Raw genomic sequence first — 57,671 nt, 5'->3', positions numbered from 1 at the left:
TTAAAAAAGGGAGATTGTGGCTTTGGGGACAAGGCTTTTGAAGCTTGAGCTTAAGCTGTGCTGGCCTGGTGTTCATCTGGCTGACCAGGCGGGGAATGTGGATTACTAATGTTATTAAACTATTGATTTTGGCAGACTTAACAAGTTGTTAGCAGGTTATCCACAGTTTTCTGTGGATAAGGTAGGGAAATAGGGGCTTTTGCTGTGGAAAACGCCCTATAGGATAGAGGTTATACACCTGATTCTGGAGCCAAATGTGAATTGTTGAGCTTGGTAAGCTGCTGATTATACCTTGTTTAATAAGTTACTCACATCATCTTATCCACATCGCATTGTGGATAAGACTTGAAATTGTGGACAACCCTTGATTTTTGGCTATAAAAAAGCGCCCCTGCCGACAATGTAGGTCGACAGGGGCGCTTTAAGGCAGATATAGGGTCTTATCTTGTGGATAAAGCCCTTAAAAATTTTTGTTTACTTCATTTCGATTACGAAATCCGCCATCGGGGTACGTACCTTTTTAAGGTTTACCAACCAGTCGCCGCTTTCTGCTCTGTATCCAAGAGGTAACAAAGTTGTGCTACGCAGTCCTTTTTCTCTTAAACCTAACAATTCGTCCAGTTGTGCAGGGTCGAAACCTTCCATTGGAGTCGCATCAACTTTTAATAAAGCAGCTTCTGCAAGGGCAACACCAAATGCGATGTATGCTTGTTTTGCAGCGTGATGGAAATTCTCATCTGCTGTTTTTGCCGTGTACGTGGTCACTAGTCTGTTCAGATAGTCGCCATTTGCATCTTCCGGTAAACCGCGTTCGATGTTACCCTGAACAAATACGTTTCTAATGTTCTCTTCCGTATAGTTATCCCATGCCGCAAAAATCAATACATGCGAAGCGTCTGTGATTTGCTCCTGACCAAAAGCCACTGCTTTGATTTTTTCTTTTAATTCCGGGTTGGTTACCACAATTACTTTGAATGGCTGTAAACCAGAAGAAGTAGGGGCAAGGTGTGCCGCTTTAACAATCTGATCCACTTTGTCTTGTGAAACTTTTTCACCACTCATTTTTTTAGTGGCATAACGCCAGTTTAATGCTTCAATTAAGCTCATGTTAATATTATTTTAAATAAATAGGTCTTTTTTAGCGTGTTAGTTATATAGCAACTAAATAAATAACACTGTTAGCAAATGTAAGTATGTTACTTTGATCTATTTTAATTATTCGCTGCTTTTTACTTTTATATGATACTCGGGAGGCTATAAAAGACATTGGCTTAGTGCTCAGAATTTTGAGATAACATTTGGAATCTTTTAGTTTATTTCCTAAACTCGTTAATTATTATGCAAGCATAGCTATTTAGCTAAAACTCTCTCTAGCTATTTTTGTTTAATAATTACCAATATAACTCTAACCCTATATGAAAAAGATTTTACTTAGTTGCTTACTGGGCCTGCCTATACTCGGGTATTCCCAGTCTTTCCAGGTCAACCTGCAAGGGCAAAAACAAACCGCAATGGGCGGGGCGGGGACCGGACTTGCTTTAGATGAAGCGGCCGTTTTTTTTAATCCCGGTGCCGTATCCTTCCTAAAAAAGAATGGGATTCAGGCAGGAATTAGTCCCCTCTACCTGAAAACAGCCTTCCGTGAAACAGGTTCTAATGTTACAGAATATAATAAAGATAAAATTGCGACGCCTATTATGGGCTATGCCGTTTTCGGAAATCCGGAAAACAGGCTTCGCTTTGGTCTGGGGGTCTATACGCCTTTTGGTGGTGCCATGCACTGGAAAGAAGACTGGACGGGTAGGTATTCGGTTACCTCCCTGGATTTACAAGCCATTTATATCCAGCCAACTTTAAGTTTAAAGATCTCTGATCATATTGGTATCGGTGCTGGTCTGGTTTATTCCATGGGAAAAGTGGATCTGAGAAAGGCTTTACCTTATACCTTGAATGACGGCAGACAAGCTACCGCGAAACTAAAAGGAGACACTAAAGATTTCGGCTGGAATGCCGGTATTTATGTGGAGACGGTTTCTGGTGTTTCTATCGGGGTAACCCACCGCTCGCAGGTGACGGCAACCGTGAAAGATGGGGATGCGATTTTTGATGTGCCTCAGGCACTGGTATCCCGTGTTCCTACTAAATTTAGCGCAGAACTTCCTTTGCCTGCAACCACTACCTTGGGCTTAGGGTACCATCCTTCAGAAAAAACTACTCTTGCTTTTGATGTAAACTGGGTACACTGGAGTAAATACAAGGAACTGGCTTTTGATTACAATAACAACTTTGTATCAGCACCTTCTCCAAGAAATTACCATGATGCTGCGGCATTACGCTTCGGTATTGAAAACCAAACGACCAATAGACTGGCTTTACGCGCGGGTATCGGCTATGCCTTTACACCGGTAGCAGAAGGTTATGTGACGCCGGAAGTACCGGATGCCAACCGTCTTTTGCTGAGTGCTGGTCTTGGATTTAAAGCTTCAGAGAAGTTTCATATTGATTTTTCTTTCCTGTTTGAAAGCGTAGAGAAAAGAAAAGAAACCAATATTGAAACACAATTGAGCGGCGAGTTTAAAACACTGGCTTATATCCCTGGTATTTCTCTTTCTTATAAATGGTAATCAACCCCTTCAGACCTATCACAATGAACTCAAAATATATATTTAGAAGCATGATTGCGGTCGCTATTCTTGGAATGGCCTCCTGCAAACCCGAACTGAGCGATATCACCCCTGTCAAAGGAAGCGCTGATTTCTCCCGGTATATTGCCATTGGAAACTCCCTGACTTCCGGTTATGCGGATAATGGATTATACCTGGAGGGGCAGAAAAACTCTTTTCCGGGCATGATCGCTACGCAAATGAAAACCGTTGGTGGCGGTGAATTTTATACGCCTTACTTTAAGGATTCGGAAGCTGATGGCTCCGGATATAAAATCCTGACCGGATTTACTGCAACAGGTTTGCCAATTATTGGTGATCAGAATGCACATCTTGCTTACCGAAGCACGAGTCCTCCATTGAAGTTGTTTACCAAGTATGTTGGTGAAATTAACAATTTCGGGGTTCCGGGGATTAAACTGGCACATGTTAATATTCCGCAATACGGCAATCTGAATAATTATTTCGAGCGTTTATTGCCAACAGATTTCCCGAATAATAACAACACGACTTACCTGAATTTCGTGACGGCTAAACCATTTACATTCTTTAGCATGTGGCTGGGAAATAATGATATTCTGGGTTATGCCTCTACCGGGGGCGCCGATCCTAACGATCAGCCAACTCCTAAAGCGGCTTTTGCCAGTTTATACGCCAGCACTGCTGATGTGATGACGAAAAATAATGCTAAAGGTGTAGTGGCAACGGTTCCTGATATTTTAGCAACACCTTTCTTTAATACAGTTACTTTGGCTTCGCTATTGGCTGCGGTACACGTTACGGCACCAACCGTAACTGCGCTTTACATCAGGACAGGGGCTAATACGACCAGAGCCGCAACGGCAAAGGACTATTTTGTATTGCCGCTGGCCTCAGCTAATCTTATCGGAACGGGTGCTGTTCCCTATGGATTGGCTCCTTCTAACCCGATTACAAGTCAGTGGGTGTTAGATCAGGACGAAGCTGCAGTGGTTTCGGACTATGTATCGGCTTATAATGTGACGATCAAGTCGGTAGCCGCAAGTAAAGGGCTGGCTTTAGTGGATGCCTTCGCCTTGTTAAAGGAATATGGTGCAGGTAAAGTCGTGAATGGAGTACCTGTTAGCGGGGCCTACATTACTGGTAATCTTTTCTCTCTGGATGGGATTCACCTGACGCCAATGGGTTATGCGATGATTGGAAATGAGTTTATCAGATCAATCAATGCCAAATATGGTTCTTCTATTCCAATTGTAGATGTCACGAGATACAGAGGAGTTAAGTTTCCTTAGTCGTTTAGAAAGAATCTGTGTTTTCAGGATTTCCTGATTTAGATTTCATAAAAACCCCGGCAAGCATCAGCTTGCCGGGGTTTTTTAATTAAAGAGCTTTTACTTTGTTTTCTTCAACACATAATTTTCGGCAAGTTCCCCTGTAACTTCTTTTCCGTCCATATCCAATTGTTTCAGCATGTTTTCTCCGACAAAGAACAGGTTTGAACGGTCTTTTAGTCCGAGTAATTCCACTTTTGAACCGGTAGCATCCCATTTAAAGGTACCACGGTCTTCCGGGAAATGGGTGTCTTTACCCATGTAATTGGTTTTCAGGATATAGGTCATGTCCGGGTTTAAAATCAGCTCGGTTTGTATGCCTTCGCAATCTGCGCATGGCATTACGCCTATATAAGTACCTGCCCAATCCAGAGAGTTCTTTGCATTGTGTCCATCTCCGGCCACGATTTCTTCCGCTGCTTTTATGGTTTCGTTGGCATGCTTCTCGTTTTTCTGGTCGTTGTTACAGGCCATAAAGAACATAGAAATGCAGGCTAATGTTAAGATTTTAATTTTCATAGGAAACATATTTTGAGTAGGAAATATGTTTGATAACACCGGGTATGTTTTAAATGTTTCTACTCCTTAATTTTTTTTCAGCTTTGCTTTAAATACCTTTTCTAGTTTTTCAAGCTTTGGCAGGATCACCATTCTGCAATACGGCTGATTGCCATTTTTGTTGAAATAATCCTGATGGTAGCCTTCTGCAACATAAAATTTGCTGGCTTTATCTATGGCAGTAACCACTGGTTTCCCATAGGCTTTGGTATCATTCAATTCTTTTTTATACTTTTCGGCGATTTGCTTTTGCTCATCATTGTGGTAGAAAATCACCGAACGGTATTGTGTACCTACATCTGCTCCCTGACGGTTTAGTGTAGTTGGGTCATGGCTTTTCCAGAACACTTCCAGTAAGTCATCATATTTGATCTTTGCAGGATCATAGGTCACCTCAATTACTTCTGCATGGCCGGTAGTTCCGGTACATACATCCTCATAGGAGGGATTGGCAACCGAACCGCCTTCATAACCTGATCTGACGATAACTACCCCGTCCAGACGCTGAAAAAGCGCTTCTGAGCACCAGAAACAGCCCATGCCAAAGGTAGCTTTCTGGAGTTTTTGTGACTGTGCGCCGGCATTTCCTGCCGATAAGAGAACTAAGATCATAATTGATAAATACTTCATGGTAGTAAGGACTAGTTGATAACACTATTTGGAATATAATACGTAAGTACAGCAGTTCTGGTTTTCTTAAATGTAGTTCGCTAAACGGATATTACATTGAACTGATAATTTAAAGGAGCGGTTCTTTAAATGTGTATAACTTAATATAGTTGTTTTTCAGGTATTTACTTTTCATTTGTCTTGATATTTAACATTTATTAACAATACTTTCTTAAATTTGCGGTGTTAATACCTATAAAAATATCGATATGTCAACACCTTATATTCCTAGTTTAGACCTGGGCTCTTACATCAATGGCGATGATGCGCAGCGTAAAAAATTCTCTGATGAATTGGGCAGAGCTTTTAACGATTCTGGATTTGTAACCATCACTAATCATGGTGTAGATCAGGAATTGATTGATAAACTGTATGCTAATATCAAGGGTGTTTTTGCCCTGACTTCTGAGCAAAAGAAAAAATATGAAAGAGCAGAACTTGCCGGTCAGCGTGGTTATACCAGCCCTGGAAAAGAAACTGCTAAGGGTGCTAAAACTGCAGACCTGAAAGAATTCTGGCAAATTGGTCAGCAAGTCATGGATAATGATCCGATTAAAGCGGAATATCCTGAGAATGAAGTATTGGAAGAACTTCCTGAATTTAATGCGGTAACCCGTGAAATTTATGAGCGTTTAGAAAATAATGGTAAACATTTGTTGCGCGCAATTGCAACTTACCTTGCTTTACCGATCGATTATTTCGATAAACATGTACATAACGGTAACTCTATTTTAAGAGGGATTCATTATTTCCCGATTGAAAACCCGGAATCATTAGCTCCTGATGCCGTACGTGCAGGTGCTCATGAAGACATTAACCTGATTACTTTATTGATCGGTGCAAGTGCAGACGGTTTAGAAGTATTAACCCGTAGCAACGAATGGTTGCCGATTAAAGCTGGTCACACGGATATCGTAGTGAATGTAGGTGATATGTTGCAACGTTTAACGAACAATAAATTGCGTTCTACCACACATAGAGTAGTGAATCCTCCAGTAGAATTGATGAAAACATCTCGTTTTTCAGTTCCTTTCTTTTTACACCCACGTGCAGACATGGATTTGACAAGTCTGGATTCTACCATAGATGAAGCACATCCTAAAGTGTATGCAGATATGACCGCAGGGGAGTATTTGGATGAGCGTTTACGTGAAATCGGCTTGAAAATGTAATACTTTTTGAAGGTGTTATCATTTTCATCAGGTTGTCATGAAAAAGGGATCAATATATATTGATCCCTTTTTCTTTCTCATGAATTGTTGCTTAATCATAATAGTAGCTTACTTTCTTCTGGTCAGCTGGATTTCCATGGTTTTCATTTCTTTCCCATCTGTGTTGCAATACATTTCCATCATTTGATGGTCCTTGTCTACAAATTTAAACACTTCCCGAACGTCCATGTCTTTGCCGGTCATTGGATCAACACATTTCCCGGTAAAGTTGATGGTTTTATTGCCATCGTCCCAGGTGCCTTCCATGTTCATCATGCCCGTGCCCATGTTGTCTATCCAGCTGGAAACGAATACTTTTTTTGAATTGTCGTAACCCAACAGGCTCATTCCTTCAAAAGGCATTCCCATCATGTTTCCTTTGTGCATAGATTGTTGATAACGGCCCCCCATGATCATTTTATTTGTGCAGCTGCTTTTACTTTTTGTGGGCGGCGCATTTGGTGCCATCCACATGGTTACTTCTCCGTCCCAGTTCCCATCATCATTTGCAATCATTTTGTGTACATCGCCGGGGGTCATGTAGGCTTGCCATGCTTTCATCATGGCGTCATCCTGTGCCTGGACCCGGCTGGTTACGGCCAGCAACAGCATGGCCACAACAGTTAATGTTAACTTTTTCATTTGATTAGAATTAAGTTTTGTACGTAACCTAATTTACGAAAAATTGAACTAATTAACACCTTTTTCAAAGGCTTTATAAATGGCATCCTGGATTCTTGGTCTGATTTTAAGACTTCCTAATTTCTCTGATACTGTGGGGTTTACCCTGTTGGACAGGAATATGTAAACAAGTCCTTTGGCCGGATCTACCCAGACTGCCGTTCCGGTATAACCGGTATGGCCATAGGTAAGGGGAGAAGCCAGTTGTGAAGGATATTTCTTGGTTGCATCCGGATCCCATCTGTCAAAGCCTAATCCTCTTCTGCTCACATCAGATTGTTTTTTGGTAAACATATCCACCGTTTGTGGCTGGAAATATTGTGTGCCGCCATAGCTGCCTTTATTCAGTAACATCTGGTAGATGATGGCCAGATCATTTGCGCTGGAAAACAATCCGGCATGACCGGATACGCCACCTGACAATGCAGCGCCCTGATCATGGACATAACCTTCTAACAGTGTTTTCCGGAAATAATTATCCTGCTCAGTCGGGACGATCTGATCTTTTGAAAAGCGGTTCCTCGGTAAGTATCCAGCAGTCTGCATGCCCAGTGGCTTGTAGAAATTCTCCCATACATAGGTGTCTAAAGGCATTCCGCTCAGTCGCTCCGTGATTTCTTTCATCACATACATGCTGATGTCGCTGTACACATATTTTCCGCGGGTTCTGATTGGCGAGTTCAGCATTTTTGGCCACATCACGTCTTTAAAAAAACCTTTTTTGATGTAATAATTGTCGGCTACTTTGGTGGGGAAAGCTGCGCTGGAATCCCTGCTATAATCTCCTGGCTTTACATAATCATGGAAGGGGATGAAAGGTATGAAGCCTGCCTGGTGTAGCATTACTTCGCGCACTTTGATGTTGTTCATGGGCGATAACCTCGCTCTGGGAATGTAGGCCCCGATATTGGTGTCCAGATTTAGTTTATGTTCTTCTACTAAGCGCATTACCGTTGGGGTGGTTGCAGTAGTTTTGGTGAGCGAAGCCAGATCGAAAATATCCGTTACTTTCTCTGCCAGGCCATTGGTGTAGGTATGGTTTCCGTAGGCTTTATTGAAAATCACTTTTCCATCTTTTGCAACTAGTACTACGATTCCCGGAGCGGCTCTTTCGCGAATGGCTTCATTGGCAATGTTGTCGATTTCACGGAGATTGTCGGAGTTTACCCCTGCATCTTCCGGAAGGGTGTATTTTAACCGGGTCTGACTGGTCGTTGCACCTTGTCCGGCAGTATATTTTGAAGAGTAACCTACGGTTAGTTTTTTAGTAAATGGAATGCCGCCAAAAATCATTTGAGGAACCGCATTGGCTGCCGCTTCATTATTTTGATTGGCCCAGACAATGGGGGCAGTGATGCCATCAAAAGCCAGTAAGCTACCGGTTTCTCCAAATAAAGAGACAATGATCTTTTTGTTTTTGGCGAGGCTGTTGATGAAGCTCGTGTTTCTGGGATTATTCATCGCCGATACCGGCAAAGCAACAATCACGAGGTTAAAGTATTTGAGGTCGTCTTCGAGCTCATCCAGGGTACTGGAAGCCATATAAGCATCCGAAGAGAAACTGCTCACCTTCGCGTATTTATTTAAAAGACTGTCGAATGTCGTATGGTAGTTGAAACCCAGACTTACTGCCGCGATGTTTTTCTGATTGAGGGCGGTGATTGGGATCAGCTGTGCTTCATTGTTGAGGAGTACGGTATTGCTGCTGATGTTATTGAAAACAGCGACCATTTGCTGGTTTTGCTGGTGATTCTGCGCACAGGCATTGAAGGTGATTAAGGCCATAAAACTGGTGGCAATGATCCCTGCAAGGTTATTTTTTCTGCTATAATTTTTCTGCATGAAGCGGTGTTTTTAAAAATGGGATATACGTATACTAATCCTGGAACGTTTTGTTTTTAAGGTTGTTGTGTTTCCTCCTGCTTTAGGCTTCCTAAAGATGGCCCAGGTATCAGCCTTGCTCCATGAACTACTGATGCGTTCAGATCTGTTGCTGATGTATTTGCATTCGGAAAGCGCAGCCTTTAAATCCCCGGTCTAATCGCCGTTATTTCCTGTCGCTAAAGATAGAAAAAGGAACAAAGAAAACAGGAACAGGCATTAAAAGACAAATTATTAACAAATGAAAACTGAGGATTGAGGCTTATTTTCCCTAAATTAGCAACCTTTACCAGAGAGAAATAAATGTCAGATATAATACAACTTTTACCGGATAGTGTAGCCAATCAAATCGCGGCCGGAGAGGTGGTGCAACGCCCGGCATCAGCCGTGAAAGAGCTTTTAGAGAATGCGATAGATGCAGGTGCAAAAAAGATACAGTTGATTTTAAAAGATGCCGGTAAGGCATTGATTCAGGTGATAGACAATGGTTGTGGAATGAGTGTGACCGATGCACGTATGTGTTTTGAGCGCCATGCCACTTCAAAAGTCAGAAAAGCAGAAGATTTATTTGCCATTCGTACCATGGGTTTCAGAGGTGAAGCCATGGCTTCTATTGCGGCAATTTCGCAGATAGAAATGAAGACCCGTAGACATGAAGATGAGCTGGGGACGATGGTGCAGATCGAAGGTTCTGTGGTAACCAGTCAGGAGCCGGTGGCAACTGCCGTTGGAACCAGTATTTCGGTTAAAAATCTCTTTTATAACACACCTGCAAGAAGAAACTTTCTGAAGAGTACTTCCGCAGAAATGCGCCATATACAGGAAGAATTTCAACGTATTGCACTGGCTAATCCGTCAATTGCTTTCAGCTTAAACCACGATGGGGTAGAAATTCACCGTTTACCTGCCTCCGGCATGAAACAACGAATCGTTCACTTATTTGGAAATAATTACAACCAGCGACTGATTCCTGTAGAAGAGGAAACCAGTATCATCAACATAAAAGGCTTCATTGGAAAGCCGGAATTTGCTAAAAAAACAAGGGGAGAGCAGTTCTTTTTTGTCAACAACAGGTACATTAAAGACGCTTATCTGAACCATGCGATCAGTAAATCTTATGAAGATTTATTGCCGGATGATCACTTCCCGATGTATGTGTTGTTCATTGATATTGATCCTGCAAAGATTGATGTGAATGTGCATCCTACAAAAACGGAAATTAAATACCTGGATGAGAAATCGATCTATGCGATTCTACATTCTGCGGTGAAACGCTCTATAGGTAGGTTTAACATCAGTCCGACGATTGATTTTGACCAGGAAACCGGATTTAGCGGAATGATTACCCATAAAGCGCCGGAAGAAATTGTGCCGCCAAGCATTAGCTTTAATCCGGACTTTAACCCTTTTGCTGCGGATAAACCGAGCAGAGATCCCGCTCCAACTTTTCCTAGAACCGGTAACGGTGCTTCCAGAGATGCCAGCGCAGCCATTGTACCTAGTACCAAGGGCTGGGGTGCTTTATATGAGGTGGCCAATCATGCGGAAACTGCGCAGCAGCAAACGGCTATTGAAATGCCGGGAGAAGTTGTTTTACCGGACGATTCTTTAGTGCCCGTTCAGAAACAACTGATGCAATTGCATAACCGCTACATCATTTCGCAGATTAAGTCGGGATTGATGTTGATCGATCAGCAGGCTGCTCATGAAAGGATTCTTTATGAGCGTTTCAGCAAAAATCTGGATGATCGCAAAGGTGCTTCCCAACAGAGCTTATTCCCGCAAACGGTTACTTTAAGTCCCAATGATTTTGAATTGGCGAAGAGTTTACTGGAAGATATTAAGAGTCTGGGTTTTGAGGTTCGTGAGTTCGGAAAAAACACCTTGATTATTGAGGGGATTCCTGTAGATTTAGGAAATAACAATGGCAATGAAACGCAATTGTTTGAACACCTGATTGAAGGCTTCAAAAATTCTCAGCAGGAACTGAAACTGAGTAAACGTGATGCCCTGGCCAGAAGTATGGCGAAAAACAGTGCCATTAAGAGCGGCGCAGTTTTAGGACAACAGGAAATGAATACACTGATAGAGCAACTTTTTGCTTGTCAGACGCCTAACTTTAGCATTAGTGGGAAGCCGGTTATTCAAACCATCGGGCTAACTGAACTAGATAAAAAATTTGATAAATAAGCTACGATGAATAACATCCACATCCCACCGGTAGTCAAAAACCTGCTCATTATTAATGCGCTTTTTTTTGCTGCAAAATACGTTTTTAGTAATACAGGAATCGACCTGGACTATTTACTCGGCGCTTTTTACTTCGACTCCCAGTATTTTAGAATCTGGCAGCCGGTTACCTACATGTTTATGCATGGCGATTTCATGCATATTTTCTTCAATATGTTTGCCTTGTTTATGTTTGGTGGCGTGATTGAAAGCAGGTGGGGAACGAAACGCTTTATTAATTTTTACCTGATCACCGGATTGGGAGCTGTAGCCCTGCAAATGGGGGTACAGGCCTATGAAGTGTATCAGATCACTGGATCAGTTTTCCACAATCCTGTGCTGGTTGATTTAACCAGAGGGGTAGCCCAGGTAGGGATTCCCGGGATCTCAGCAGAGGCCAGAAACACCCTGATCGGGATTTATGGTTTCCCTATGGTAGGTGCTTCCGGCGCTATTTTTGGACTGCTGGTTGCCTTTGGGATGTTATACCCAAATACGGAAATGTACATCATGTTCATTCCAATCCCTGTAAAAGCAAAATACATTATCCCGGTTTATATTTTAATGGAATTGTCTTTAGGAGTTGCACAGATTCCCGGTGATTCAATTGCCCATTATGCACACCTTGGTGGCGCATTATTAGGCTTTATTCTGGTGAAATTATGGAAAGACAAGGACAACAATAGATTCTTTAAATACTATGAATAAGTCTTTTTTTGAAGAGCTGAAATACAAAGTATTTCAATCGGGGAATCCCGTGTTTTTTTACATAGGTATCAATGTGCTGATCTTTTTGATCGTCGCATTTATGGGTATCCCTTTCTTCCTTTCGGGTGTGTCATCTGTAGATTTTCCTGCTTTTGTGCGGGAATATTTCGGCTATCCGGCATCCATAGCGAAGTTACCTGTAAGGTTTTACACCGCGATCACTTATCAGTTTTTTCATGATGGATTTTTCCATCTGCTGTTCAATATGCTTTGGTTATTCTGGATGGGGAAACTCTTCCTGGATTTCTTAAACGTCAGACAGTTTCATTTTGTATACCTCTGCGGAGGAATTGCTGGTGCAGCGATGTACACCCTGGCTTATACCTTATTTCCTGTTTTTTCGGCATCTGCCGGAACGGCAACCGTAATCGGTGCTTCGGCCTCGGTCATGGCGGTAATTGTAGCGGTAGCTACTTTAGTGCCTGATTATAGCATCAAAATGATGTTGTTGGGGGATGTAAAACTGAAGTACCTGGCCATGGGCTATATTGCGATGGACCTGGTCGGTCTGGCTTCTCCTAATGGCGGCGGTATATTTGCCCATCTGGGTGGTGCTTTATTTGGCTTTGCATACATTACCCTGTTGCAAAAAGGGAAGGATTGGAGCAAGCTCTTCAAAAGAAAACCTAAGCTAAAGGTGGTTAGAAATGATAGTCCGAAATCAGCAGCCAAAAATAAAACCAGTTCGGTTAATCAAACGGAAGTAGATGCGATTTTAGATAAGATTTCTAAATCCGGATATGATAAATTAAGTAAAGACGAAAAGGAAACTTTGTTTAAGGCCAGCAAACATTAATGAAGCAATCAAAACCTACATTTTTTGATAAACTGGTTCGTTTAATCGCGGTGGTTTTAGCCTTGACTTTAGTGTTGGGTTTCCTTGCAGGTCGTTTTGACCCGAGGAAATATCAATTGATCGCATTTTTCGGCCTTGCCTATCCTTTTATTCTCTTTCTGAATATCTTTATGGTGATCTGGTGGTGTCTGCGTAAACGCTGGACATTTGCCATAGGCACTGTTGCCCTGATTCTGGTAGGCTGGCAAGCGCTAACCGCTACCCTTGGTATTTTCGGACAAGCGGATAAAGGCCCGAAATATGATCCTAAAGCTTTGCGGATGATGACTTACAATGTCCATAGCTTTAAGCCTTACGGATTGGAGAATGTAGAATCTGTAAAACAACAGATGCTGGAACTGATCGAAAAAGAAAATCCTGATGTCATTTGCTTTCAGGAATATTTTACCCGTAAAAAAGGATCTTTTGACATTACCGATAGCCTGAAAAGGATTCTGAAAACCAAACACTTCTATTTCGTGCCTTCCAGTAAGAACGATTATGAGGCTACAGGATTAGCTATTTTTTCCCGTTACCCGATTAAGGATACCGGAACGATTGCTTTTGGACCAAACTTCGGCGGCAATGCCAGTATTTTCGTGGACATTCAGGTTGATCAAAAGAAACTCCGCGTGTACAATATTCATTTACAGTCTATCTCTTTTGATAAGCAGGATTACAGCTATATTGATCAGGTGGCGAAAAAGATGGATGCAGAGATCAAGCCTTCTAAAAGGATCCTGGTACTGCTCAGAAATGCTTTTCTAAAGAGAAGTGATCAGGTAGACATCATGAAGGCCCATATGGCCAAATGCCAGACGCCTTTTCTGATTGCCGGTGATTTTAATGATACCCCTGCTTCTTATGCGGTTACTCAATTGACAAAATCTTTACACAATACTTTTCAGCAGGAGGGCACCGGCCTGGGAAGAACCTATAATGGTAAGTTTCCTAACTTCCAGATTGATTATATTGCCACTACAAAAGACATCAAAGTGTTGAATCATCTCGTGATTCCCGCTAAATTGTCAGATCATTTTCCTGTTCGCAGTGATTTGATATTAACACCCTAAAATTTTTACCTTTACAAGATGAATACAGGCTTACAGCTCTACAATACCCTAACACGTAAAAAAGAACTTTTTGAACCGCTAAACGCACCTCATGTAGGTATGTATGTGTGCGGACCTACTGTTTACAGTGATGTTCACCTGGGCAATTGTCGTACGTTCATTTCATTTGATTTGATCTTCAGGTATTTGAAATATAGTGGCTATAAAGTCCGTTATGTGCGTAATATTACCGATGCCGGCCATTTGGAAGGTGATCGTGATGAAGGTGATGACAAGTTTGCCAAAAGAGCAAAACTGGAGCAACTGGAGCCGATGGAAATCGTACAAAAGTATACTTTGGGCTTCCATGATGTATTGAGAATGTTCAATACGCTGCCGCCAAGTATCGAACCTACCGCTACCGGACACATCATCGAACAGATCGAAATGATCAAAGAGATCATGAACAACGGATATGCGTATGAGTCTAACGGAACCATTTATTTTGATGTAGAAAAATACAGTCAAACTTATAACTATACCATTCTGACCAACAGAAACCTGGAAGATATGCTGGCCAATACCAGAGAACTTGGTGGACAGAATGAAAAGCGTGGCAGATTGGATTTCGCGCTTTGGATTAAAGCAAAGCCGGAAACACTGATGCGCTGGGCTTCTCCATGGGGCGAAGGTTTCCCGGGATGGCATATCGAATGTTCCGCAATGAGTGCCAAATATCTGGGTGCAGAATTTGATATTCATGGTGGTGGAATGGATCTTGCGGCAACGCACCATACCAATGAGATCGCACAATCTGAAGCTTGCAGCCATAAACAACCGGCCAAATACTGGATGCATACCAATATGCTAACGGTAAACGGGACGAGAATGTCGAAAAGCGCAGGTAACGGATTTTTACCGGAGCAGTTGTTTACCGGTGACCATGAACTGCTGGACAAAGGATTTAGTCCGATGACCGTGAAGTTTTTCATGTTACAGGCACATTACCGCAGTACTTTGGACTTTTCAAATGAGGCTTTGGATGCTTCTGAAAAAGGTTTCAAAAGATTGATGAATGCCTTGAGTTTACTGGATAAATTAACACCTTCAGAAAGCAGCGATTTCGACATTACGCCAATCGTAGACAATTGCGTAAAAGCAATGAACGATGATTTCAACAGTCCGGTGGTGATTGCAGAATTGTTCGAAGCCAGCAGAATCATCAATACGGTATATGATGGTAAAGGGAAAATTTCGGCAGCAGAACTAGATAAGCTTAAGCAATTGATGCAGGATTTCGTCTATGACATCTTCGGATTGAAAGATGAGGAAACTTCTAATATCGCACTGAATTCTGTATTAGATATGGTGATCGACTTGCGCCAGACTGCAAAAGAGAACAAAGATTATGCAACTTCTGATAAAATCCGACTAGGACTTCAAAGTATGGGAATCCAGTTGAAAGACAGTAAAGAAGGAACAACCTGGAATAAAGCTTAACAATGTTTATTTGTTAATTACTTTTATCATTCAGAATTCTCAGAACTATTATATTCGTACCAAACATTTTAGCGCTAATGCAATTAGCGCTAAATATATATTATCAGATTTATCTGTACTAAACAACATTATTATTCAAACTATTTCAAATCATGATCAATAAAGTCCTTTATACGATGGTAGCCCTTGCGATGACAGTTAGTGCTTATGCACAAAAGTCGGACGGAACCACTAAATCTCTTGTTAAAGCAGAGAAAGAATTTGCAGAAAACCTGGCAAAACATGGCGCAAAAGCTGCGTTTACTACTTTTTCTTCAAATGACGCTTTGGTATTCAGACCAAATCCGGTAAATGCAAAAACTTATTATGCCACAGCAGAGGATACGAAAGATCTGAGCTGGACACCAACTTATGCCAGAGTAGCGAAGAGTGGCGACTGGGGTTTCACTACAGGACCATTTACAGCTAATGGCGAGGAGAAAACTTTTGGCCAGTACCTGTCGATCTGGAAAGCGAAAGATGGTAAATGGGAATTGGCAATGGACCTTGGCGTTACGCACAATAAACCATTGAACAAGGCACAAGACTCATTTGTTGAGCCTAAAGAATTCTACACGCCTAAGTTTGCGACAGAGAAACAAAAAGCTGCGGGAGCTGATATCATCGCGACTACAGAAAAGACCTTAAATACGACTTTGAAGTCTTACGGACCGATTGCTTTTGCAAGTTTCGTAAACCCTGATGTTAGGGTATTGTTCCCGGGTTATGAGCCGATCATTGGAAAAGCAAATGCAATGGCCTTCTACAATGGTATGGTGAAAAACATGATACTTAAAACCACTAAAGTGGATAAAGCATTGGGTGGCGATATGGCCTATACTTACGGTGTAGCTACGATCGATTATAAAGCTGACCTGAGAGAAAGCTTCAACTACGTGTTTATTTATGAGCGTCAGGCTGATCACAACTGGAACTTGATTATGCAGGTTTTCACACCAGCAGAACGTTAATCAAATGAAAAGATAAAGAAAGGGTTTTTAAAGGTTTAACTTAAAAACCCTTTTTTTGTGTCTTACATTTTTTGTACCCTATATTTTAATCCTTTATTTTAATATGGTTTACCATTTTCCTGATACCTGATAGTTTTCTTAAGCTATTTAGATAAGGATCGTTCTTTATCTACGTTATGGATGAGAAGTAACCATAATTAATGAATAACCACACTTAATGAAGAAACAAATACTAATCCTTGCGGCAATGTTGATGGCCGCTCAGAGTCAGGCTCAGAAATTTGATTTGCAGGGCCAGAGAGGCGCCAGAGGCATCATGCCGGAAAACACCATCCCTGGAATGATTAAAGCCTTAGATCTAGGCGTAAATACCTTAGTGATGAATGCGGTGATTTCCAAAGATAAACAGGTGATTCTTTCTCAGGAACCGTATTTCAATGCAGAAATCAGCCTTAAGCCGGATGGTAAAGCCATCAGCTTAAAAGATCAAAAGAAATACAACATCTATCAGATGAACTATGAGGAGATTAAGAAATTCGATGTCGGCAGTAAAATCCATAACCGCTTTCCGGGTCAGCAGAAATTTAAAGTGTCTAAACCTTTACTGGAAGAAACCCTGGACTCAGTAGAGGCCTATGTGAAGGAAAACAGGTTGTCTAAACCTAATTACAGCATTGAAACTAAACTGATCCCTAAAGGGGATGGGGAGTTTCAACCGGAACCAGCAGAGTTTGTAGACCTGATCATGGAGATCGTCAAAAGAAAGAAACTGGAGAAAAGGGTGACTATACAATCATTTGATATCCGTACGCTTCAATATCTTCATGAAAACTATCCTAAGATAAAAACAGGATTGCTGATTGATGAGAAGGAAGATTTTGAGAATAACCTGGCGCAATTGGGTTTCAAACCTACGGTATATAGCCCATACTCGGTATTGGTGGGTAAAAGCCTGGTAGACCGATGCCATGAAGCAGGAATTAAAATCATCCCATGGACCATCAATTCTACGAAGGAAATGAAGTACCTGATTGGCTTAGGTGTAGATGGTCTGGTAACGGATTATCCAAACCTGTTTAAAGCAGAGTTGCTAAAAGGGGAATAAGGCCCATGTAATCGCGGAAACGTATAGAAAACAGCCAATAAAAATAACAGTTTATAAAAAGAGCGGCCTTGAAAATTTTCAAGGCCGCTCTTTTTATATCAATTAACAGCAGGCTAAAAGAATGGGTCTGCGCTGTTCATCAGCAATACTTTAAAACAGGTTTCTAATGATCTGTTCCATAGAAAGACCTTCTGCTTCTGCGCGGTAATTCCTCACAATCCGGTGTCTTAAAATGGCTTCTGCTACGGCTTGTACATCTTCAATATCCGGAGAATACTTGCCTGAAATCGCCGCATGGCATTTTGCACCAATGACAAGGAACTGAGAAGCCCTTGGGCCAGCACCCCAGCTGATGTATTTGTTGACCTCTTCTTTGGCGTGTGCGGTATGCGGACGGGTCTTACTCACCAGTTTAACGGCATATTCGACCACATTATCTGCGATAGGTATATTTCTAACCAGTTTTTGGAAGTATTGGATCTGCTGGGCATTGATGATCTTTTTCAGCTGAACCACCTCATTACTGGTTGTATTTTTAACGATAGTCAATTCTTCTTCAAAAGAAGGATAACCCAAATGCACATGGAACATAAAACGATCCAGTTGAGCTTCCGGAAGGGGATAAGTTCCTTCCTGTTCAATCGGATTCTGCGTAGCCAATACAAAGAAAGGGTTGGGCAATACATGTCTTTGTCCGGCAGCAGTAACCGCTTTTTCCTGCATGGCCTCTAATAGTGCGGCCTGGGTTTTTGGCGGTGTTCTGTTGATCTCATCTGCAAGGATGATATTTGAGAATATCGGCCCGGGAATGAATTTAAAGTTGCGGTCTTCCCCAAGGATTTCTGCACCGATGATATCACTGGGCATTAAATCCGGAGTGAACTGGATCCTGTTGAAATTAAGATCCAGTACATTCGATACCGTTTGAACCAGCAGGGTTTTTGCCAGGCCGGGAACGCCGACCAGCAGGCAGTGACCATTGCTGAAAATGGATATTAAAACCGATTTAACCACCTCATCCTGCCCAATAACCACTTTGCCAATCTCGGCTTTAATGTCTTTGTATACCTGATGTAAGGCGTCTACTGCTTTAATGTCGTTTTCAAACTGCATAGAATTATTTCTTAGAAGCCTGAGCCCAGATTTTTAATTCATCACACTGATCATAATCTTCTCCGATTCTGATGTACGTGTTTTCTCTTCTTTTCTCAAACCACTCACTTAAGGTACGGTCAACTTTAGCTTGTTGTGCTCTTTCTTTGAATTTCGCATAATCTTGCTCCAGGTTTCCTTTGTGTGGTGGAATTTTAGATTTCAGGTATAATAATTTATAACCTTCTTTACCATCCTGACCAGTGAAAAGTACTGGCTTAGAGATGTCACCAACTTTCATGGTATCTACGACTAAGAATACTTTAGGGTCAAGTTTGTCTGCAGGAATGAAGGTTGTTCTAGCCGTTACATTATCTGCATAAAGGATCATTCCACCATTGTATTGTGATTCTTTATTGTCTGAATACAATGAAGCAGCGGTAGAAAAAGTAATTTTTTTATTAACGAGGTTGTTGTAAATACTGTCTGCCTGAAGTTTTACACGCTCTAAACTTTCTGGTGTAATCTGTGGACGAACCAAAATGTGACGGGCCTGAACCTGTTCTCCACGACGCTCAATGACTTGTAAAATATGGAAACCATGTTCTGTTTCAAAAACCGGAGAAACTTCACCAGCTTTCAATTTGAAGGCCCATGCAGTAAATTCTTTTACCATTCTGGTACGGTCAAAGAAACCTAAATCACCCCCATCAGGTGCTGATCCCGGATCTTCCGAGTATGATTTTGCAAGGAAAGCAAAGTCTTCACCACTTTTAACCCTTAACCTTAAAGCATCAATTTTATCATGGAATTTCTGTTTCTCTGCTTTCGTCAGTTTTGGGTGAAGCACGATTTCTCCAACCTCAAATTCTGTAGGAATATCAGGTAAGCTGTCTTTTTTATAAGAATCAAAGTATTTTTTAACCTCAAGAGGAGTGATGCTCACATCTTTGGTGATGTGTTGTTGCATATTGTCAGAAATCAACTGCTCTTTAATGTCCGGTCTGATTTCATCTTTGTATTGCAATACTGAACGGTTTAGGAATTGCTCTAAACGCTCTTCGCCACCTGCACGTTGGATTTGCATACGCATTCTCTTTTCGACTTCATTGTCTACCTGAGATTCATCCACCGTAATTGAATCGATTTCTGCCTGTTGTTTCAGCAATTTCTGCGCAAGCATTTGTTGTAAGATATAGCATTTTACCTTTTCATCTGCTGGATTACCAGAGTTCAGGTATTGCGCATATTGTTGGTTCAAATCAGATAATAAAATGATATTATTCCCTAATACAGCAACAACTTTATCAATATTTTTCTTTTGCGCTTGTGTGTTTAAAAACAAACAGATCAATCCGCCTGTAATCACTAAAAGTTTCTTCATTCTATGTACGTTCAATTATAATCTTTTGCAAATTTAACATTAATATTTTGGAGGCGTTATCCTTATAATTTCGCCAGTTTTCTCAATTCAGCTTCATTTACTTTCACCGGATAACGCTGTCTTAATTTATCCAGCCAGTCTTTTTCCAGCGCATGCTCATAATCAGCGATCACTATTCCTTTTTGTTCCTCGAAAGAACCTTCCCCATAAAGCGGCTGGTTTCTTTCATAAAAGTTGCGGAGTTGGTGGGCATCATTTTGAGCTCTATCCCAAACTTTTAACTCAGATACATTAAACATCAGTACGGCATTTTTGTACTCATTAATTACCATGGAGTATGTAGCTTTTGGAATGGATGTCTTTTTTTGAGCGCGTAGGGCGGTTTCATAATCTTTTATTTCTGAAAGATAAGCCGTATCCTTATCAAAACCCATTTCTATAGCATCCAGTACTTTAAGTTTGAAATCCAGGTAGAGGTTTAAATAGTCTTCCAGTTCTTTTAATTTAACATTTGAAGTTCCGGCATGGGTTTTATTAAAAACCCACATAAATTCTTTACTGCTTACAGGTTTACCGTTAATGCTGGCTACATTTTGTGCAAATGCGCTGGCAAAGGTCATACTGAAGAAGATAATGCAACAAGTTTTTCTCACGAAAGATATATGCTATATATATTTTAAGGCATAAAAGTAATAAATAAAGGCACTATAATAGGATATTTAACTAATTTTAACAGAAAAAAGATTTCTAACAAAATCAGCATTAATGAGCAGTAAACTAACAACGAACGGAGAAGCTTTACGTTTATTTTTTACAGAGGATATTTATTTGATTAAGGGGGAGGAAGGATATTCAACTGAGGAAGTATTGGCGTCTGTTGTTCAGGAAGATAGCACTGTTTATGCGGTTGCAGAAACGGAATCACTTGCTTCAGCGACTCCGGAAAATGTTGCGGAAATCCCTCAGGAAAAGGTCTCCCTGCCTCCGGTTAGTCCGGTGCCGGCAGCAGTTCCGCAGATTCCCGTGATTCCGGTAATGGACATTCCGGTTGAAAAACCTGCCGCTTTATCCTTTACTTTCCTTGGGAAGAACAAAAAGAAGATTTTAATTCTGGTAAATGATGCGGAGCATGAGGTGAGCGATGAGCCGGGAAGAGAGTTGTTGCGTAAAATTGTGAAATCAATCAACTTAACGGCCAGTGATTTTGCCTTATTAAATTACGCGAAATACCCGACAGCCAGTTATAGCCAATTACAACAGTATTTTTCGAGTACGCTGATTTTCGCATTTGGCGTTTCTCCTGCGGATTTACAACTGGAAGCGAAGCCGGAAAATAAAATCGTAATGGAGGGAGATGTTCGTCTGATTTTCTCGGCAGAATTGAGGAAACTGGAACAACATCCGGCAGGAAAGAAAGAATTATGGGGAAGCCTTCAACAATTAGGATTATGATCACAGAATTAGTATTCGCTACAAATAACAAACATAAAACAGAAGAGGTTGGCAATTTATTGCGGGGCCAGTATAAAGTATTGAACCTGACGGATATCGGTTGTACGGTTGATATCCCGGAAACGGGGAGCACATTCGCTGAAAATGCGACTTTAAAAAGCAGTTACGTGGTAGAAAACTACCAGTTAGATTGTTTTGCAGATGATAGCGGATTAGAGATTGAAGCTTTGAACCAGGAACCGGGAATCTATTCGGCCAGGTATTCGGGGGTCAAAGATGATGCAACAAATCTAAATCTGGTCTTGCAGAAAATGGAAGGTCAGGCCAATAGAAATGCACGTTTCAGAACGGTTGTTTCACTTTTTAAAGACCATAAAAACTATCTTTTCGAAGGAATTATTAATGGGCAGATCGCGGAAAAGCCAATGGGAAACCAGGGTTTTGGTTATGATCCTATTTTTGTTCCTGAAGGTTATGACATTAGTTTCGCTCAGATGAGTATGGAGCAGAAAAATGAAATCAGTCACCGGGCAATTGCCATGCGTAAGCTGATTGCTTTCTTAAAGGAGCAACAGGCATAAGCGTATTGCTCCTTTAAATAGGATACTTTATTGCGCTTAAGAAAGCTGGTTATTGCTTTTTTAAAGGAACAGTAGGTATCGCTACCGGCGTAAGAATAGCGGCTTTAATCGGAGCCGCTTTTTTTTGCAGTTCTTTTTTAATCGAGTCTATTTTCGCGCTATCTGGTTTTATAGCGGGTATTTTCAATGGCAATGTTTTCAGAGACTCTGTCGAAGGGATACCAATCTCTTTTACGGCCTTTTTGATGTCTTTAACAGGTTTTTCCGCTGCTCCTGTCATTGGTTTCCCATCCAGAATTTCCTCCACGATATCCTTGCCATCTTTATCCTTCTTTTTAGGCTGTGGCTTCGGGCCTTTAGGTCCGGCAGGTTGCTTTGCTCCGGGTTTAGGTTTCGGTTTACCATTGATCACCTCTTTTTTCGACAAAGGTCTCAGTTCTGGCTTCCAGACAAAACCCGTTAAGAAAATATCATCTTTAAGCTCCTTAATCGGTACTCTTAACCCTTCCGTATCTTTAATGGTAATGATCTCGGAGATCTCTTTTTCTTTAAAAATGATCTTTATCCGGCTACTTACCGTCTGGTTCATTTCCGTGTAAATACTGTCTTTTTCCCGGTTGTAATAGACACTTTCTGCATTTCCGTCGACAAACATTCGGTTCAGCTTACCATCGATGAAAAATCCGGTAATTAGTTTTCCTTTGATCTGATTAAACCTGGCAGAATCTAAGTTTACATTCACCATAAATGCGTTATTCAGCACCTGTGAGGTATTCAATTGTTTGTCTTTTAGTTTCAGGTAAATGGTGTCACCTGTTTGCTGCGAACCTTCTGCCCAAAGGACAGGTTTTCCATACCAGCGAAGCGTAGAATCTGAACTGGTGTAAAACAGCGAATCAGCTCTGGCCTGCATATTAGATTTATAGACCCTCACATTGTGGTAAGCTTTAATGATCCTTGTTTTTACCGTATCCGCAGGGTTAAAAGGAACAGAATCGGGAACGATTGCCTTGCCAACTGCCTTAACTCCTGCGATGGCTTTTCCGGTTGCTGCTTTATCTCCTGCTAAAGTTTTTGCGCCTGCTACGGCCTTGCCAACAACCGCTTTATTTCCCGCTATAGCCTTCTTTCCAGCTGTAACAGCACCATTGTTTTTCGCATTTGCGATGCCCTTATTCAGCGCATTAACTTTATCCTTTTCCGGACTAAGCCCGGTATTAAGAGAATCTTTTAAAGCACTTTTCAAGGCATCTTTAATGGTGTTTTCCGGCTGGATCACCTCTGCGGCCGGCAGTACCTTCAATATCGTGCTGTCGGCAAGAACTGGTTTTAGCGCCTTTTTACTTAAAGGGATCTCCTTCTTTTTAATCGGAATAGTGTCGTTTTTTAAAGGGATATTTCCTTTAGAAAGCGAATCCGCAGTTGTAGAAAATTTTGTTTTACCAGAATCTAAAGGGTTCAGCGGAAGGGCAGCTACCGGTTGCTTATCCTTCTTCTTCTCTTCTTTTTTATCGGTAGCGGCAACAGTTTGTTTCGCGCCGATTTTCTCTTCATCCGGTTCTTCTGCTTCTCCCATTTCATTGTCTTTTTTCAGGACAGGGGAGGCGATTAGTTTTAAGGTTTTAAGGAGTACCATCTGTGTTTCCAGGGTATCAGCGCCCATCCATAAACTGTCTGCCTGGAGCTTTTTACCGACCATGACGGAATCGGCAGTACCCATTCCTACATAAGGTTTTTGGGTGACCACCGTGCGCTGGTCGATTTTGTAATAGTAGCCCAGTTGGCCGTACATCACTATTTTATCCACCGTATCTTTAAAGACAATATTCCTGACAGCCTTACCATATCCGGCGATGCCATCATAATATAAACTATCACCTTTCAGCGATTTTGAACCTGTGGTATAGAGGTTTTTCTTTCCAAAATAAGCGTATTGAGTTTTTGTATTATAGGCCCCGTCTTCGGTATACAGGTTGTCATCTTTGCCTTTGATATTGGTTGGGCCATAGAAATAGGACCAGTTACTGAGGGTGTTATATCTTAACGTGTCGGATGTTATCCTGGTTTCCGGAGTGACTACCACTACATCATAGCGGAAATAAGCATCCCGGGATCCGGAAAAATAATACCCGTTTTTACTGGTCAGGGTTACATCTTTATTCACAATCTTACCACCGGTGGTATAAATTCCCACTTTACTGCCCAGGTTATAATCCAGAATATTGGTGGTTAAAACCGACTCTTTGTCGATCATTCTTACATTACTGGTTAAGTGTGCATTTTTAGTATTCCCATCATAAGTGAGGCGGTCAGAATAAATATTGATGGTATCTGCCTGGTTGATGTGTACATTACCAAAGGCATCAAACATATTTTTCGATTCATAAAATACGGCACTATCGCAAGCCAGTGTGGCATTGTCTTGCTGGAATACCGGATTTCTCAGGAATGTGGTATTGATATTCTTTTCTACCCGGGCTCGTTGTGAGCTTTTCAGAATGATTTTAGTCTTCTGCTGAGCAAGTAGAGAAAACGATAGAAGGAATAAAATAAAAAAAATAGATAGTTTCTGCACGTTACAAAGTTAGTTTTTTGCTTACCATTTTCATCAGAATAAATAGCCCTCAATTTAGCTATTTTGAGCTTTCTTTAAAGATCTGTAAAAATAATAGCGATTATCTATAGGCTAAACGTATAAAACACAAAATTTACTACAGGCTAAAATTAAAATCCGTTAGTAAATGCTATTTTTGAAAGATGCTACCTCTACCTCAATTTAAAGCTTATATCCAGCAAAACGCCCTTTTCTCTACCGAAGATCAGATTCTTCTGGCCGTTAGTGGGGGTAGGGATTCTGTTTTAATGGCCCATCTGTTTAAACAGGCGGGTTATAATTTCGGAATCGCCCATTGCAACTTTAACTTAAGAGGGGAGGAGTCTGTCCGCGATGAACATTTCGTGAAAATGCTGGCGGCTACCTTAGCTGTGCCGGTTTATGTGAAGCATTTCGATACCAAAGCCTACGCCAACAGCCATAAAATCTCTATCCAGATGGCGGCAAGAGATTTAAGATACCAATGGTTTGAGGAATTGAGCAAGGCAGAAGGTTACGCGTATATCGCCCTCGCGCAACATCAGGATGATGCGATAGAAACCGTCTTGTTAAACCTGACACGCGGCACTGGCATTGCCGGTTTGCATGGCATCCTGCCGAAAAGAGGTAAGCTGATCCGGCCGCTGTTGTTTTTAACCCGCAAGACGATCAATGATTTGATTGATGCTGAAAACATTGATTACGTAGAAGACAGCTCTAACCTGAGCGCTAACTATGCCAGAAATAAAATCCGCTTAAAGGTGATCCCGCAATTGAAAGAGATCAATGCAAGCCTGGAACTCACTTTTCAGCAGAACATACAACGATTTGCAGATACCGAGCAGGTGCTACAGCAAGTAGTGGCAGACTTACGCAGTTCCATGTTTAGAACGGAGCATGACGGCCATTACCTATCAATTGAAAAGGTGAAAAATCTGAATCCGCAGAAACTGCTGATGTTCGAACTGTTGAAGCCTTACCATTTTTCGGAATCGGTGATTGGCGATCTGATCCAGGCGCTGGACAAGCAAAGCGGAATATCTTTTTACAGCAATAGCCATCAACTCACTGTAAACAGAGCAGATCTGATTATTAGTCCACTGAAAAGGGAAGCAAACGGACATCATTTGCTTTGGCATCCCACAACAGATAAAATAGAAACGCCAAATGGGACTTTGAGCAGTATACATCTGAGCAAAGCAGAATTTGATAAAGATTACCAAATCGAAAGAGACCCAAACAAAGCCTACCTCGATACGGATCAATTGATTTATCCCTTAATTTTAAGAAGCAGACATCCTGGTGATAAGTTCAAACCCTTCGGTATGAAACATTATAAAAAGCTCAGTGACTTTTTTATTGATGAAAAGATACCGGTCACCAGGAAAGATACGGTACCAATTTTGCTGAATGGAAATGGAGAAGTGATTTGGCTTGCAGGAATGCGTCAGGACAACCGATATAGAATCGGGCCTGCGACAAAAAATATCACGATATTGACCTATACAGTGGCACATATTACAAATTCTAAACAATCTTAACCTGCTTGCTTTACGATCCAAAGGAAAAAACAAGTAACTTTATTGAAAATTATATAGATGGGGAACCGATACGCTTTTTTGGAGAAACAATATATAGGCCGCGATTATATCCGAATCTGTATTCGTTTGGTAATGGCAGCATTTTGTTTTGCGGCTTATGTTTACGAACGTGACCGCGACAATACCCAGGACTTATTTTTAGTAGTAGGTTTCGGAATCATTGCTGTCTCTATCATTTTGCTTTTCATGATTCAATACAAAACCATCATTGAAGATAAAAAGATCCTGATCGACGGATTATGGTCGGCCAGAAAAGTAGAAATCGACCTGAATACCATCAAAAGCGTAAGAAAAGATACGTATAGCAATTACCTGTTCAACAATCCTGTTTATAACCTCCACCGAAAAGGGAGTGTACGCTTCTATTCTTCCGGAAAAGATGCCGTTGTACTGACCGATCGCGATGGTTTCGAATACTTCATTGGTACCCAACGCCCCAACGAAATGTATCTGGTAATAAAAGACCAGATGAAATCTTAAATAATTGCATTTGTTTAACACAAAGTTCAGTTTAAGTAGTGTTCTTTGCATTGTAAAAACAAAAGAAATCAAACCGTTTTTCTGGATTGGTGTTGTCTTTACAGCAGGTTAAATAATCGACTGTATCAGAGTAAGATCTCGCATTCGATTTCCTGTATTTGAGATAAGAATATCACAAAAAAACAAATTCGCTAGAATGAAAATAGGTATTGTATGTTACCCAACTTTTGGAGGTAGTGGCGTTGTCGCTACTGAATTAGGTAAAGCGCTCGCTGATGAAGGACATCAGGTACATTTTATTACTTATAGTCAGCCTGCACGCCTCGACTTTTTCTCTGCCAACTTATTCTATCATGAAGTATCTGTGAGGGATTATCCCTTATTTGATTATGCACCTTATGAATCCGCACTGGCGAGCAAGCTCGTAGATGTAGTTCGTTTCGAACAACTGGATATTCTCCACGTTCATTACGCCATTCCTCATGCTTCAGCCGCATTTATGGCCAAGCAGATTCTGGAAACTTACGGGATATACATTCCTTTTGTAACCACGCTTCACGGAACTGACATCACCCTGGTAGGGAAAGATCCTACTTATAAACCAGTCGTTACGTTCTCGATCAATAAATCTGATGGCGTAACTACGGTATCACAAAATCTGAAAGAAGATACAGAAGCTCATTTTGAGATCACGAATGAGATCAAAGTGATCCCCAATTTTATAGATTTTAAACGCTTTAGCTTACAACCAAAAGATCACTTTAAAAAAGCAATTGCCCCAAATAACGAACGCATCTTAATCCACACGTCCAACTTTAGAAAAGTGAAACGTACTCAGGATGTGATTCTAACTTTTGATAAGATTCAGAAAAAGATTCCTTCTAAGTTATTGATGGTTGGAGATGGCCCTGAGCGTGTCTATTGTGAGCAATTGTGCAGAGATCTGGGTATTTGCGAACATGTTCGCTTCCTTGGGAAACAAGATGCGATAGAAGAGATTCTTTCCGTATCTGATTTATTCCTGATGCCTTCAGAATCTGAAAGCTTTGGATTAGCCGCCCTGGAAGCTATGGCCTGTAAAGTACCGGCGATTACCTCTAATGCAGGTGGATTACCTGAATTAAATGTAGATGGTTTCTGTGGTTTCATGAGCAATGTTGGCGATGTAGAAGATATGGCCGCTAAAGGAATCCAGATTCTGGAAAATGACGAGGTATTACAACAGTTTAAAGAAAACGCTTTCATCAGAGCACAAGATTTCGACCTGAAGAAAATCCTTCCAATATATGTGGATTATTACAGCCAGATTATTGAAGAAGCAAAAAATAATAATCCTTTGAAAGTGGTATTAAAAGCAGCCAGTAAATAAGGGATCAAAACTAATTTTAATGATAAACAAAACAGGCCTTCGGATATTCCGAAGGCCTGTTTTGTTTATATACGCATATTGCTGATTTATCTAACCGGCGCAAAGATTAAACATACCGGAGCACCTACTTCAATTCTTTTACCGGTATCCGTTAATGCACCTGTTTCCAGGTTGCGTTCAAAGATGACGATGTCATTGGTATATTGGTGCGCCACTAATAAATATTTTCCTGTTGGATCAATGGCAAAGTTTCTCGGGCCTTTTCCTAAAGTAGGCACATAACCTCTAACACTTAGCAAGCCACCTTTTTCAATTGCAAAAATGGTGATCTTATTTTCTGTACCTCTGTTGCTGGCGTATAAAAACTTACCATCCGGAGAAAGCTGAATATCGGCAGCGCCATTTTCTCCTTTGAAACCATCTTCTGTAATTTTAGTCTCCTGAATTTCGGTCAGACTGCCATCGCTGTAACTGAATACGGTGATCCCGCCATCGATTTCATGAATCAGGTAGGCATATTTAGCGTCTTTACTGAAAACAAGGTGTCTTGGACCCGCGCCAGGGTTAACGGCTACACTATCTTTAAGGGTTAACACCTTAGCGCCACCATCCGGGTTATACTTATATATATAGACCTTATCCGTACCGAGGTCGTCTACCACCACATACTTATGATCTGGCGTAAATTGTACCATGTGTACATGGGAACTTCCCTGACGGGCTTTATCCACGCTTTTTCCGCTATGTTTCAGCAATTGTTTCAAAGGTGATAAGGCGCCATTCTTTTCAATACCGAAAACGGAGATACTCCCACCCGAATAATTGGCGGTAATCACGTTTTTCTGATCTGCGATGATGTAGCAAGGATCGGCACCCAGCGTAGGTTGCTTGTTTAAGAAAGTCAGCTTTCCGGACAGGGCATCAAACTTAAAAGCGCTTGCTGCACTGGTTTCCGAAGTTTCGTTTACCGCATAGATCGTTTTATGGCCATCACCTAAAGCCAGGTAACTTGGGTTCTCAACGTTTTTGGTGATACTTTTTGCTTTCGTAACCGCCGTAGTGGCATCGAAATCGTAGACATAAATCCCCTCACTTTTCCCTGTATTCGTGTACGTACCAACAATTAAATTATAATCTTTTTTCTGTGCACAGCTTTGTAATGCGAGCATAATAACCGGGAAAAATAAGAGTTTCTTCATGAGGGCTAATTTATTTAAAATAATCTTAAAAAAACAAAAGCCTGTTCCTTACATGAAGTAAAGAACAGGCTAATGGTATTTTATCGGATCTTAAAGAAAAGATTACTTGATCAGATGTTTGATCTGAATCAATTCATGCTCTTCTAAATATCTCCATCTTCCACGTGGAAGGTCTTTTTTAGTTAAATTACCGTAAACTACACGGTCAAGTTTCACCACATCATAACCTAAGTGTTCAAATATTCTTCTTACGATTCTATTTTTACCACTGTGGATCTGAATGCCGATCTCTTTTTTACTACCACCAGCAACATAAGAAATGTTATCCGGTTTGATCACACCATCTTCCAATTCTAAACCGAATTGAATTTTGTTGAAATCACCTTGACTTAAAGTCTTACTTAGCTCTACATGGTAGATTTTAGTAATGCCATTTCTTGGGTGAGATAATTTATCAGCAAGATCGCCATCATTGGTCATCAATAATAAACCTGTAGTATTACGGTCTAATCTTCCTACCGGATAAATGCGTTCTCTGCTTGCTTTCTCTACCAATTGCATTACAGTACGACGTTCCTGAGGATCTTCAGTAGTCGTGATGTAATCTTTAGGTTTGTTTAATAACACGTAAATTTTCTTTTCGCGTTTCAACAACTCACCATTGTAACGGATCTCATCTTTCGCAGGGTCAATTTTATGACCTAGTTCAGAAATTGCTTCCCCATTAACAGATACTACACCAGCAGCAATAAGCTCATCCGCTTTACGACGGGAACAAATTCCTGAATTGGCGATGTAACGGTTTAAACGAATTAAGCCATCATCCTTAACGATAGGTGCTTTTCTGCTACGCATGGTAGTAGTACCTTCTTCGCGGTCAGAACGAGGTTTGAAATCTCTTGAACCACCTTCGTCTTCTCTTTTTCTAAAAGGTCTGCTGTCAGTACTTCTTGAAGCACCGGCACCACCTCTATTATCATCAAATTTCTTGAAAGGTTGATCCCCTTTTCCGAAATGGTCTTTCTTTATATAACTACGTGTTTTGTCAGAAGGAGGTAAGTCTCTTGAGCTACCAGCACTGTGTGGACGCGCATTGAAATCTCTTGAACCGCCTTCACGTGGTTTGAAATCTCTCGATCCACCTTCACGTGGTTTGAAATCTCTTGATCCACCTTCACGTGGTTTGAAATCTCTCGATCCACCTTCACGTGGTTTGAAATCTCTCGATCCACCTTCACGTGGTTTGAAATCTCTTGATCCACCTTCACGTGGTTTGAAATCTCTTGAACCGCCTTCACGAGGTTTGAAATCTCTTGAACCGCCTTCACGAGGTTTGAAATCTCTTGAACCGCCTTCACGTGGTTTGAAATCTCTTGAACCACCTTCACGTGGTTTGAAATCTCTTGAACCGCCTTCACGTGGTTTGAAATCTCTTGATCCACCTTCACGTGGTTTGAAATCTCTTGATCCACCTTCGCGTGGTTTGAAATCCCTTGATCCGCCTTCACGAGGTTTGAAATCTCTTGATCCGCCTTCTCTAGGGTTAGAATCTCTCGGGCCACCAAACTTTTTCTCTTTCCAATCTTTGTCGTCAGACTTACCTTTATCTCTGTAAGAAGAGTCTCCTCCGCTACGATTTTGGCTTGTTGAACTTCTGTTGCCCGATTTGGACTTGTCATCCCGACTGTTCCTGTTGTTGTCTTTGTTCATGATACGCTATTATTCCGCATAATTTATGCGGATGCAAATTTAGTAAAAATCAAGCACTTTTTTGCTACTTTTTTGCGAAGTTGTCCAGGGCATAAAAAATCGCGGCCTATGGGTGTTTAAACGTGGATTTTGGGAGCAGTTTTTGTAAAAGCTTGATAGTTAAGATAATATACGTTATCTTTGCAAACGTTTTAAAATTGTTCACCAAAAAAAGGAGGAAAATGATAAAGAAACACATAATAACATTAACTGTAATAATTACATTACTGGTAATCGCAAAAGTGTTTGCTTACAACATGCCCCAAGCAGCAGAAAGTCTTTTAAAAGAAGAAACAACAAAAAATAGTGACACATTAGTATCAGAGATCGAGGAGCCAGCTCAAACAATGGCTGATCTCAAATTTGCAGAGGAAGGACTACCATTAGGGGATGCCATTGTGGAGCGGAAAATGGAAAAGGCCCTTGCTAAATTTAGTTACAGTAATCTACAAACCAACCGCTTGCATAATAAAGCAGCAGAATGGTTTCCTGTAATAGAACCAATACTTGCCGCCTACGGCATTCCTGAAGACTTTAAGTATATGCCTTTAGTTGAATCAGGTTTAAAGTCGGGCGTATCTCCAAAAGGAGCAGCAGGATTCTGGCAGTTTATGCCGGCAACTGCACGCAGTTATGGTTTGAAAGTTAATTCGAAAGTGGACGAAAGAAACAACTTACGTAAGTCCACTGTCGCTGCCGCCAAATACATCAAAGAACTCTACGGAATTTTTGACAATTGGGCTCTAGTCGCAGCTGCTTACAACGTTGGTGATAACCACATGAGAAAGCAGATTAACAGGCAAAAACAAGACAATTATTTCAAGATGAAACTGAACAGCGAAACCGCTAGTTACGTTTACAAATTGATCTCCATGAAACAGATCATGGAATATCCGGATCAGTATGGTTATAAAGCGCCAAGAGCGTTTTTAGCTTACAATGCTGAAAAGGCTGCTAACGAAGCTGATAAAGCGGAAAGCAAAGAATAAGCATAAAATATTAAGACAGACAAAGGGGGGAGCCGGAATTTATTCCGGCTTTTTGTTTTCTCAGAAAATCACTATTTTACCCAACTATGAAACTGTTAAAACTGCGCATTACCGGAATGACCTACAGCCCGGGCGAAACACTCCTCATCAGTTTTGAGCCGATAGATGCGCCAAAGCCAAAATACCTGGCCGGACAATTCTTAACGCTTGTATTTGAGGTGAATGGAAAAGAATTGAGAAGGTCATATTCCCTTTGCAGTTCTCCGGATCTGGACGAACCACTTGCTATTGCAATCAAAAGAGTAGAAAATGGAGAGATTTCCAGACTCTTACACCATAAAACTGCCATAGGCGATGTGCTCACTGCACTGGAGCCAAACGGACAATTCAGCTATCTGCCAGAGGAAGAAATCAAAAGAACGGTGTTTTTATTCGGCGCAGGCGTAGGGATCACCCCTTTATTCTCGATATTGAAGACCGCATTGCTTCGGGAAAAACATACCAAAGTCATTTTAGCGTACAGCAATAAGTCGGCAGCAGGAAGTCTGTTCTATGAAGCACTCCAGGAATGGCAACAGCGATATCCGGAGCGTTTAAAAATCATTTACCTGTTTAGCACCGCGAAAAATCTGATGATGGCCCGTTTAAACGGACAGCTCATCGAAAGAATCGTAGCAGAAAACCTGGAATTCGAAAAAACCGATACCTTATTATATACCTGCGGTCCGGTTGATTATATGGATGTCTGTAGAATCACTTTATTGAATCTCGGCTTCCAGCAATCGCAAATCAAAAAAGAAACCTTTGTACTTCCTGAAGATGAGGCCGATGAAGATGATACCACGGAAAAGACAGTAAAAGATACCAATACCTATTCCGTCATCCTGAACTTTAAAGGGGAAATCAGTGAAATTAAGGTGCCGTATAACCAGAGTATTCTGGATGCCGCTTTAGCAGCAGGAATCAACCTGCCATACAGCTGTCATGCTGGCATTTGCAGCACCTGCACTGCCAATTGTACCAAAGGCGGGGTGAGAATGGATTATAATGAAGTTTTAATGGACAACGAAATTGAAGCAGGTAGAGTGCTGGTTTGCACCGGTCACCCCACTGAAAATGGTACCACACTAGTTTGGTGAACATTATCAGCCAGAGGGGTTATTAACTTTTCTTTTGATAAAATTTTTAGCATTTTTGTGGCTGAAAATTTGTTGTCTTAAATATATAGATATCAGTATTGTTTTAATAAAAATATGAGCAAAAATACCGTTGACCTGGGCGAGCAAAAGGATGTAGAAGTATATGGTGCCAGGGTACATAACCTTAAAAATATAGACATCTCCTTTCCCCGCAACCAGCTGGTAGTAATTACCGGATTGAGTGGAAGTGGAAAGTCTTCTTTGGCATTTGACACCATTTATGCGGAGGGACAGCGTAGGTATATGGAGACTTTCAGTGCTTATTCCCGCCAGTTTATGGGTGGAATGGAGCGTCCTGATGTGGATAAAATCTCAGGATTAAGTCCGGTGATTGCCATTGAACAAAAAACAACCAGCAAAAACCCAAGATCTACCGTAGGTACCATTACTGAAATCTACGATTTCATGCGATTACTCTATGCGCGTACTGCCGAAGCCTTCTCTTACAATACCGGAGAGAAAATGGAACGCATGAGCGAAGATCAGATTCTTGGAAATATCTATAAGAAATTTGAAGGAATGCCTGTCAATATCCTTGCGCCTGTAGTGAAAGGCCGTAAAGGACATTACCGGGAATTATTTGAACAGATCCGCAAACAAGGCTATATTAAAGTGCGCATCGATGGAGAAATCCAGGACATGAGCCCTAAAATGCAGGTGGATCGTTATAAAATCCATGATATTGAAGTGGTGATCGACCGCTTGATTATCGACAGGGAAGATCAGAAACGCCTGAATGACTCCATTCAGACGGCCATGAAAATGGGTAAAGGCATCATTAAAATCAGCGATAAAGACAACAATGTATCCCATTTTAGTCGCTTCCTGATGTGCCCGACTACCGGAATCTCTTATGATGAACCACAACCGAATAGTTTCTCTTTCAATTCTCCTTACGGAGCCTGCGAAAGCTGCGACGGTCTCGGTTATATTTTCGTGATTGATAAGGAATCGGTGATGCCGAATCCTAAATTAAGTATCATGAACGGTGGTTTAGCCCCATTAGGGGAATACCGCGACATCTGGGTATTCCAGGTGCTGAAAGCCCTTGCTAAAAAATATACCTTTTCTTTATCTACGCCACTGGAGAAATTAACCGAAGAACAAATCGGGATTATCCTGAACGGTTCTCCGGAATTGTTAAGTGTTGCCGTAGAATATAACAAATGGAATGTGCAGAACTACCAGATCACTTTTGATGGCATCATCAAATTGCTGGAAGAGCAGCAGGAGAAAAAAGGAGAAGGCGCAATCGAGGATATGGAAACTTTCCGCAAACTGAAAACCTGCCCAACCTGTAATGGCGCAAGGTTAAAGAAGGAAAGTCTGCATTTCAAAATCGACGGCAAAAATATCTTTGAGCTGGCCGAAATGGACATCAACAGCTTAAAAAACTGGTATGTGGGCATCGAAGACCGCTTATCAGAACGTCAGAATACCATTGCCAAAGAAATTCTTAAAGAAATCAGAACCAGATTGGGCTTCCTGACGGACGTAGGATTGAACTATCTTTCTCTGGACCGTACCGCAAGGACCTTATCCGGTGGAGAAGCGCAAAGAATCCGTCTGGCCACACAAATCGGCTCGCAGCTGATGAATGTGATGTACATTCTGGATGAGCCGAGTATCGGCTTGCACCAGCGCGACAATGAGCGCTTAATCGGGGCTTTAAAAAACCTACGCGATCTGGGCAATACCGTATTGGTGGTAGAACACGATAAAGACATGATTCTGGAAGCAGATCACGTGATTGATGTGGGCCCTGCGGCAGGTGTTCGTGGCGGACAAATCGTTGCCCAGGGAACACCGGCAGAGATTCTAAAATCAGATACCCTGACTGCCGCTTACCTGAACGGTAAAAAAGGAATTGAAGTTCCTAAGAAACGTAGAAAAGGAACCGGACATAAATTGTCTATCGTTAAGGCGAGTGGACACAATTTAAAAGACGTTTCGGTAGAATTCCCATTGGGTAAATTTATCGCGGTAACCGGTGTATCCGGAAGTGGTAAATCCAGTCTGATCACCGAAACCTTATATCCGATACTAAATCACCACTTTTTCAGAGCAAAAAAACATCCTTTGCCTTATGAAAAGATCAATGGGATTAAAGAAATTGATAAAGTAATTGAAATCGATCAGGCACCTATCGGGCGTACGCCAAGATCTAACCCTTCCACCTATACCGGCGTGTTTTCTGACATCAGGAACCTGTTTGTCCAATTGCCGGAAGCAAAGATCAGAGGTTACAAACCAGGTCGTTTCTCTTTCAATGTAAAAGGAGGACGCTGCGAAACCTGTCAGGGGGGGGGAATGAAAGTCATCGAAATGAATTTCCTGCCGGATGTATCGGTGCCTTGTGAGGAATGTGGTGGAAAAAGATACAACAGGGAAACCCTGGAAGTGCGCTACCGCAGTAAATCCATCAGCGATGTACTCGACATGAGTATCGAAGAAGCTTGTGATTTCTTTGAAAATATGCCGGTCATCTACCGTAAAATCAAAACCCTTAAAGATGTAGGTTTAGGCTATATTACTTTGGGTCAGTCTTCTACCACGCTTTCCGGTGGAGAAGCGCAAAGGGTAAAACTGGCGACCGAACTTTCTAAGAAAGATACCGGAAAAACATTTTATATCCTGGATGAGCCTACAACTGGCTTACATTTTGAGGATATCAATGTGCTTCTTGGTGTGTTAAATGAACTGGTCGAAAAAGGGAATACCGTATTGGTGATTGAGCACAACCTGGATGTGGTAAAAGTAGCGGATTGGGTAATCGATTTAGGAGAAGAAGGTGGTGCCGGCGGTGGCAGGATCATCTTTGAAGGAACTCCTGAAGGATTGATACAGAACCCGATTAGTTTAACCGGTAAATTTTTGAAGAAAGAAATGGGTTTATAATAGCTAAATTATGTCAGTTTTCCTGAACGCCTATTTACCCGATACAGATCCATCGAGTAAAAAACAGGTCGTAGATCGTGGATTAACGAAACAAAGTACAGAGGCAAAAGCTTCTCCTTATAAATTAATAGAACTGTCGGACATACGCGGCATGGTCAAAACGAGAATGCCCTTTTCTCATAAAGGAACTTATGGCCATGCCTTGCTCATTGCCGGCGCAGAGAACACCATGGGCGCAGCTTTACTCTGCGCTAAAGGTTGTTTGTATGCCGGAGCAGGTTTGGTAACCAGCTCCATTCCTTCACCTGGATTAACGGCATTAAATATCGCCTTGCCAGAGGCGATGTACCTGGAACGAGCCCAGCTAATCAGTTCCAGAACCTTAAATAAATACGATACGATAGCCATTGGGCCGGGGATTGGCCGCATGGCGGATGGTCATACGATTATGGGGGAGATTTTTGCCCTTAAAAAACCGGTGGTGATTGATGCAGATGCTTTAGCGATCTTAAAAACACATCCGGAGCTGTTCCTGCACTTGCCAAAAGATTCCATCCTGACGCCACATGTCAAAGAATTTGACGGACTTTTTGGCCCGCATGAAAACTGGTGGTCGCGTTTACAAACTGCCAGAACCGAAGCTAAAAAGCGCGGTATTCTTATTCTGCTAAAAAATCAATATACTTTCATTATCGATCATGAAGGCGATGTATCCATCAATCAAACGGGAAATCCGGCAATGTCGCAAGGCGGAATGGGGGATGTGCTTACCGGCATGTTAGCGGCTTATCTGGCACAAGGGTATAGTGCTAAAGCAGCGGCCGTACTGGCTTGTTATTTCCATGGCAAGGCAGGTGATGAATTGAGCATGACGCATTTCAACGTCAGCGCTTCACAAGTCGCCCTACAAATTCCGGTAAGTGTAAAAAGTTTATTGAATAAGGAAGACTAAACGCCACCCATGGCAATCATTTGATCCATTGTCGGGCCAGCTGCACCACCTCTTTTTTCTAAAGTTACGGCAAAGGCATCAGCACCTGCAATTTCTTTCATTTTTAAGAGGATATGACTACTATCCGGTTTCACATCAAATACACCAAGGTCTACAGGTTTTCCTTTAACGAGGGCCCAAAGTTGATATTGGTGTGCCTCATCATTTTTAGGAAGTGCCATTTTGGAATTGTCCAGCATGACATGGCGACCCGAAGTGTGCCAATAAACGGTCATTTTAGCTTCAGGATCCATTTTTGTTCCTGCCAGACGTACTGTTTTCCAATCCGGATCGGCAGGCATATCAGCAATGGTTTGCAGTTCTTTATTGGTTTCCGTCATGTAATTCACCGTAGCGGCAAATCGTTGTTTATCCTGATTTAAAGCGATGATCTGGTTTTTCGCGACGTCTAATTCTGTATGTGCAGAATAAAGTGCAACGCCGGTTACCAGCAGCAAGGCGGCACAGGCGGCCAATGCAAACTTTAAGGTTCTTATTTTTGATTCATATCCTGCCGTATGTAAAGGCACAATGCCAGCTTCAGGAGCAGCGGTTACAGGTGCAACAACAGTCTCTTTTACTTTTGGTGTGATTTTACTCAGTATGATACTTTCCAGCTCTGCAGATGGTGTAATTGCGTTTTCCATCGCATATTTTTCCATAGCAAGCTCAATCGCAGTAATTTCCGTCTTTATTTCCGGATATTTTGCTGCCATTGACTTTACTTCACGTTGTTCTTCTGCGTTAAGTTCGCCGAGAACGTAAAGTTCAAGTATGCCTGATTCGATATATGCTTTTCCCTCTTCCACCTTAATTAAAATGCTTTCTTAATTCCATAATAGCCATCCGGATTCGGGTTTTAACCGTACCTAATGGCAAATCTAATTCTTCTGCTGCTTCGACGTGTGTATAGCCTTTAAAGTAAACCATGTCTAAAACATTCGTAAACTCCGGTTTAAGGGCGGTTACCATGTCTTTTAAACCAATCACATCGGCATTGAAAGTTGTTTCTTTCTGTGCGTCAATGAAATCTACGTTATTTTCCAGGTTATGGTTTTTACCGGCGTTCTTAAAATCTTTGGAACGGAGTTTATCGATCGCTAAATTCCGGGCAATATTCATCATCCAGGTAAATAGACGGCCTTTTGACGCGTCATAATTATCTGAAGAATTCCATATTTTCAAGAAGGTTTCTTGTAAAATGTCTTCGGCAACTTCAGTATGAACAACAATCCGGGAGATTACACCGAATAAAGAACCTGAATACATATCATACAATGCTTTCATAGCATTGGTGTCCTGAGCTTTTAAAGCCAGAATGAGCTGTTCTTCAGTTAGGGAGATTTTCTTTGTCGTTGTCAAGGTCTACTAATATACATATATACCGTAAACCTTGACAAGAAAAAAGTTAAATTTTATGTTTTTATAGCAATTTTAAATCAAATAGGTGTTTTTCAGCATGATATGAAGAACGAACCAGTGGTCCACTTTCTACATATTTGAATCCTTTAGCCATACCAACCTCTTTATATTTAGCAAACTGATCCGGATGAATCCAGTCCAGCACCGGGTGGTGATTACGTGTAGGTTGTAAATACTGACCTAAAGTCAGGATGTGTACCCCATTGGCTACTAAATCATCCATAGCTTCATAAACATCTTCTTCGGTTTCGCCTAAACCCAGCATAATACCGGTTTTAGTTCTCAATCCGAAATCAGAAATGCGTTTCAGACATTCTAAACTTCTGTCGTATTTGGCCTGGATGCGCACTTGTTTGGTTAAACGTCTTACCGTTTCAATATTATGAGACATCACCTCTGGTCTTTCCTCCAGTACGCGGTATAAATTGTCCCAGATTCCTCTGAAATCAGGGATTAAAGTTTCTAATGTAGTCTCCGGACTTTCTCTCCTGATCGCCTGTAAAGTCTCTGCCCAGATGATAGAACCACCATCTTTCAGGTCATCTCTATCTACGGAAGTGATTACACAGTGTTTTACTTTCATCAGTTTCACAGAATTCGCCACACGATTTGGCTCATCTGTATCCACGGCTAATGGTCTGCCGGTGGCTACTGCACAGAAAGAGCAGGAACGCGTACAGATATTTCCAAGAATCATGAAGGTTGCAGTACCGGCGCCCCAGCATTCGCCCATATTCGGGCAATTGCCACTTTCGCAAATGGTATGCAGTTTATGTGTGTCTACCAGACTACGTACTTGTGCATATTCTTTACCAACTGGAAGCTTAACTCTAAGCCAATCAGGTTTACGTTGTACTGTGTTTGCGGAAACAACCGGAAGTTCGATCATTGGGCAAAGTTAAGCAATAGGTTTGAATAGTTATAAAAATGGAGGGTTTAACAACGCTAATCTGACAGTTTTAAAAAAATATGTTAATCTTGCAGTCTAAAAACTAAGCGATGGCAACTTCAAAAATAACTTATAACGGAGGTTTACGGACAACTTCTGTACACGAACGTTCGGGAAATGAAATCATAACCGATGCACCGGTAGACAATCAGGGAAAAGGGGAGGCGTTTTCGCCGACAGATTTGCTGGCTACTTCTTTAGGAAACTGTATGCTGACGATTGTGGGTATTGCTGCTGGTTCCCATGGATTCAGTATTGATGGGGCTACTTGTGAGATCACGAAGATCATGGCCGAAAATCCAAGGAGGGTTTCGGAAATTGTGGTCAATTTCCAATTCCCTGCAAATGGTTATTCTGATAAGGATAAAACGATCATTGAGCGTTCGGCACATACTTGTCCGGTGGCGATGAGTTTACACCCTGATATTAAACAAACGGTATCTTTTAATTATTAATCATTTCGGCAACCTCCTCCGCGGAGATGTCGCTATGTGACGCATCAAGAATACAATCTCCGTCTTTGATCAATAAGATCTGCGGAGATTCATGATGCACCTGGAAGGTTTCTGCGATGTTTGCAGAAATCTCTCTGAAACTCACTAAATCCAGGAAGTACAAATTGGTTGATTCCGGAATTGCTTCCCAATCCAATTCGAAGCGTCTCTTTGCCATACTACTCACTGAACAACGGGTACTGTGTTTAAAAATTAAACTGTAGCCCTCTTTATTTTTTATTTCACTGATCTGTGCCAGATCATTTATCTGTTTCCACTGCATTGAGATTCTTTTAATAGTATGTCGCCTTTATCGTCTTTGCGGATAAGAGCTGTAAGCCGGACAAAGTTTGTTGGAGCAGGACTGCAACAGCATTACCGTACAACCTACGCAAAGCAATAAAATGACTAATTTTTTCATTTTCAAGGGATTTAAAAAATTTCTTCCACTAAATTACCAATTTTAACAGGAAGAAACAAAGCTTTGTTAAGCCTTAACTGCAAGATCAGCCATTTTCAATGCGGTAATTGCCGCTTCATCGCCTTTATTACCATGTTTACCACCAGCACGATCAATCGCCTGTTGTAAATCATTGGTAGTCAGTACGCCAAAAATTACGGGCTTACTATATTTTACACTAACCTGAGTTACGCCATGCGCTACGGCATCGCAAATGAAGTCGAAATGTTTCGTGTCGCCCTGAATTACACAACCTAAGCAAATTACGGCATCCAGATCCGAATGTTTCTTTAACAGGATATCCGCAGCTGAAGTCAGCTCAAAGCTACCTGGTACTGCGATAGAAAGAATATTCTCTTCCGCAACGCCATGCTCAAGTAAGGTTTTTAAAGCGCCGTTATACAGGCTGCCTGTGATTTCTGCATTCCACTCCGCTACAGCGATTGCGATTTTAAACGCAGCTCCGTTAGGAACGGTAGTATGTGAAAAGTCAGATAGGTTTTTAAGTTGTGATGCCATAATGCAAATATAAGTAAAGGGTACAAAAAAAGGCTAGCCGTAATGGCTAACCTTTGTCATAATATTTTATTTCATCCTATTTTACCTGTACCGCAACACGAGCGATGTATTCATCGATCATAGCTGCTTCCTGGCTTTCCGGGAATTGAGTTTTGATTTTCGTGTAAGCATCTTCAGCAGATTTGAAATCTTTCTGGAACTCATAAACTAAACCTAGTTTTTTAAGGAACATCGGAGAAGTAAATTTGTTGCTTGATTTATCAGCTGCTTTCTTGTAATAAGTAGCCGCTTGTTTGAAGTCTTTCAACTCCGAGTAAGCATCACCTAATAAACCTAAAGCCAATGGATCTGCTACCGGACTTCCTGTTTCAGAATATTTACCTAAAGTTTCAGCAGCTTTTTTGTACTCACCTTTACGCAAATAGATACCACCTAAATAAAGGTTAGCAAGATTTGCAGATTTGGTATTGTCGTACTCTTCCGCAATTTTTTCTAAACCAGGGTAACCACCATCGCCATTGATTGCTTTATTGGCAAGAGAATCTACACCTAGAAACTGTTCTGCTTTATACATTTTAGCCGATGCTTCCTGTGCTCTGTCTTTTAAATATACATTTTGATACCAAAAGTAGATTCCAATTAATAGCACTACAGCGCCTGCAATGAACAAAAGGCTTTTTGAATTTTCTTCTAAAAAGGAACCCTTTCTTACCGGGTGACTCGTTTCTTTTTCTGTTGTAGACATTTTATTTAAAAAAATTAAGGATTGCAAAAATACATTTTTATGGGAAAGTATCAACCCCTTTCGACGGATTTCTTAAACTTTGTTGCCTAAATGGTTAAACCGAACTACCTGATGGTTAATAATCTAATGCATACCAGCTAAAATCCGCCTTGCTGGCGCAATATAGGGTAAAATTCAAGGGATAAAAATAAATGATCCGGCCATTTTGCGATATAACAAAAGCGAAAAGGTAACTTTGCTCCATACAACTATGTGGTTAAAAAACATTACACTCCTCAACTTTAAAAATTACGCAGACGCAAACCTTAGTTTTTCAAAAACGGTAAATGCGTTTGTAGGCAATAATGGTGCAGGAAAGACCAATTTATTAGATGCGATTCACTATTTATGCCTGTGTAAAGGGTATTTTAATCCAATCGACAGTCAGCAGATTAAAACTTCTGAAGATCTATTCCTGATCCAGGGGGATTTTGAACGCGAACAGAAGAATGAAAAAATCACCTGTGGTGTCAAGAGAAATCAAAAGAAACAATTTAAGCGTAATAAAAAGGAATATGATAAACTCGCCAATCACATTGGCTTGTTTCCGCTGGTGATGATCTCGCCTTACGATGCCACCATCATAATGGAAGGGAGTGAGGAGCGCAGGAGATTTATGGACAATGTGATTTCCCAAACGGATGCGCATTACCTGGATGAGCTGATTTTATACAATAAGCACATGTTAAACCGCAATGCGCTGTTGAAGCAGATTGCCATCACCAGAAGTTACGATCCTACCTTACTGGAGATTTACAATGAACAGCTGGAGCAATCCGGCAATAAAATCTTTGCCAAACGCGAGCAGTTTATGGCAGATTTTATTCCTTTATTTAATAAGTATTATCAGTACCTGACGGATGATCAGGAGGAGGTCAGTCTGACGTATTTAAGTCAGCTGAAAGACACACCTTTTCTGAAACTTCTGGCACAGTCTATTGAAAAAGATAAAATTCTGGAACGTACGACGACGGGGATTCATAAAGACGACCTGATCTTTACGTTAACCGGCATGCCTTTAAAGAAGTTTGGTTCTCAGGGACAGCAGAAATCTTTTTTAATTGCATTAAAGTTGGCGCAATATGCTTATCTTCAGAAGTTTAAAGGATTTAAGCCTTTGCTATTACTCGATGATATTTTTGATAAATTAGACGATAACCGGATGCACAAACTGATGGAAATGGTCTCCCATCAGGATTTCGGGCAGATTTTTATTACAGACACCGGTAAAGAACGGGTGCTGGCAGTATTCAATAAAATCGATGTGGCAGTAACGCTATTCGAAGTAAACAACGGAGCCGTAGAAAATGCGTAAACCTAATGACATCACGTTAAAAGAGGGGATTGGCAAATTGCTCAATGTCTATAAGCTGAAAGGCAAGTTCGATGAGACCACCATCATTGCACTATGGCCGGAGCTGATGGGCGTAGCGATTGGCAACCGCACGACGCAGATCTATATTTTTCAAAAGAAACTTTTTGTGCGGATAGAATCGTCGGTGATTAAGAACGAGCTGATGATGGTCAGAACCGGAATCATTGATAAATTAAATGAACGTGCCGGTTCTGAAGTAATCACAGAAATCGTATTTCTATAAGGCTTAATCTCTGCCACCAAATATCCGGCTAACCAGCCAGATGACTAAGGCAAGTACCACCACAACCGCGATAATACCAGTCCAGAGGCCGGCTTTGAAAATACCGGTGATGAGATCACAGCTCATGAGTGTGCTGGATAACAGCGCAACAAGCGCCAGTGGGAAATATCTTTTTACGTTCATAAGCTATATCTTTACAGATAGAACAAAGCTATTTCCCAATGGTTTTTGCCAGTTATTATTTACCGTTAACTTTCAATAATTCTACTTCGAAAATTAAAGTGCTGTAAGGAGGGATATCCGCTCCTGCACCACGCTCGCCATAAGCAAGGTTGTAAGGAATGAAGAATCTGAATTTTGAACCGGTAGGCATTAATTGCATACCTTCTGTCCAGCCTTGAATCACTCTGTTTAAAGGTAAAGAAAGTGGCTCATTTCTGTCGTAAGAGCTGTCAAACTGTTTTCCGGTTAACAACGTTCCTTTGTAATGTACTAAAACCGTATCCGTAGCCGTTGGCTTGATGCCGGTTCCTTCCTGTAATACCAGGTACTGTAATCCACTAGGAGTAACGTGTACGCCTGGTTGGCTTTTATTGCCTTCTAAAAATAATTTTCCTTCGTTGATCATGGGTATATATTGCTTTTTGCTCAGGCCATTAAACAGGTTACTGATTGGGGTTTTTAATTCGTCTTTATGGATTAATAATGTTTTTCCTTCCAGGGCATCTTTCATTCCTCTGATCATCAGATCGTAGTTTAAAGTGCTCAGGCCGTCTTTTTTCATGTTGGCGGCCATATTAGCGCCTAAGGCATAACTGGCAGAATCCAGGTTGTTTTTGAAAACCGGTTTAACCGGGGCTTTAGCTTGTGTTTTTGTCACCGTAGCTTTTTTAACGGTACCCGCCTTTTTTCCTGTCTGTGCCAAAGCTACTAAACTGCAACATGGAAGTAATAAGGTGATCAAAATTTTTTTCATCAATTCTATAATTTTTGTAAATGCTGCTGCATCCTCATGCAATAGCTGTTGGTTTATTTGCGGCTGAAAGGTACAAAGTATCCTTAAATTATCCACCGGTTTTTTTATCCGCTGCCAGGGCTTAAAGCGGTAAATTCAGGCCGGAATTCACAGCGGTGGTTGTGGTCGGGTTGTGGTCGGGAAGACCGGCGTATTACCATAGGGTTCCGCATAGTACTGGAATGAGTTGCTCATACTTTGGTGTAGGTTTAAGTAACTGGACCCTTTCCGAAAGATAAGGCAACCATATGGAGAAAAAGGGCTCTTCCCGACCAGTATCAAAGCAGTATCAGGCGCTGTAAAAACCGGGTACAAAAAAAATAAGCACCCTGTTGGGGGTGCTTATTTTCAAAAATCATTTTAAAGATCGCGATAAACGCAGGCCTTAAAAATGACCTTCGTGTGTTTTCCGGTTAGGGAAGACTAGAAACGTTCCGCAGCAGTAAAGAAGAAATCTCCTTCGATTTGTGCGTTTTCGTCTGAGTCAGAACCGTGAACAGCATTCGCATCAATAGATACGGCATATTTGTTACGGATAGTACCTTCAGCTGCATCAGCTGGGTTAGTAGCACCGATTAAAGTTCTGAAATCTTCAATTGCATTGTCTTTTTCTAAGATCATCGCAACGATAGGACCTGAAGACATGAAAGATACTAAATCCTTGTAGAAAGGACGTGCAGCATGAACTGCATAGAACTGACCAGCAGTTTCTTCAGTTAATTTAGTATATTTCATAGCAACGATTTTGAAACCTGCTGCAGTAATGTCATTGATGATTGCTCCGATATGTCCGTTTGCAACAGCATCAGGCTTAATCATGGTAAATGTTCTGTTTGTAGTCATCTTATTTCAATTTTTTTGCAAAATTACGTTTTATACTGTTAATATTATAGCATCAAATATAATAGGCTCCAATTAATCATTTAATCACTAGCTTTGCAGTGAAAATTATGCTATCTGTTCCTGAATTAAAATCATTGCTGGCAACGCCGCAAAAAATTGTAATCACTACCCACCATAAGCCTGATGGCGATGCGATGGGTTCATCTTTAGGCTTGTACGCTTATCTGATCCAGAAAGGACATCACGTTACCGTGATTACCCCTACGGATTATCCCTACTTTTTACACTGGCTTCCTAACAATTCTGAGGTAATTATTTACACAGAACAACAGGAGAAATCTGCGCAGTTAGTAGCGGATGCAGCCATGATCTTTTGCCTCGACTTTAACAGTCTGTCGCGGATCAATGAGCTGGGTGAGCTGGTAAGGGCTTCAAGTGCGTTAAAACTGATGATCGACCACCATTTGGATCCGGAAGATTTTGACGATTACCGCCATTGGAGTATCAATGCCTGTGCAGCAGCACAACTGGTTTATGATTTTATTGTGAATGAACTGGAAGACGGTGAATTCATGAATAAAGACATTGCGACCTGTTTATATACAGGAATCATGACGGATTCTGGTTCTTTCCGCTTTCCTTCGGCAAATGCTACGGTTTACCGTATTGCCGCAGAACTGATTGATCTGGGTGCCGAACATTGGAAAATCCACCAGTTGGTGTACGACAATGCGACGGAAAACCGCCTGCGTTTCCTTGGGCATTGCCTGAGTAATAAGCTGGAAATCCTTCCTGAATATCATACCGCAATCATTACGGTGACCAAAGAAGAGCTGAAATCTTTTAACATTCAGACCGGTGATACAGAAGGAATTGTAAACTATGCTTTGTCGGTAAACGGCATTAAATTAGCTGCATTTATTATTGAAAGAACTGATAAAGTTAAATTATCTTTGCGCTCAACCGGAGATTTCCCTGCAAATGAAATTTGCAAGAAATATTTTAACGGTGGTGGGCATAGAAATGCAGCCGGTGGCTATTCAGATGAAAATCTGGCAGATACCGTAACGACGTTTAAAGCGTTATTAGCAGACTATAAAACACAATTGATTCAGTAAAGGCTATTGCTGATCGAGGTATAAATATAATTAGAAAACAAAAACTTAATAAACCACATGAAGAAAGGTATCGTAATTCTTTTCGCAGCAACACTTGGATTAGCTGCTTGTAACCAATACAAAAAAGGTCCGGGTGGCCTGATGTACACCATCCACAAAGATGGCGGAAAAGATAAAATTAAAGAAGGTGATATTGTAAAATTGAACTTTATTCAAAAAACTGAAAAAGACTCGGTAACTACTAATACCTGGGATCTGGAAGCACCACAAGTATTCCCTGTTCAGAAAAAAGTATTTGCAGGTGATATGAACGATGTACTAACGATGTTTGGAGAAGGCGATAGTGCGACTTTCAAATTAGACTTAGATACAGTTGCTAAATATTCGGGTCAACCGAAACCAGCTGGTCAAAAAGACAAATACATGATCTTTACCATCAAAGTAGAGAAAGTATTGCAAAAAGGTAAAGATGAGGCTGACTCAACTTTCCAGAAAAAAGCAAGAGAGTTTTTTGAAAATGATTACAAAGCAAGCATCGAAAAAATGAAAAATGCTGAAGCTGGTAAAATCAAAAAATATGTTGCTGATAACAACCTTAAAACTACCACTACGGCTTCTGGATTACAATATGTAATCGTTAAACCAGGTAGCAATGAGAAACCAGTTTTAGGTGATACCATGATGGTAAACTATACTGGTAAATTAACGACTAAAAAATCTGACGGTAAAGATAATATCTTCGATACCAGTGATGCTAAAATCGCTAAAGAATCGGGTAAACACAATCCTATGGCTACTTATGGTCCACGTGCGATCACTTTAGGTAGAGCAATTCCAGGATTTGACGAAGGTTTACAATTGATCGGTAAAGGCGGAAAAATCACCATGATCATTCCTTCAGCTTTAGCTTATGGCGAAGGTGGAATGCAACAAGGCGGTATCAGCCCTTTCTCTCCATTAGTATTTGATGTAGAATTAGTAGACATTAAAAAACCTACATCGGTTCCTGCAACAGCGCTAACGCCTGCAACTCCTGCTCCGGTTAAGAAATAATTATAAAAAAGCATAAAATAGAAAACCCCGTCCGCATATAGCGGACGGGGTTTTTTTATTAACTTTGTCCATGCTTTTGACGGATACCCATACCCACCTTTATTACGAGACAGACCCAGAGAAATTAGATGTCTTGATGCAAAGATGTCTCGACAATAACGTAGAACGTTTGTTCCTGCCTAATGTTGATATTGCCTCTATTGCCAAAATCGATGCCATGGTGCAGAAATATCCTGACCATTGCTTTGCGATGGCCGGCTTGCACCCTTGCGATGTGAAAGAAGATTATGAACTGGTGCTCGACGAGATTTGCGAAAGCATCGTTGGCAGAGAAATCTATGCCATCGGCGAGATCGGTATCGACCTGCACTGGGATAAGACAACACTGGACATCCAGAAAATCGCTTTCTCCGAACAAATCAAATGGGCTAAAGACCTGAATCTTCCAATCGTGATCCATTGCAGAGAAGCTTTCGACGAGATCTTCGAAATTCTGGAAAAGGAAAGAGACGAGAAACTCAGAGGGATTTTACACTGCTTTACCGGTAATGTAGAACAGGCAAAACAAGCCATCGACCTTGGTTTTTACCTGGGTATCGGCGGTGTGGTTACCTATAAAAAAGGCGGACTGGATGAGGTGCTGAAAGAAATTCCATTGGCCAATTTGGTACTGGAAACAGATTCTCCTTACTTAGCTCCGGTTCCTTTCCGTGGTAAACCAAACGAAAGCAGTTACCTGATTCATATTGCAGAGAAATTAGCAGAAATATATGGGACCGATGTCGAAGAAATCGCTGCGGTAACCACTGCCAATTCTAAAATAATCTTCAACATCTAAGCAATGACTAAAATACTGATCATCTACACCGGTGGAACCATAGGGATGGTAAACGATCCCAAAACCGGTGTTCTCATTCCCTTTAACTTTGAGCAAATTCAGCAAAATGTTCCGGAACTGGCCAGGTTAAACTACGACCTTTCCGTGCATTCTTTTGATCCCATCATCGATTCCTCCAATATGGACCCGCTGATCTGGGAAGAATTAGCCTGCTTAATCAGGGATAAATATGAGGAGTTTGATGGTTTTGTCATTCTTCATGGTTCTGATACCATGTCTTTCACCGCTTCGGCATTGAGCTTTATGTTAGAAAATCTGTCGAAACCAGTGATCTTAACCGGATCTCAGTTGCCGATAGGGGAGATCAGGACAGATGCCAAAGAAAATCTGATCACCGCCTTAGAAATCGCTGCCACTAAAAAACAAGGGAAGGCAATGGTCCCTGAGGTCTGTGTGTATTTCGATTACCAGCTCTTTCGCGGCAACCGCTCTATAAAATACAATTCAGAAAAGTTTGAAGCCTTCCGCTCGCCAAATTATCCGATCCTGGCAGAGGCTGGCGTACACCTTTCTTTCTATAAAAATTACATAGCCAAGCAGCCTACGGAACCTTTAAAGGTACATACCAAGTTCAATTCTAACATTGGCGTATTGAAACTATACCCGGGGATTTCTCCGCAAGCCGTACATGCCATTACCAAATCGGGTGTGGATGCGATTGTACTGGAAACCTTTGGCTCCGGAAATACCAATACAGCCGAATGGTTCATTTCCAGTCTTCAGGAAGCCATCAATAGCGGCAAACTGATCATCGACATTACGCAGTGTAAAAGAGGATCTGTAGAGTTGGGGAAATATGAAACCAGTAAGAAATTGCAGCAAATGGGCGTAATCTGTGGTTATGACACCACTTTTGAAGCCACTGTCACCAAACTGATGTATCTAATGGGGCAGAATTATAGCCAGGTAGAAATCGGTGCGTTGATGGAGCAATCGCTTCGCGGGGAGCTGACTGCCTAAATTTGTTATCCTGCCAATGTAATTAAAAACCAAAATCTTGCGCCAGTCAATTATAACCTTATTTTTGCAGTTCATAGCAAATTGGAATGAAGATAGAGCAGATATATACAGGTTGTTTAGCAGAAGCAGCCTATTACATAGAAAGTAATGGTGAAGCAGCAATTATTGATCCCCTACGCGAGATAGATCCCTATCTGAAACGTGCGGAGAAAGAACATGCCACCATAAAATATATTTTTGAAACTCATTTCCATGCAGATTTTGTCTCCGGACACGTAGACCTGGCAGAAAAATCAGGCGCGGAAATCGTTTATGGCCCAACGGCACAAACGACTTTCAAATCGCTGATTGCTGAGGATGGCCAACAGTTTAAAATTGGCGCATTAACCATCACTACGCTGCATACACCGGGTCATACTCCGGAATCTACCACTTACCTGTTAACAGATGAGCAAGGAAAAGCACATTGCATCTTTTCTGGTGATACTTTGTTTATCGGAGATGTTGGTCGCCCGGACCTGGCGCAAAAAGGAGAACTGACCATGGAAGATATGGCAGCGACGCTTTATGATTCCTTACACAACAAAATCTTAACGCTTCCTGATGATATTCTGGTATATCCTGCGCATGGTGCCGGTTCTGCCTGCGGAAAGAACATGAGCAAGGAGACTTTCGATACTTTAGGGCATCAGAAAGAAGTTAACTACGCGCTTAAAGCGAAGTCAAAAGAACAATTTATCAAAGAAGTAACGGAGGGTATTTTACCGCCACCTCAATATTTTGCTAAAAATGCTGCCATGAACAAACATGGTTATGAAAGTTTTGAAGAAGTTTGTGAGAAAGGATTAATGCCTTTAACTCCGGATGAATTTGAAGCTCTGGCAAACAGTACCGGCGCGTTGATCCTGGATACCAGAGATCCTCAGGTCTTCGCTAAAGGCTTTATTCCTTCTTCGGTGAATATCGGGTTAAATGGTCAGTTTGCCCCTTGGGTAGGCGCTTTAATCACCGATCTGAAGCAACCTTTGCTATTGGTATGTGAACAGGGAAAAGAAGAAGAAGCAATTACCCGCCTTTCCAGAGTAGGTTATGATAATACCATCGGTTTCTTAATGGATGGCATCAGCCTGTGGACTGCTGCCGGAAAAGAACTGGAGACGATTACTTCCATTTCTGCTGCGGAATTTGAAACGGTATTGAATACTCAGGAAAATGTGCTTGCCCTGGATGTCAGAAAACCGGGAGAATATGAAGCTGAACACCTGGAGCAAACGTTAACACGTCCATTGGATTATATCAATGAATGGACCAATGAAATCGATCCTAAACAAACTTATTATATCCATTGTGCCGGTGGTTACCGTTCTATGGTGGCCGCGTCTATTTTGAAAGCCCGTGGGGTAGAAAATGTGATCGACATTGCCGGTGGTTACGGTGCCATCAAAAATACCGGATTAAAGCGTACTGATTTTGCCTGCCCTTCTAAAGGGATGAAAGCTTAATCATTAACCTAAAAGGAGCTCATGAACAATTACGATGTATTGATTATTGGTGCCGGCCCAATCGGGATGGCTTGTGCAATTGAAGCGAAAAAGGCCGGACTAAGCTATGTCATCGTAGAAAAGGGAGCATTGGTGAATAGCCTGTTCAATTATCCGGTGTTCATGACTTTCTTCTCCACTTCCCAGCGACTGGAAATTGGCGATGTTCCTTTTGTGAGCATCAATCCAAAGCCTAACCGCAATGAAGCGGTGGAATATTACCGGAGAGTAAAAGAGAAGTTTTCTTTAAATATCCGCCTTTTTGAAAAGGTGGAGCAGGTAGAAAAAGATGCGAATGGTATTTTTCAGGTCACTACTGCTAAGGCTAAGTATCAGGCTAAAAAAGTCATCATCGCAACCGGGTTTTATGATGTGCCGCTAATGATGAATATCCCGGGAGAATCTCTGCCTAAAGTGACCCATTACTATAAAGATCCGCATTTGTATGCTTTTCAGAATGTAGTGGTGATTGGTGCAAACAACTCGGGTATCGATGCGGCATTGGAAACTTACCGCAAGGGTGCCAATGTCACCTTAGTGATCCGCAGTGGCGAAATTGGTTCTTATGTGAAATATTGGGTACGTCCGGATATTGAAAACAGAATCAAAGAAGGATCAATTACTGCTCATTTCCATTCGGAAGTAACAGAGATCAGCGAAGGAAAAGTGAAGATAAAAACTCCGGAAGGGGAGCATACCATAGACAATGATTTTGTGATTGCCATGACCGGTTATCATCCTGATTTCAGTATGCTGAAAAACTTAGGTATTGAAATGGGAGATGGTACACAGCCATTCTATAATGAGGAAACCATGGAAAGTAATCTGCCTGGCTTATATCTGGCAGGTGTGGTTTGTGGGGGGATGGACACGCACAAATGGTATATCGAAAACAGCAGGGTGCATGCGGAGCAAATCTTTGCCCATATCGCGCTGACTGATTAAGGTTTTTAGCTGGATTAATCCCCTCTGTTGTGGTAACAGAGGGGATCAACCAAAGCTATTTTGCATTAGCCTCTGAACCTTTTTAAGGTTGTACAGCTGCTTTTTCTGCTACAGGAATCTTTAAGACGTCTTTCACAAAACTATCTACAGCCGCCAATACAGATGGAATATCCTTAGAGGTGATGTAAGAACCTAAAACATGGTCTCCACCATTAGGAATTGCCTTTTTAACCTTCATCGAAGCCGGAGTTCCCAATTCATCAAACATTTTCAATTCTGCAGATACCCTGACCGTCTGATCCTGTTCTTTTTCATTTTTATAGTAGTACAACAGCAAGGTTGGCTGCGTTACTTTCTCAAAAGTCTGCTTGTTCATCGTGGTTTCTACCAGTTCCTGTAGTTCCACCGCAGATTCCAGACGGTATTTTGTGTACCAGTATTTATCATATTTAGGATCATCACCGGAAACGACTCTTTCTTTACCACCAAAGGTTAAGCGCGCAATCTGTAAGCCCCATGGGTTGTTCAATAAGAAGGCGAATGTATCTTTGATCTGGATGTTAGGCGAGATCAGCATTAAGCTATATACGTCTTTAGGATAGGTAGCAGCCAGTTTTAGCGCTAAAGTACCACCGGTAGAAGTACCCATCAGAATCACTTTTTTACCTAGTCTTTTTCCGATTTCTAAAGCTTGTTTGGCACTTTCCCAGGCCCTGTCTGGCGTGTAATACTCCATCGCAGCAACGGTGTCTACCCCATGATCCGCTAGTCGGGCAAGGTATAAATTGGCATGAATCTCTTTCGCAAGGTGGGTATGCACCGGGTTTCCCTCTTCTTTGGAAGCAGTATAACCATGTAGATAGACCACCGAATATTCCGACTGCTGCTTTAAAGCAGAATCGGCCCATACAATTTCGGCCTCGTTACCGGGCTTAATCTTGTGTTTCGACTCGATAGATTTTACATAATTCTCTAGCTCTGGTAGTTGCGGAACAACTGGTAGCTGGGCGCTATATTGTGGCTGAGCAGGTCTGGGACCCATAAAATAGACCACAAGAGCGACTAAAATAACGGCGATAAGTACTTTGAATGTATTTTTCACTTTAAACTTTTTACTAAAAGTACGCTTTTAAAGATATTTAATTTATGTTTGCACACATATTTTTTCACCTGAATGCCGGGAATAAATCAGATAAAACTACCCATAGCCGCCGATATTGCTGCCTTTGAAGAAAAGTTCAAGGCCTCCATGCATAGTGACGCACCATTACTCGATAGAATTACCCATTATATTGTTAAAAGAAAGGGTAAACAAATCCGTCCGATGTTCGTCTTCTTTGCTGCAAAACTTTGCGGCGGAATCATTGAATCTACACATAGAGGTGCCGCTTTAGTGGAACTATTGCATACCGCAACTCTGGTGCATGATGATGTGGTAGACAATGCTTACGAACGTAGAGGTTTCTTTTCGATCAATGCTTTATGGAAAAACAAGATTGCGGTTTTAGTAGGTGATTACCTGCTGGCCAAAGGATTGTTGCTATCTGTGAATAACGGGGAATTCAAATTGTTGCAAATCGTTTCTGAAGCGGTAAAGCAAATGAGTGAAGGGGAGTTGTTGCAAATTGAAAAGGTGCGTAAGATGGATATTTCTGAAGAATTATACTTCGATGTGATCCGTCAGAAAACCGCTTCTCTAATTGCTTCCTGCTGCGCCTGCGGTGCTGCATCAGCTGGGGCTGATGAAGAAACCGTAGAGAAAATGAGGTTGTTCGGCGAAAAGGTGGGCATCGCCTTCCAGATTAAAGATGATACCTTCGACTTTGGTACAGATGACGTAGGGAAACCTTTAGGCATCGACATTAAAGAGAAGAAAGTAACCCTTCCTTTGATCTATGCCCTGAACCGTTCTGAAAAAGCAGAGAAAAAGAAAATGATCAATCTGGTGAAAAACCACCAGGATGACCCCGCTAAAATCCAGCAAATCATCGATTTTGTAAACGCCAAAGAAGGTGTTCGCTATGCGCATGAGAAAATGGTGCAGTATCAGCAGGAAGCTTTTGATATTCTCTATACTTTCGAACCTGGTGAAGCCAGAACCGGCCTGGAGCAATTGGTACGCTACACCACAGAACGTAAGAAATAATTATCACTATACTTTTGTTGCAAAATAAATTGACCCGCAGGTAGAACTGTAGGGCCAAAATCCTTATTTTCAAGAAAAATTCCCTTTTATGAAAAGCCTTTTTAGTCTATTGATTTGTGGGATCTCCATTTCGGCGGTCGCACAAAGCACTGTACAAACACAAATACAGCCTCAGAAACAGTCCCCGGTTTCAGCTAAGGACGATTTTAGCCCTGTTTTTAAGAAAATCAATGCAGAGGTGCAAGCCAATTCCAAAGCCTATGATAACCTGAAATTCGCGACCGAAAGTATCGGTCACCGCTTAACAGGTTCTGAAAATGGTGCGAAAGCAGAAGCGTATGCCTTTAAATTGCTGAAATCTTATGGGTATGAAGTCAGGTATCTTCCTTTTGAAGTGGAAAGCTGGAGCCGCCTGACTAATGAGACTAAAATCGGGGATTCGGAAGGTCAATTGAAAAAAGTAAACTCCGTTACACTGGCACATTCGCCGGTAAAAGCAAAATTAACAGGCGAGCTGGTTGATTTAGGAAATGGTTTAGAAGCAGATTATATCAGCGATGCTGGAAATGTGAAAGGAAAAATCGCCCTGGTATACCTGGGTGTCCTTCCTGGTTCTCCGGATAAAACCCCTTATTTACACCGTTCCGAAAAAGCAGCCATTGCCATTCAGCATGGTGCCAGCGGGATTATCCTCATCAATGGGGTAAAAGGCGGCGTATTGCTTACGGGAACGGCTTCGGTAACCGGAAAACTGATTAGTATTCCTGCGCTTTGCATCGGTTTAGAAGATGGCATGGCCCTGAAAGAGACCTTAAAAAGTAAAAAACAATACGCTGGTATCAATATGACCAATTTCTCGGGCCCTATTAAAGCAAGAAATGTGATCGCTACGCTAAAAGGAAGCACCCTTCCAGAAGAGAAAATTGTAGTCGGTGGCCATTTAGACAGCTGGGATCTGGCAACGGGTGCGATCGATAATGGGATCGGTTCTTTCGCCATTATTGATATGGCCCGTACTTTCAAAAAGCTAAACTTAAAAACTGCACGTACCCTGGAATTTGTCTTGTTTATGGGCGAAGAACAAGGTTTGCTAGGCTCAAAAGCTTATGTTGCTGCGGAACAAATGAGAAGTACTTTGGATAGAGTCCGCTTTATGCTGAACTACGATATGGCCAATAACCCTAAAGGTTTCTCTACCAGCAGGAAGGAAATGAAAGATTTATTTACCGCCTGGGGGAGCCAGATCAATCAGCTGGATACCGGTTTCAAAAATATATTTAGTGCCGGTGCAGGCTTGCACAGCGATCACCAGCCTTTCTTATTGGAAGGGATTCCAACAGGAGGAGGCGCAGGGGAGGAATTGCCAAATCATTCCGGTCCTTTTTACCATTCTGACGGGGATGTATTCTCTTTGGTAGATGATCAGGAATTGAGAAATACCGTGAGGTTTAGCGCCATGCTGGCCTATGCTTTAGCAAATACGCCGGTTATTCCGGTAAGTAAACAGTCGGATGAGGAATTGAAAAAGTTCCTGCAAGACCAGAATCTGGAATTACCCTTGAAGCTTGCGGGCGAATGGCGCTTGTAAACCAGGCGAATGGTATTGTTAAACCAGGCGAATCGCCCTGGTAAAATTCAAAGCGCTGAATTCCTTTAATTGGAAGTTCAGCGCTTGAAATATTTTGCCTTGATTTTGAAAACCTGATGTTTTCGGGTTTTTAAGCTTGGGTAGGGAGCTCTTCTGGTTTGTTCCAGTTGATTTTTACCGAGAAGTACATCAGACAGGCCACGGTAATGAACAGGCCAATACTACCGAACAATAGCGCAAGGTCTTGCAGCTGGATGATCACATAAATGAAACTATAAAATATACTCAGGATCAGCGCAAAAGCCATTGCCGCTTTTTTATTCCGTAGAAAGGCCCCGATAAAGGTACTCACCAGGATTACGGTAGCCGCAGAGGCGATAAAATAGGCCAGCGCAAAACCTACCTGTTCTGTAAAGGAAAGCAGCAGGGTATAGTAAATGATCATGGCTGCGCCAATCAGCACATATTGCAGCAGGTTTACTTTTACTTTGTTCAGTAGTTCGATAAAGAAAAGAGAGATAAAGCTTAGTAGAATGATGAGGATGGCATATTTTGCCGAACGCATCGTTTTCTGGTACTGATCTACCGGCAGTAAAAATTTAACCCCAAATGTAGCTTTGATTTTATTTTGTGGCGTCAGCACTTGCTGACCGCTGATCCATTGCTGCGGAAAGGGTCTGTTGAAATTGGACATCTTCCAGGTGCTGCCGAATTGTTTTTCGGTAATGTTCCTGCTTTCCGGAAGAAAGGCTCCTGTGAAACTCGGATTGTTCCAGTCGCCATTAACTTTGATCGTACTGTTTTTTCCCAGGTGCAGGAAATTCAGCGCTTCACTTCCACGGAGTTCCAGGTCGTAATTGAATTGTATGGCAGAATTTTTTGTTGCTGCAAGATCTATTTGTACCCCAAGGTTGTTGGCAAATAGGTTTTCAGTTGCAAAATCCGGCTCTGCGGTATAAGACTGGCCATCAATTTTAATGATAGGGGTGTTTTTTAAACCTTTAAAATCACTGATTCCAGCTACTATTTTTGCTTTATCCCAAAGGATCATCTCTGGATTGATCCCTGATTTTTTCCATTCTAAGGCACTGAATTTACCATTTAAACGAATTTTCGCATGATAGACTACGGCATCAAATATGCCGCGGTGCAGAATCTCTGGTTTCACTGCTGTTTGTATGTCCAGGGTTTCCGGAAGGAGGTAAATGGTAGACAGGCTTTCCTTCAGGGTTTGTTTGCCGTTAACATCAGTGGATTTGATCCATGTTTTATAGGGTAATTGCAAAATCGGACTTTCGATGAGCTGCGGGCCAGACCATTTGGAGGAGATTTCCTGGATGGCCTCGTCTTGTCTGCCCTGGCGTTCTTCAATCAGATATTGTATCCAGGAGGAGGGGATGAGCAAGAGCAGTGTCAGTACTGCAATTAAAAATAATTTGGCACCTACGGATTCCTGAAGTTGTTGGAAGACCGTTTTTTCTTTTGTGGATTGATTTGTTTCCATGGCTTGTTTCTTTAAAAGTACTTTGTGTTTCAAAGTAGATGGGTAAAAAAAATTAAGTTTTCTGTAGTTTGATTAAATTTTCGAGGGATTCCAGGTGTTTCAGGAATGCGGTTCTTCCTTGTTCGGAAGCAGCATAACTGGTATTGGGTTTTCTGCCCAGAAAGGATTTATAGACGTTAATATAAGCTTCTTTTTCCAGGGCTTTCAGATGGGAGGCCAGGTTGCCATCAGTCACCTCCAGCAATTCTTTCAGAGAATTGAAGTCGTAACTGTCATTGGCTACCAAAACGCTCATGATCTGTAAGCGAACCCGGTTTTCAAAGGCTTTATCGAAATTTGCTAATGTGGTTTTCACTTGTCGTATTTAAAATGCATGATCGTACCGTAAATGATGTGGAGTAATCCGAAACCAATTGTCCAGAAAAACAGGCCATATCCAGGTAGTAAGGCGGCAAATATACCTAGAAACAACTCCATTAGGCCTAACCATTTCACATCTTCAAAAGTGTAATTGCTGGCGCCAACCAGGGCAAGGCCATAAAATATCAGACAGGTTGGGGCAATGACCCCATAATAGCCACGGAAAAAGAGAATCAGAATCAGGCATCCCCCGGTTAATAATGGAACCAACATGCTGAACAGTAGTTTTTTGCTGATCGGGTTCCAGACCTTCTGGTTTGTTTTACCTGCTTTCCGGAGGGTTAATAATATACCGGTGCCAATAGAAAGGATCAATACCGCCAGGGCAAGGTAAAATAAGTTCCATAGCAAGCCGTTTTGATCTA

At 41.5% G+C, this 57,671-nt stretch carries 54 protein-coding genes (1 of these 54 running past the window's edge); 30 read left to right on the top strand and 24 right to left on the bottom strand.

The genetic code is table 11. The features are described from left to right. Positions 1-474 precede the first annotated feature (474 nt). Entirely contained in the window at positions 475-1,107 is a 633-nt protein-coding gene (locus tag R2Q66_RS01990; protein WP_316746320.1) for an NAD(P)H-dependent oxidoreductase, read from the bottom strand. A 308-nt stretch (positions 1,108-1,415) separates the two neighbouring features. Between R2Q66_RS01990 and R2Q66_RS01985 the strand changes: the two genes are divergently transcribed. After that, on the top strand, positions 1,416-2,624 hold the full coding sequence (locus R2Q66_RS01985) for an OmpP1/FadL family transporter (protein WP_316746319.1): 1,209 nt from the start codon (positions 1,416-1,418) through the stop codon (positions 2,622-2,624). Positions 2,625-2,647: 23 nt separating this feature from the next. Then, positions 2,648-3,934, top strand: coding sequence for an SGNH/GDSL hydrolase family protein (locus tag R2Q66_RS01980; RefSeq protein WP_316746318.1), 1,287 nt, complete (start codon positions 2,648-2,650; stop codon positions 3,932-3,934). Between the two features lie 99 nt (positions 3,935-4,033). Here R2Q66_RS01980 and R2Q66_RS01975 read toward each other — a convergent pair whose 3' ends face one another. Both R2Q66_RS01975 and msrA read right to left on the bottom strand, forming a co-directional pair. Next, positions 4,034-4,492 carry a copper resistance protein NlpE gene (locus R2Q66_RS01975; RefSeq protein WP_316746317.1) on the bottom strand — a complete coding sequence of 153 codons (459 nt, stop codon included), beginning with the start codon at positions 4,490-4,492 and terminating at the stop codon, positions 4,034-4,036. 66 nt (positions 4,493-4,558) lie between these two features. Then, positions 4,559-5,161, bottom strand: coding sequence for a peptide-methionine (S)-S-oxide reductase MsrA (gene msrA / locus R2Q66_RS01970; RefSeq protein WP_316746316.1), 603 nt, complete (start codon positions 5,159-5,161; stop codon positions 4,559-4,561). A 248-nt stretch (positions 5,162-5,409) separates the two neighbouring features. Here msrA and R2Q66_RS01965 point away from each other — a divergent pair, with 248 nt between their 5' ends. Further along, positions 5,410-6,372, top strand: coding sequence for an isopenicillin N synthase family dioxygenase (locus R2Q66_RS01965; RefSeq protein ID WP_316746314.1), 963 nt, complete (start codon positions 5,410-5,412; stop codon positions 6,370-6,372). 108 nt (positions 6,373-6,480) lie between these two features. Here the strand turns inward: R2Q66_RS01965 and R2Q66_RS01960 are convergent, their stop codons facing one another. Together R2Q66_RS01960 and R2Q66_RS01955 are read right to left on the bottom strand one after the other, a co-directional pair. Further along, on the bottom strand, positions 6,481-7,053 hold the full coding sequence (locus R2Q66_RS01960; protein ID WP_316746312.1) for a DUF1579 domain-containing protein: 573 nt from the start codon (positions 7,051-7,053) through the stop codon (positions 6,481-6,483). A 48-nt stretch (positions 7,054-7,101) separates the two neighbouring features. Next, positions 7,102-8,934 (bottom strand): serine hydrolase domain-containing protein, encoded by a 1,833-nt coding sequence (locus R2Q66_RS01955; protein WP_316746310.1) that lies wholly within the window; start codon positions 8,932-8,934, stop codon positions 7,102-7,104. 342 nt (positions 8,935-9,276) lie between these two features. Here R2Q66_RS01955 and mutL point away from each other — a divergent pair, with 342 nt between their 5' ends. From mutL to R2Q66_RS01920, 7 genes are all read left to right on the top strand, one after another. After that, on the top strand, positions 9,277-11,163 hold the full coding sequence (mutL, locus tag R2Q66_RS01950) for a DNA mismatch repair endonuclease MutL (protein ID WP_316746309.1): 1,887 nt from the start codon (positions 9,277-9,279) through the stop codon (positions 11,161-11,163). Between the two features lie 6 nt (positions 11,164-11,169). Next, a complete protein-coding gene (locus R2Q66_RS01945; RefSeq protein WP_316746307.1) occupies positions 11,170-11,910 on the top strand; it encodes a rhomboid family intramembrane serine protease in 741 nt (246 codons plus the stop codon). Next, the gene (locus tag R2Q66_RS01940; protein ID WP_316746305.1) at positions 11,903-12,766 is read left to right on the top strand and encodes a rhomboid family intramembrane serine protease; all 864 of its coding nucleotides are present in this window, start codon (positions 11,903-11,905) and stop codon (positions 12,764-12,766) included. Before R2Q66_RS01945 ends, R2Q66_RS01940 begins: the two co-directional genes overlap by 8 nt. After that, positions 12,766-13,878, top strand: coding sequence for an endonuclease/exonuclease/phosphatase family protein (locus R2Q66_RS01935; RefSeq protein WP_316746303.1), 1,113 nt, complete (start codon positions 12,766-12,768; stop codon positions 13,876-13,878). Before R2Q66_RS01940 ends, R2Q66_RS01935 begins: the two co-directional genes overlap by 1 nt. Positions 13,879-13,896: 18 nt before the next feature. Beyond that, positions 13,897-15,357, top strand: coding sequence for a cysteine--tRNA ligase (cysS, locus tag R2Q66_RS01930; RefSeq protein ID WP_316746301.1), 1,461 nt, complete (start codon positions 13,897-13,899; stop codon positions 15,355-15,357). 152 nt (positions 15,358-15,509) lie between these two features. Continuing rightward, complete coding sequence (locus R2Q66_RS01925; protein WP_316746298.1) at positions 15,510-16,367, top strand: DUF4440 domain-containing protein; 858 nt, start codon at positions 15,510-15,512, stop codon at positions 16,365-16,367. 217 nt (positions 16,368-16,584) lie between these two features. Continuing rightward, positions 16,585-17,472, top strand: coding sequence for a glycerophosphodiester phosphodiesterase family protein (locus R2Q66_RS01920; RefSeq protein WP_316746296.1), 888 nt, complete (start codon positions 16,585-16,587; stop codon positions 17,470-17,472). 150 nt (positions 17,473-17,622) lie between these two features. On the opposite strand, the gene R2Q66_RS01915 is transcribed toward R2Q66_RS01920, so the two are convergent. The 3 genes from R2Q66_RS01915 to R2Q66_RS01905 form a co-directional block, all read right to left on the bottom strand. Beyond that, on the bottom strand, positions 17,623-18,585 hold the full coding sequence (locus tag R2Q66_RS01915) for a MoxR family ATPase (protein WP_316746295.1): 963 nt from the start codon (positions 18,583-18,585) through the stop codon (positions 17,623-17,625). Positions 18,586-18,589: 4 nt separating this feature from the next. After that, positions 18,590-19,948, bottom strand: coding sequence for a peptidylprolyl isomerase (locus R2Q66_RS01910; protein ID WP_316746293.1), 1,359 nt, complete (start codon positions 19,946-19,948; stop codon positions 18,590-18,592). Positions 19,949-20,010: 62 nt separating this feature from the next. Next, entirely contained in the window at positions 20,011-20,568 is a 558-nt protein-coding gene (locus tag R2Q66_RS01905; protein WP_316746292.1) for a hypothetical protein, read from the bottom strand. Positions 20,569-20,713: 145 nt separating this feature from the next. Here R2Q66_RS01905 and R2Q66_RS01900 point away from each other — a divergent pair, with 145 nt between their 5' ends. Next, on the top strand, positions 20,714-21,400 hold the full coding sequence (locus tag R2Q66_RS01900) for a hypothetical protein (protein ID WP_316746290.1): 687 nt from the start codon (positions 20,714-20,716) through the stop codon (positions 21,398-21,400). Continuing rightward, complete coding sequence (gene rdgB / locus R2Q66_RS01895; RefSeq protein ID WP_316746611.1) at positions 21,400-21,981, top strand: RdgB/HAM1 family non-canonical purine NTP pyrophosphatase; 582 nt, start codon at positions 21,400-21,402, stop codon at positions 21,979-21,981. The genes R2Q66_RS01900 and rdgB overlap by 1 nt, the downstream gene beginning before the upstream one ends. 49 nt (positions 21,982-22,030) lie before the next feature. Here rdgB and R2Q66_RS01890 read toward each other — a convergent pair whose 3' ends face one another. Beyond that, the gene (locus tag R2Q66_RS01890; protein ID WP_316746288.1) at positions 22,031-24,556 is read right to left on the bottom strand and encodes an OstA-like protein; all 2,526 of its coding nucleotides are present in this window, start codon (positions 24,554-24,556) and stop codon (positions 22,031-22,033) included. 182 nt (positions 24,557-24,738) lie between these two features. Between R2Q66_RS01890 and tilS the strand changes: the two genes are divergently transcribed. From tilS to bshA, 3 genes are all read left to right on the top strand, one after another. Then, positions 24,739-26,115, top strand: coding sequence for a tRNA lysidine(34) synthetase TilS (gene tilS / locus R2Q66_RS01885; RefSeq protein WP_316746286.1), 1,377 nt, complete (start codon positions 24,739-24,741; stop codon positions 26,113-26,115). Between the two features lie 57 nt (positions 26,116-26,172). Next, on the top strand, positions 26,173-26,655 hold the full coding sequence (locus tag R2Q66_RS01880) for a hypothetical protein (protein WP_182957471.1): 483 nt from the start codon (positions 26,173-26,175) through the stop codon (positions 26,653-26,655). A gap of 196 nt (positions 26,656-26,851) precedes the next feature. Continuing rightward, complete coding sequence (gene bshA, locus R2Q66_RS01875; RefSeq protein WP_316746284.1) at positions 26,852-28,024, top strand: N-acetyl-alpha-D-glucosaminyl L-malate synthase BshA; 1,173 nt, start codon at positions 26,852-26,854, stop codon at positions 28,022-28,024. 86 nt (positions 28,025-28,110) lie between these two features. Here bshA and R2Q66_RS01870 read toward each other — a convergent pair whose 3' ends face one another. Next, a complete protein-coding gene (locus R2Q66_RS01870) occupies positions 28,111-29,223 on the bottom strand; it encodes a lactonase family protein (protein ID WP_316746282.1) in 1,113 nt (370 codons plus the stop codon). Between the two features lie 102 nt (positions 29,224-29,325). After that, positions 29,326-30,933 (bottom strand): pseudouridine synthase, encoded by a 1,608-nt coding sequence (locus R2Q66_RS01865; protein ID WP_316746280.1) that lies wholly within the window; start codon positions 30,931-30,933, stop codon positions 29,326-29,328. A gap of 221 nt (positions 30,934-31,154) precedes the next feature. Between R2Q66_RS01865 and R2Q66_RS01860 the strand changes: the two genes are divergently transcribed. From R2Q66_RS01860 to R2Q66_RS01845, 4 genes are all read left to right on the top strand, one after another. Continuing rightward, positions 31,155-31,961 carry a lytic transglycosylase domain-containing protein gene (locus tag R2Q66_RS01860; protein ID WP_316746278.1) on the top strand — a complete coding sequence of 269 codons (807 nt, stop codon included), beginning with the start codon at positions 31,155-31,157 and terminating at the stop codon, positions 31,959-31,961. 86 nt (positions 31,962-32,047) lie between these two features. Next, positions 32,048-33,100 carry a 2Fe-2S iron-sulfur cluster-binding protein gene (locus R2Q66_RS01855; protein WP_316746276.1) on the top strand — a complete coding sequence of 351 codons (1,053 nt, stop codon included), beginning with the start codon at positions 32,048-32,050 and terminating at the stop codon, positions 33,098-33,100. A gap of 114 nt (positions 33,101-33,214) precedes the next feature. Beyond that, a complete protein-coding gene (gene uvrA / locus R2Q66_RS01850; RefSeq protein ID WP_316746274.1) occupies positions 33,215-36,058 on the top strand; it encodes an excinuclease ABC subunit UvrA in 2,844 nt (947 codons plus the stop codon). A gap of 10 nt (positions 36,059-36,068) precedes the next feature. After that, the gene (locus R2Q66_RS01845; protein WP_316746273.1) at positions 36,069-37,010 is read left to right on the top strand and encodes an NAD(P)H-hydrate dehydratase; all 942 of its coding nucleotides are present in this window, start codon (positions 36,069-36,071) and stop codon (positions 37,008-37,010) included. On the opposite strand, the gene R2Q66_RS01840 is transcribed toward R2Q66_RS01845, so the two are convergent. The 3 genes from R2Q66_RS01840 to lipA all read right to left on the bottom strand — a co-directional run bounded on the left by R2Q66_RS01840 (position 37,007) and on the right by lipA (position 39,360). After that, positions 37,007-37,858 (bottom strand): anti-sigma factor, encoded by an 852-nt coding sequence (locus R2Q66_RS01840; protein ID WP_316746271.1) that lies wholly within the window; start codon positions 37,856-37,858, stop codon positions 37,007-37,009. The two genes, R2Q66_RS01845 and R2Q66_RS01840, sit on opposite strands and share 4 nt — an antisense overlap. Before the next feature lies 1 nt (position 37,859). Beyond that, positions 37,860-38,411 carry an RNA polymerase sigma factor gene (locus tag R2Q66_RS01835; protein ID WP_316746269.1) on the bottom strand — a complete coding sequence of 184 codons (552 nt, stop codon included), beginning with the start codon at positions 38,409-38,411 and terminating at the stop codon, positions 37,860-37,862. A gap of 61 nt (positions 38,412-38,472) precedes the next feature. Beyond that, positions 38,473-39,360, bottom strand: coding sequence for a lipoyl synthase (gene lipA / locus R2Q66_RS01830; RefSeq protein WP_316746268.1), 888 nt, complete (start codon positions 39,358-39,360; stop codon positions 38,473-38,475). Between the two features lie 110 nt (positions 39,361-39,470). Here lipA and R2Q66_RS01825 point away from each other — a divergent pair, with 110 nt between their 5' ends. Then, positions 39,471-39,875, top strand: a complete 405-nt coding sequence (locus tag R2Q66_RS01825; RefSeq protein ID WP_316746266.1) for an OsmC family protein — start codon at positions 39,471-39,473, stop codon at positions 39,873-39,875. Here R2Q66_RS01825 and ytxJ read toward each other — a convergent pair. The 3 genes from ytxJ to R2Q66_RS01810 all read right to left on the bottom strand — a co-directional run bounded on the left by ytxJ (position 39,865) and on the right by R2Q66_RS01810 (position 41,638). Then, positions 39,865-40,197: a bacillithiol system redox-active protein YtxJ gene (ytxJ, locus tag R2Q66_RS01820; RefSeq protein WP_316746264.1), complete on the bottom strand. Its 333-nt coding sequence runs from the start codon at positions 40,195-40,197 to the stop codon at positions 39,865-39,867. The two genes, R2Q66_RS01825 and ytxJ, sit on opposite strands and share 11 nt — an antisense overlap. Positions 40,198-40,401: 204 nt before the next feature. Next, the gene (gene ribH / locus R2Q66_RS01815) at positions 40,402-40,893 is read right to left on the bottom strand and encodes a 6,7-dimethyl-8-ribityllumazine synthase (protein WP_316746262.1); all 492 of its coding nucleotides are present in this window, start codon (positions 40,891-40,893) and stop codon (positions 40,402-40,404) included. Positions 40,894-40,969: 76 nt separating this feature from the next. Beyond that, on the bottom strand, positions 40,970-41,638 hold the full coding sequence (locus tag R2Q66_RS01810; RefSeq protein WP_316746261.1) for a tetratricopeptide repeat protein: 669 nt from the start codon (positions 41,636-41,638) through the stop codon (positions 40,970-40,972). Between the two features lie 250 nt (positions 41,639-41,888). Between R2Q66_RS01810 and recF the strand changes: the two genes are divergently transcribed. Next, positions 41,889-42,992, top strand: a complete 1,104-nt coding sequence (recF, locus tag R2Q66_RS01805; protein ID WP_316746259.1) for a DNA replication/repair protein RecF — start codon at positions 41,889-41,891, stop codon at positions 42,990-42,992. Further along, positions 42,985-43,275 (top strand): DUF721 domain-containing protein, encoded by a 291-nt coding sequence (locus R2Q66_RS01800; protein ID WP_182957453.1) that lies wholly within the window; start codon positions 42,985-42,987, stop codon positions 43,273-43,275. The genes recF and R2Q66_RS01800 overlap by 8 nt, the downstream gene beginning before the upstream one ends. 3 nt (positions 43,276-43,278) lie before the next feature. Here R2Q66_RS01800 and R2Q66_RS01795 read toward each other — a convergent pair whose 3' ends face one another. From R2Q66_RS01795 to R2Q66_RS01785, 3 genes are all read right to left on the bottom strand, one after another. Further along, on the bottom strand, positions 43,279-43,458 hold the full coding sequence (locus tag R2Q66_RS01795; protein ID WP_316746257.1) for a hypothetical protein: 180 nt from the start codon (positions 43,456-43,458) through the stop codon (positions 43,279-43,281). A 55-nt stretch (positions 43,459-43,513) separates the two neighbouring features. Then, the gene (locus R2Q66_RS01790) at positions 43,514-44,251 is read right to left on the bottom strand and encodes an FKBP-type peptidyl-prolyl cis-trans isomerase (RefSeq protein WP_316746255.1); all 738 of its coding nucleotides are present in this window, start codon (positions 44,249-44,251) and stop codon (positions 43,514-43,516) included. Positions 44,252-44,713: 462 nt separating this feature from the next. After that, on the bottom strand, positions 44,714-45,133 hold the full coding sequence (locus tag R2Q66_RS01785) for a nucleoside-diphosphate kinase (RefSeq protein ID WP_316746253.1): 420 nt from the start codon (positions 45,131-45,133) through the stop codon (positions 44,714-44,716). A 107-nt stretch (positions 45,134-45,240) separates the two neighbouring features. On the opposite strand from R2Q66_RS01785, the gene R2Q66_RS01780 reads away from it, so the two are divergent. The 6 genes from R2Q66_RS01780 to R2Q66_RS01755 all read left to right on the top strand — a co-directional run bounded on the left by R2Q66_RS01780 (position 45,241) and on the right by R2Q66_RS01755 (position 51,648). Then, positions 45,241-46,251 (top strand): DHH family phosphoesterase, encoded by a 1,011-nt coding sequence (locus R2Q66_RS01780; protein WP_316746610.1) that lies wholly within the window; start codon positions 45,241-45,243, stop codon positions 46,249-46,251. 57 nt (positions 46,252-46,308) lie between these two features. Then, positions 46,309-47,304, top strand: a complete 996-nt coding sequence (locus R2Q66_RS01775) for an FKBP-type peptidyl-prolyl cis-trans isomerase (RefSeq protein WP_316746251.1) — start codon at positions 46,309-46,311, stop codon at positions 47,302-47,304. Between the two features lie 70 nt (positions 47,305-47,374). After that, entirely contained in the window at positions 47,375-48,142 is a 768-nt protein-coding gene (locus R2Q66_RS01770) for a TatD family hydrolase (protein ID WP_316746249.1), read from the top strand. A 3-nt stretch (positions 48,143-48,145) separates the two neighbouring features. After that, complete coding sequence (locus R2Q66_RS01765; protein WP_316746247.1) at positions 48,146-49,162, top strand: type I asparaginase; 1,017 nt, start codon at positions 48,146-48,148, stop codon at positions 49,160-49,162. Between the two features lie 86 nt (positions 49,163-49,248). After that, entirely contained in the window at positions 49,249-50,664 is a 1,416-nt protein-coding gene (locus tag R2Q66_RS01760; RefSeq protein WP_316746245.1) for an MBL fold metallo-hydrolase, read from the top strand. Between the two features lie 21 nt (positions 50,665-50,685). After that, positions 50,686-51,648: a YpdA family putative bacillithiol disulfide reductase gene (locus R2Q66_RS01755; protein ID WP_316746243.1), complete on the top strand. Its 963-nt coding sequence runs from the start codon at positions 50,686-50,688 to the stop codon at positions 51,646-51,648. 82 nt (positions 51,649-51,730) lie between these two features. On the opposite strand, the gene R2Q66_RS01750 is transcribed toward R2Q66_RS01755, so the two are convergent. Next, positions 51,731-52,750 carry an alpha/beta hydrolase gene (locus tag R2Q66_RS01750; RefSeq protein WP_316746241.1) on the bottom strand — a complete coding sequence of 340 codons (1,020 nt, stop codon included), beginning with the start codon at positions 52,748-52,750 and terminating at the stop codon, positions 51,731-51,733. A gap of 72 nt (positions 52,751-52,822) precedes the next feature. Here R2Q66_RS01750 and R2Q66_RS01745 point away from each other — a divergent pair, with 72 nt between their 5' ends. Continuing rightward, complete coding sequence (locus tag R2Q66_RS01745) at positions 52,823-53,794, top strand: polyprenyl synthetase family protein (protein ID WP_316746239.1); 972 nt, start codon at positions 52,823-52,825, stop codon at positions 53,792-53,794. 88 nt (positions 53,795-53,882) lie between these two features. After that, positions 53,883-55,382 (top strand): M28 family peptidase, encoded by a 1,500-nt coding sequence (locus R2Q66_RS01740; RefSeq protein ID WP_316746237.1) that lies wholly within the window; start codon positions 53,883-53,885, stop codon positions 55,380-55,382. A 130-nt stretch (positions 55,383-55,512) separates the two neighbouring features. On the opposite strand, the gene creD is transcribed toward R2Q66_RS01740, so the two are convergent. The 3 genes in view from creD to R2Q66_RS01725 are tightly spaced (at most 19 nt apart) and all read right to left on the bottom strand, a layout consistent with a single transcriptional unit that may run on beyond the window. After that, positions 55,513-56,919 carry a cell envelope integrity protein CreD gene (gene creD, locus R2Q66_RS01735; protein ID WP_316746235.1) on the bottom strand — a complete coding sequence of 469 codons (1,407 nt, stop codon included), beginning with the start codon at positions 56,917-56,919 and terminating at the stop codon, positions 55,513-55,515. A 19-nt stretch (positions 56,920-56,938) separates the two neighbouring features. Continuing rightward, positions 56,939-57,241: a transcriptional regulator gene (locus R2Q66_RS01730; protein ID WP_316746232.1), complete on the bottom strand. Its 303-nt coding sequence runs from the start codon at positions 57,239-57,241 to the stop codon at positions 56,939-56,941. Continuing rightward, on the bottom strand, positions 57,238-57,671 hold the 3' portion of the coding sequence (locus R2Q66_RS01725; protein ID WP_316746230.1) for a hypothetical protein. It continues 187 nt past the right edge of the window; the window shows 434 of its 621 coding nt (coding positions 188-621); its start codon lies beyond the right edge, outside the window; its stop codon occupies positions 57,238-57,240. Before R2Q66_RS01725 ends, R2Q66_RS01730 begins: the two co-directional genes overlap by 4 nt.

Origin of the sequence: Pedobacter gandavensis (assembly GCF_032677645.1) — a bacterium.
GTDB lineage: Bacteria > Bacteroidota > Bacteroidia > Sphingobacteriales > Sphingobacteriaceae > Pedobacter > Pedobacter gandavensis_A.
Note: the sequence above shows the minus strand (reverse complement) of the source record. Positions and strands in the feature narration are given on the sequence as shown.

Coding starts and splice junctions, on each gene's coding strand:
- R2Q66_RS01990 (WP_316746320.1), bottom strand. CDS start 1,107: ATGAGCTTAATTGAAGCATTAAACTGGCGTTATGCCACTAAAAAAATG.
- R2Q66_RS01985 (WP_316746319.1), top strand. CDS start 1,416: ATGAAAAAGATTTTACTTAGTTGCTTACTGGGCCTGCCTATACTCGGG.
- R2Q66_RS01980 (WP_316746318.1), top strand. CDS start 2,648: ATGAACTCAAAATATATATTTAGAAGCATGATTGCGGTCGCTATTCTT.
- R2Q66_RS01975 (WP_316746317.1), bottom strand. CDS start 4,492: ATGAAAATTAAAATCTTAACATTAGCCTGCATTTCTATGTTCTTTATG.
- msrA (WP_316746316.1), bottom strand. CDS start 5,161: ATGAAGTATTTATCAATTATGATCTTAGTTCTCTTATCGGCAGGAAAT.
- R2Q66_RS01965 (WP_316746314.1), top strand. CDS start 5,410: ATGTCAACACCTTATATTCCTAGTTTAGACCTGGGCTCTTACATCAAT.
- R2Q66_RS01960 (WP_316746312.1), bottom strand. CDS start 7,053: ATGAAAAAGTTAACATTAACTGTTGTGGCCATGCTGTTGCTGGCCGTA.
- R2Q66_RS01955 (WP_316746310.1), bottom strand. CDS start 8,934: ATGCAGAAAAATTATAGCAGAAAAAATAACCTTGCAGGGATCATTGCC.
- mutL (WP_316746309.1), top strand. CDS start 9,277: ATGTCAGATATAATACAACTTTTACCGGATAGTGTAGCCAATCAAATC.
- R2Q66_RS01945 (WP_316746307.1), top strand. CDS start 11,170: ATGAATAACATCCACATCCCACCGGTAGTCAAAAACCTGCTCATTATT.
- R2Q66_RS01940 (WP_316746305.1), top strand. CDS start 11,903: ATGAATAAGTCTTTTTTTGAAGAGCTGAAATACAAAGTATTTCAATCG.
- R2Q66_RS01935 (WP_316746303.1), top strand. CDS start 12,766: ATGAAGCAATCAAAACCTACATTTTTTGATAAACTGGTTCGTTTAATC.
- cysS (WP_316746301.1), top strand. CDS start 13,897: ATGAATACAGGCTTACAGCTCTACAATACCCTAACACGTAAAAAAGAA.
- R2Q66_RS01925 (WP_316746298.1), top strand. CDS start 15,510: ATGATCAATAAAGTCCTTTATACGATGGTAGCCCTTGCGATGACAGTT.
- R2Q66_RS01920 (WP_316746296.1), top strand. CDS start 16,585: ATGAAGAAACAAATACTAATCCTTGCGGCAATGTTGATGGCCGCTCAG.
- R2Q66_RS01915 (WP_316746295.1), bottom strand. CDS start 18,585: ATGCAGTTTGAAAACGACATTAAAGCAGTAGACGCCTTACATCAGGTA.
- R2Q66_RS01910 (WP_316746293.1), bottom strand. CDS start 19,948: ATGAAGAAACTTTTAGTGATTACAGGCGGATTGATCTGTTTGTTTTTA.
- R2Q66_RS01905 (WP_316746292.1), bottom strand. CDS start 20,568: ATGACCTTTGCCAGCGCATTTGCACAAAATGTAGCCAGCATTAACGGT.
- R2Q66_RS01900 (WP_316746290.1), top strand. CDS start 20,714: ATGAGCAGTAAACTAACAACGAACGGAGAAGCTTTACGTTTATTTTTT.
- tilS (WP_316746286.1), top strand. CDS start 24,739: ATGCTACCTCTACCTCAATTTAAAGCTTATATCCAGCAAAACGCCCTT.
- R2Q66_RS01880 (WP_182957471.1), top strand. CDS start 26,173: ATGGGGAACCGATACGCTTTTTTGGAGAAACAATATATAGGCCGCGAT.
- bshA (WP_316746284.1), top strand. CDS start 26,852: ATGAAAATAGGTATTGTATGTTACCCAACTTTTGGAGGTAGTGGCGTT.
- R2Q66_RS01870 (WP_316746282.1), bottom strand. CDS start 29,223: ATGAAGAAACTCTTATTTTTCCCGGTTATTATGCTCGCATTACAAAGC.
- R2Q66_RS01865 (WP_316746280.1), bottom strand. CDS start 30,933: ATGAACAAAGACAACAACAGGAACAGTCGGGATGACAAGTCCAAATCG.
- R2Q66_RS01860 (WP_316746278.1), top strand. CDS start 31,155: ATGATAAAGAAACACATAATAACATTAACTGTAATAATTACATTACTG.
- R2Q66_RS01855 (WP_316746276.1), top strand. CDS start 32,048: ATGAAACTGTTAAAACTGCGCATTACCGGAATGACCTACAGCCCGGGC.
- uvrA (WP_316746274.1), top strand. CDS start 33,215: ATGAGCAAAAATACCGTTGACCTGGGCGAGCAAAAGGATGTAGAAGTA.
- R2Q66_RS01845 (WP_316746273.1), top strand. CDS start 36,069: ATGTCAGTTTTCCTGAACGCCTATTTACCCGATACAGATCCATCGAGT.
- lipA (WP_316746268.1), bottom strand. CDS start 39,360: ATGATCGAACTTCCGGTTGTTTCCGCAAACACAGTACAACGTAAACCT.
- R2Q66_RS01825 (WP_316746266.1), top strand. CDS start 39,471: ATGGCAACTTCAAAAATAACTTATAACGGAGGTTTACGGACAACTTCT.
- ytxJ (WP_316746264.1), bottom strand. CDS start 40,197: ATGCAGTGGAAACAGATAAATGATCTGGCACAGATCAGTGAAATAAAA.
- ribH (WP_316746262.1), bottom strand. CDS start 40,893: ATGGCATCACAACTTAAAAACCTATCTGACTTTTCACATACTACCGTT.
- R2Q66_RS01810 (WP_316746261.1), bottom strand. CDS start 41,638: ATGTCTACAACAGAAAAAGAAACGAGTCACCCGGTAAGAAAGGGTTCC.
- recF (WP_316746259.1), top strand. CDS start 41,889: ATGTGGTTAAAAAACATTACACTCCTCAACTTTAAAAATTACGCAGAC.
- R2Q66_RS01800 (WP_182957453.1), top strand. CDS start 42,985: ATGCGTAAACCTAATGACATCACGTTAAAAGAGGGGATTGGCAAATTG.
- R2Q66_RS01795 (WP_316746257.1), bottom strand. CDS start 43,458: ATGAACGTAAAAAGATATTTCCCACTGGCGCTTGTTGCGCTGTTATCC.
- R2Q66_RS01790 (WP_316746255.1), bottom strand. CDS start 44,251: ATGAAAAAAATTTTGATCACCTTATTACTTCCATGTTGCAGTTTAGTA.
- R2Q66_RS01785 (WP_316746253.1), bottom strand. CDS start 45,133: ATGACTACAAACAGAACATTTACCATGATTAAGCCTGATGCTGTTGCA.
- R2Q66_RS01780 (WP_316746610.1), top strand. CDS start 45,241: ATGCTATCTGTTCCTGAATTAAAATCATTGCTGGCAACGCCGCAAAAA.
- R2Q66_RS01775 (WP_316746251.1), top strand. CDS start 46,309: ATGAAGAAAGGTATCGTAATTCTTTTCGCAGCAACACTTGGATTAGCT.
- R2Q66_RS01770 (WP_316746249.1), top strand. CDS start 47,375: ATGCTTTTGACGGATACCCATACCCACCTTTATTACGAGACAGACCCA.
- R2Q66_RS01765 (WP_316746247.1), top strand. CDS start 48,146: ATGACTAAAATACTGATCATCTACACCGGTGGAACCATAGGGATGGTA.
- R2Q66_RS01760 (WP_316746245.1), top strand. CDS start 49,249: ATGAAGATAGAGCAGATATATACAGGTTGTTTAGCAGAAGCAGCCTAT.
- R2Q66_RS01755 (WP_316746243.1), top strand. CDS start 50,686: ATGAACAATTACGATGTATTGATTATTGGTGCCGGCCCAATCGGGATG.
- R2Q66_RS01745 (WP_316746239.1), top strand. CDS start 52,823: ATGCCGGGAATAAATCAGATAAAACTACCCATAGCCGCCGATATTGCT.
- R2Q66_RS01740 (WP_316746237.1), top strand. CDS start 53,883: ATGAAAAGCCTTTTTAGTCTATTGATTTGTGGGATCTCCATTTCGGCG.